Below are 57,671 nucleotides of genomic sequence, written 5' to 3' on the forward strand. Positions count from 1 at the left end.
TCAAGTCTTCCTGCTGCTTGTCGTATTCACGATGCTTTTCAGCGGAGGGCTGATCCCGACCTACCTGGTTGTTAAATCGCTAGGCCTGCTGGATTCGGTATGGTCTATGATTTTGCCCAATGCGGTATGGAGCTTCAATGTGCTTATTATGAAAAGCTTCTTTGAAAACCTGCCTGAGGAGCTATTCGAATCGGCCCGGATGGACGGAGCGAAGGAATTTCGCATTCTGATGCAGATGGTTGTCCCGTTATCGGTTCCTTCACTGCTTACGGTTGGCTTGTTTTACATGGTAGGGCATTGGAATGAATTCTTTCAAGCAATCATGTATGTCACCGACCGCACATTGTTCCCCCTTCAAGTCATTATCCGCGAGCTGTTGATGCTCACGCAGCAACCGCTTGAAAATGCGGAGAACATGCTGCCTACCGAAACGATGCAGATGGCGTCGGTCGTTATGGCGAGCTTACCTATTATTATCATATATCCTTTTATTCAAAAGCACTTTACCAAAGGCATGCTGCTCGGTTCCGTCAAAGGTTAATCAAAGATAAAGGAAGAAGGGGATGGCATTGACCAAAACAAGTAAGGCGCTCATTGTTTCCGCAAGTATGATGATTGTCGGCGGCAGCGTTCTGGCTGGATGTAACAGCGGATCTACGGCGAAGCCCGCACAGCAGGCGGCAGGTAAGGATACGCCCGCAGCGGCTTCCTCGGGGAAGCCGGTCAAGCTGGATATTATCGAGAATGCGAATGGCCTGCCTGCTCCCGATCAGGACATCATTAAGCAGGAGCTGGATAAAGTGCTCGGAACGGATCTGAATTTGACGGTATACGCGTCCGGGGACGATTATAAGAATCAGCTCAATGTCCGAATGGCCTCCGCTAATTTCCCCGATTTGTTCATGGTAGACCGTCAGCAGCTGAAGCAGTTTTCCGATCAAGGCCTGCTGCTTGACCTGACGCCGTATATGGATTCGAAGCTGAAGACAGTCAAAGACTTTATAGGGGCGGAAAGCCTGAAAAAAGGGACGATGAACGGCAAAGTATATGCCGTCTCCAAAACGCCGCAAATCCCTTACGATACGTATTTTATCCGTAAGGATTGGCTCGATAAGCTTGGTATGCAGATCCCGAAGACGACCGATGAGCTGTTCGAGGCTGCCAAAGCATTCGTGGAGAAAGACCCGGACGGCAACGGCAAAAAGGACACGATTGGGATCACTGGCGGTAAATTCGGAGCATTCAATACGATCTTCGGCGCTTATGGAATCGGGTTCTCCGAAAATGTCCCGAGCCTCTACGTGAAAGACAATAAGCTGATCAATTCGCTGTACGACCCTGCTATGAAGGATGCTCTTACGTTCATTAATAAGCTGACGGCATCGGGTGCGGTAGATCCCGAGCTGATGGCGAATTCCGGGCTGCAGCACCAGCAAAAGGCGATCAAAGGGCAGGCGGGGATCATTTATATTGACTGGCCGAATATGACGAAGGATCAGTTCGTAGATCAGATTAAAGCGGTGAATCCGAATGCGAACTGGGTTCAGGTCGATGCGGTGAAAGGGCCTGGAGGCCAGTTGGCCAGCTCATGGGATATCGGGAAAACGGCGGGATTGTTCGCCATACCCAAGACGCTGGAGAAAAATCCGGAGAAGCTGCAGAAGGTATTCGATTTGCTTAATTATGTATCTACCAAGGATACAGGATCTTTGCTCGTGCAATATGGCGTTAAAGGCAAGCATTACAACATGGAGGGCTCGAAGGTCATTCCAACGGATTTGATGAACAAGGAAGGCGGGTACTTCTGGTTGTATCAGTTCACCGGACGGCCGGAAATGGAATATTTGCAGGTCAAGTTCGCCAAGCAGGCTCCTTTTATCGAGTTTGCCAACAAGCAGCCGCGAATTCAGGCGCTGAACGGCTTCGTCGATTATCCGAACGGCTATAATGCCGCAGACGCGAACCGGTATATTGAAGAAGAGCTGGCGAAGTTTATCTATGGCAAACGACCGCTTAGCGAGTATGACAGCTTCCTCAAAACGCTCGAAACGTCGATGAATTATAAAGCCTATATGGATGCGGCACAGAAGCAGCTTAAGGATCTCGGGTATTTAAAATAGCTATTGGACTGTATGAGGCGGGAGCCCCGCGGCTCCCTTTCGCAATGATAATAAAAGAGGAGTGTTATTCCATGACTTCGTCGTCCTTAGATTTGCAAGCCCTTGTGAACCAATTCCAGGATCAGGGCTATCTGGTGCTGCGCAATGTGTTGACACCGGAGAAGGTCGAGCGGTTAAATGCGGCCATTGATGGAATCATTGCGCAAGAACCGGAGGCCCTTGCTTATAACATCTATAATAGTGTCGAGCGTCACGAAGAAATCGCATCCTTGATCGACGAGCCGACTTTGCTTCCGCTCATGGTTCAATTGCTGGGCCCTAATCTTCAACTGCATATTTCGCATTTGACCATCCGCAAGCCGAATCCGCAGGATGAGAAAACAGCATCGCAAAGCTTTATTAACTGGCATCAGGATGGCCCGCATCCCCAGTTTCCCAAAATCAATGGGGTTACGTCCACCTACTATATTAAAACATGCTATATCCTAAGCGATATGTCCGAGCCTAATCGCGGTAACACCAAGATCATCCCGGGCTCTCATAATCGGCCGTTTCAGCCGGTTTCGCAAAATGTGGACGATATGCTTCAGGAGGAAGTCCAAATCTGCGGCAATCCCGGCGATGTGTTTATTTTTCCGCAAAATTTGTGGCATGCCGGTGCGCCTAACCGTTCCGGCTTTACACGGAGACAGCTGTTTCTAGGCTACAGCCCGATTTGGATGCGACCCATTGATTATCGAACTGCATCGGAAAAACTCTTAAAGGATGCATCGCCAATCCGCAAGCAGCTGCTGGGTGTGATTGATGATAATCCGTTCAAATATTACGTTCCGGACGAATCCATGATCCCTTTAAAGCAGCAATTCAGGGGCGATTCCGGAAAGAGCGAGTATGCTCAGTAATCGTTTCAGGAAGAGCTCTCGTATAGAAGGTAAGAACTCCATTAGGAATCGAAATAGATGAAATGCGGAATCGGCTTCATGCGCTGTAATGGCGGGGAGGCCGATTTTGTATTGGGATTGAACAAAGCCGGCCTCCGTGATAAAATTTGGTTGAAGATAAGTAAATGAGGTTATCCATGTATGAACAAAACCGAAGCGGAATTCAGCAATTTAGTGAAAGCGTTTCGAAAACGCCATATGGGCAAAGGCCCCCGCGAAATCCGCACGACCTTCTGCAAGCATTGGGCGATCTGCGAGATGGACGGCAACCTTTCACCGGTTGAGAAATTTATTGCTTCCGGCACCGACGGCAAGCAGGCTCTGCGGACCGCCCGAACGGAGATGGTGAAGGAAATGTACAAGAACCATCCGCCGGTAGAGATGGAGCAGCTGCTTGGGGCTAAATTTGTGGAGCTGTTCGTCGACATTGATCTGGAAAAAGACTTTGGCATGTCCATTTTCGTTTTTGATCAGGATATTCAAAGCAAATTTGCCGAGAAATAATTTCATATTGTGCCGTTGGCACTTGGCAGCGTACCTGCTTAAGACTAACCGCCGCAGTAGACACTTCTTTTTTTATGAGATGTAAAAAGAGAAGCTGTTTGCTGCGGTTTTTTCATTGCCGGCTCATAGGCTGCAAATAACAAGATCATAGGTGGGAATCCATATGGGAACAACGAAGCATAACGGTCCGATTCGGCTGCCGAAGCGGCCGGATCCCAAGCTGTGGGTCAGCAAGGCCCCGTTCGGGCTTGGACAGGTAAAGCCGCATCATATTAAGGAGACTATGAAGATTGCGTGGGAGAACCGCGATCAGCTGCCTTATGCCTATCGCATTTTAACTCAGGGTGTGTGCGATGGCTGCGCTTTGGGGGTATCCGGTTTATACGACCGAACGCTTGAAGGGCCGCATCTGTGCACAACAAGGCTGAATGTACTGCGGCTAAATACGATGCCGGCCATTCGTCCGGAGGTGCTGCATCAGGATATCAGAGAGCTGGAGAAGCTCGACAGCACGGCGCTGCGCAAGCTCGGCCGCATCCCTTATCCCCTGATCCGCCGCAAAGGAGAGACCCGATTCTCCCGAATATCCTGGGATGAGGCGCTAGATACGATTGCCGGCAAAATCAGGGAGATCGACCCTAAGCAGCTGGCGTTTTATTTGACGGCACGAGGGATTACGAACGAATGCTATTATGCGGCAGCCAAGGTAGCCCGTCTGCTGGGTACGAACAACATTGACAATGCGTCCAGAATATGTCACTCCCCGTCCAAAACGGCTTTGAAGCGGTCCGTTGGGATAGGGGCATCCAGCTGCAACTACAAGGATTGGATCGGCACGGATGTACTGGTGTTTTGGGGCAGTGTGGCGGCGAATAATCAGCCGGTCTCGACCAAATATATGTATGCTGCCAAACGAAAAGGCACGAAAATTATCGTGATCAATCCTTACTACGAGCCTTCCATGGAGCAGTACTGGATTCCGTCTATCCCGGAATCGGCGCTGTTTGGCACGAAGCTGGCCGATGACTTTTACCAGGTGAACATCGGCGGGGACATCGCCTTTATGAACGGCGTGATGAAGCATTGGTTCGAGATGGAGGAAGCGCAGCCGGGCAGCGCAATCGACCATGCCTTTGTCCGCGAGCATACGAAGGGGTACGACGAGCTGAGGGCGCATGTAATGAAGCAGGACTGGGCTCTGCTGGAGAAGTCCTCTGGCCTGAGCCGGGAACGAATGCTCGAGTTCGCCCGGCTGCTGTCCGGCGCCCGTTCGGCGGTATTCGTCTGGAGTATGGGGCTGACCCAGCACCGGTTCGGAACGGATAATATATCACAGGTTGCGAATTTGGCTCTGCTCCGCGGGTTTCTCGGCAGAGAACACTGCGGCTTGATGCCGATTCGCGGTCATAGCGGCGTGCAAGGCTCCGGGGAGATGGGGGCAGACCCGTTCAGCTTGCCGGGCGGTGATTACAAAGCAGGGGACGTAGAGCGTATCGAACGTCTGTGGGGCTTCGAGCTGCCAAAGTGGCAGGGGGATATCGTGGGCGTTTCGTTGGAGAATGCGCTTCTGCCGGAGGATCACGAACGTAGACTCAAAGTATTCTACACGTCCGGCGGTAATTTCCTGGAGACGATGCCGGACCCGGAGTTTATAAGGCGGTGCCTGGAGCAGATCGATATCCGCGTCCATCAGGATATCGTGCTGAATACGTCCACGCTCCCGGAGGCGCGTGAAGCGGTTATTGTGCTTCCGGCGATGACCCGGTACGAGCAGCCGGGAGGAGGCACGTCCACCTCAACGGAACGGATGGTCTATTTCTCTCCCGAGATCGACGGGCCGAGAATAGGAGAAGCGCGCGCCGAATGGGCGATCTATGCCGAGCTTGCGGCCCGGGTGGACCCGCAGCACCAGCAGAAGGTGGGCTTTGCCACAGCGCAGCAGATCCGGGAGGAGATCGCCAGGGCGGTGCCCTACTATGACGGCATCCAGCATCTGGCGAACCGGGGGGACGTCTTCCAATGGGGCGGAGCCTGGCTGTGCGAGGACGGGATTTGTCCGACGCCGGACGGCCGCGGGCAGCTGATCCCGATTGAGCTGCCGGAGCTTCGCAAGCCCGAAGGGCATTTCATGGTGACGACACGCCGCGGCAAGCAGTTTAATTCGATGATCTATAGCGAGACGGATCCGTTCAACAACGCAGACCGCTATGATGTGCTTATGAACGAGGAGGACGCCGGAAGTATCGGCCTGCGGGCAGGAGACGCCGTCGTGGTCTATAACCGCCATGGGCTGATGCACGGGCGATGCAAGCCGGTACCCATCCGGAGGGGTAATATCGAGGTACATTGGCCTGAGGGCAACAGCCTGATCCCCAAAGGGGTCTATGAGCCTCATGCAGGGATACCGGAATACAATATTGCGGCCGTGGTCGAGAAAGCGGAGACGTATCATGCCTTTAAGGATACCCGGTATGTGGAGAAACGGATTGCGGAGCTGGAGACGGAAATGGAGTGACGGAGCATGGAGAAATCGGTGACGGCGGGCTGGAAGATATTGAAGTATGATGGAGGCCGGCTGCAGGAGCGGGAGGACGAGGTGGCTGCGGAGTATCCTCTGACGGTCAGGGTGGACGGCGAGGAATTCGCAACGATCGTCTGCTCTCCCTCCGACCTGGACGATATGGTTGTCGGATTTCTGGCTTCCGAAGGGATGATCCGGTCGGTGGAGGAGATCCGCAGGCTGTCCTTGGACGCGGACCGCGGCTTTGCCGATGTGGAGCTTGCAGCTCCCCATAATACGGGCAAGGATTGGTACAACAAACGATTTATCGGCTCCTGCTGCGGCAAAAGCCGTCAGTTTTATTTCCATAACGATGCCAGAACGGCCAAAACGATAACTTCCCGAATGATCATCACGGCGAAGCAATGTCTTGCATTAATGCGCGAGCTTCAGCAATGCTCCTCCGACTTTCGCAGCACGGGCGGGGTCCATAATGCGGCGCTTGCCAGCACGGAGGAGCTGTTGGTCGTCCGCTCCGACATCGGGCGGCACAACGCCTTGGATAAAATTTACGGTCACTGCCTGCAGCACCGAATTCCTCTGAAAGGCAAGGTGCTCGTGTTCAGCGGACGCGTCTCGTCTGAGGTACTGCTGAAGACCGCCAAGATCGGGGTGGGCGTTCTGTTATCCAAATCGGCTCCGACGCAGCTTGCCCTTCAGCTCGCGGATGATCTGGGGATTACGGTGGTCGGCTTCATCCGCGGCGATTCTTTTAATGTTTATACGCATCACGAAAGGCTGGAGCGGCCGGAACCCCAGTAGCCGCATGGCTTGCTGAGAATCGGTCAAAAGCCCGATAACGGCCCGGTTTTTGCTCTAATTTGGATAAATACTGAGATAGAGATTATTGTGGATAGCGGTATCCGTTGCTATGATATACCGGAATGAAAGAGGCATTGCTCTGTAATTACATTGTATTAGGAGGAAAACTGCATTGAACAAGTTTGCAAATTCAGCCGTTGGCAGCGATGGTAAAGCGCCGTTTGACATGCCTGAAATTGCGCTTCCGAATATACCGGAACGAAGCGTAACCATCACCGATTTCGGAGCCTGCGGAGATGGTGTGACTATGAATACGGCAGCGATCGCAGCCGCGATAGAGGCCTGCGCTGCTGCGGGCGGAGGAACGGTTATCATTCCTTCCGGAGTATGGCTGACAGGGCCGATCGTCCTGAAGAGCCGGATTCGTTTACATACGGAGAACGGGGCTGTCATTCGCTTCAGCCCGAACTATTCCGATTACCCGCTGATCGAATCGAATTTTGAAGGGTTGCCGTCGGTTCGCTGCATGTCTCCGTTGTACGGAGAGCAGCTGGAGGATATCGCGATTACCGGTCACGGAATCTTCGACGGCTCGGGGGATGCCTGGCGTCCGGTAAAACGCTTCAAGATGACGGACATGCAATGGAAGAAGCTGCTTGCCTCTGGCGGAGCGGTGGACGCGGACGGCGAGATTTGGTGGCCGACGGAAGCCGCCATGAAAGGGGCCGCGACAGTCGAAGCGCTGCGTAAGCAGGGATCAACGTCCATCCAGGATTACGAGCCTGTGAAATCCTATCTGCGCCCGGTGCTGCTCAGCCTGCGCAGCTGCAGCCGCATCCTGCTGGACGGGCCGACGTTTCAGAATTCGCCCGGATGGTGCTTGCATCCATGGGTAAGCGAGCACATCACAATCCGCAATATCACGGTTCGCAACCCGTGGTATTCGCAGAACGGCGACGGCCTGGATCTGGAATCATGCCGCTATGCGGAGGTTACTCATTCCGTCTTTGATGTCGGCGATGATGCCATCTGCATCAAATCGGGTAAAAACGAGGAGGGCCGCAAGCTGGGCAAGCCTTGCGAATATGTTGTAGTTCGCGACTGCACCGTGTACCACGGTCACGGCGGATTCGTTATCGGCAGTGAAATGTCAGGGGGCGTACGCAACCTGCTCGTCTCGAACTGCTCGTTCATCGGAACGGATGTCGGGCTCCGCTTCAAGAGCACCCGGGGCCGCGGAGGAACGGTAGAGCAAATCTATATTCGCAATATCCGGATGAAGGATATCGCCCGTGAAGCGATTACCTTCAATATGTACTATGAAGTCAAGGGAGATCCCGATGCCCGTGCAGAAATCAATGAAGGCACGCCTCAATTCCGCGACATCTTCATTGAGGATACGGTCTGCGCGGGTGCAGAGATCGGCATTCATCTGAAAGGCCTGCCGGAGATGCCGATTCGCTCCATCCATCTGAATCGGGTATCCATCGAAGCGAAGCAGGCGATCGAGTGTACGAATGCCGAGAACATTTCGATGCGGGAATTGACCGTCGTACCGGAGAACGGGCCGGTCGTCCGCGTTCACAACAGCCGGAATTTGCAGCTTGAGCAAGTCGTGTCCAAGGGCCGCCACGATGTATTCCTGCACGTTACGGGAGAAGGCTCAGAGCAAATCCGCTGCACTCAAATACCGTCCCTTACGCAAGACTCCGTCGTGCGCGGAGCTGAAGTGAAGGAAGACGCCGTACAGCTGTAACCCTAATCATAATCATAATCGTAAGCCTTCAGTTCCTATTCGGGATTGAAGGCTTATTCTTGTTTCGATGCCGCGATAGCCTGATCGAAAGGAATAAAGCACGGCAAGAAGGAAAACGGGAGGCACAGGAAGAAGTATCGGGGATAAGGCATGCTAACCAAGGGAGATGAAATAAGAAGATGAGACGTCATGAAGGTGAGGTTTATTTCGGCACGATACTTCTTGAACGAAATCGCTGGGCTGCAGGCAAGGAGCCTTCCTATCTTGTCAGCGAGTGGATAGAGCGCCTGAAGCAGGACGGGTTTGACGGTTTGGAATTGTGGGAGAATCATGCGGCTTTATGCGGCGGAGCCGAGCTGGAACGGCTGGCCTCATCCGCGATGCCCGTATCGGTCTATAATTCGTATGTATCGTTCGAGGACGGGGCGGAGGAAGAGCGTCGGCAGGCTGCGCAGCTTATCGCCAAGCTGGGCGCCCAAGCGGTCAAGTTCAATTTCGGACGCGAGCAGGGCATGCTGGACACGTATATCCGCAACTGGAATGAATGGGTCCAGCTGCTTCCCGAGCCATGCCGTCTATTGTGCGAGTGTCATCCGAATACCGTGATGGAGGAGCCGCGGGCGGCGGCAGCGGCGATGAAGGCTATGGATCGCTGTGAGGCGATCATCCATCCGTTCCATTGCCTGGGGCCGCTGGAGGACTGGTTCGAGCATTTGGGCCCGGCGATTACTCACGCGCATGTTCAATACCGTTATGGAGGCCAAACCTTCCGGCGGTTAAGCTCCAATCCGGAAGAAATCGCCGTGAAGCTAGAGCTTATGAAGAAGGCCGGCTTTCAGGGCTCCTACACATTGGAATTCGTCGAGGGCACAGGACCGGGAGAAGAGCGCGAGAAGCTGTATCAAGCCGCTTTGGATGATCTTCTTACGCTTAAAAGCTGGATCTCGGCCTGCTAAGCCTCTAAGCCTCGTTTTGCGTACTGGACCTCGCGCCCCCGGCGGGAGGTCCGGTCCTCTCTATTTCCCCCGCGATTTGCCTTACCCCCATTAGAAAAAGTTACCGAATTTGTTGTCGAAAATCGCTTGCGGCTGTAGGATAAAACGCGGGGCAGGGTTATAATGAAACTATCATAGAATCCATACCATACATTCAAAATATACTGTCACACGAAGGGGGAGCTATGAGGGCGTCGCTGAGGGTACGGATTAGCGTACTGTTTCTCCTTATTACTAGCATTTCGTTATCGTTGGTGGGCTGGAGCAATTACAATGCCGCCAAGATGACCATCTTTCAATCGCTCAAGGATAATTCCCGGGCCAAGGTCCAAACGCAAGCGCAAGACTTGACCACCTGGATATCGAACCGATTGGCTGAAGTGAAGGTGATCAGCCACAGCGATCTGATTCGGTTCGGCGAGGATAAGGATCGGCTGGACTATTTGCTGAGAGAGAGGGACCGCTCGACAGGGATGTTTACCTCTTTCGGCATCAGCGATGCGTCGGGGAAGCTGAGGATGATCAGCGGGGAGACGCTGCATATTGCGGATGAGGCTACGTTTAACGAGGTTTTGCGAGGAAATGATATCGTATCCAATCCATTTGTTCGCAGTACGGATGGAAAGCTGATTATTACGATGCAGGTTCCTATTTTCGATAATGATTACAAAATTAAGGAAGTACTGGAAGCGGATCTTCCGACAGACAAGGTCTTCAACGGCTTCACAAATTATATGGTTGGGCCGTCCGACGTTACCGTGTTATTCGAGAGGGACGGTACGATCATTTACCATCCGGATCATAGCAAAATTTTACACTCCAACGTGCTGGATTCGGATTCTCCGTTTCAGCCGATTGTCCCTGAGCTTGTTCAGAACCGCCACGGCTTTGTCGAGACCGAGGTAAAGGGAGAGCCTGCTCTTATCTTCTATTCCGAGGTACCCGGGACCAAATGGTACATGGCGGTCTGCGTGCTGATGGAATCGTTTCAGAAGCCGCTGCAATCTCTTTTTTGGCGCACGGTCCTTAGCGTAATTTTTACAGAAATTATCCTTGGCATCATCATGTTCTACTTGCTGAACAAAATGGTTGCCCGTATTCGCCAAATATTGAACGTCACCGAAAATGTAGCCGGCGGCAATCTGAAGGTGAGTCCGGTTTTGTTCCGCTCCAAGGATGAGATCGGTGCACTGGCCCAATCGGTAAACGGGATGGTGGATAATCTCCGCAACCTGTTCGAAAGGTTAAATGCGATTATTAATCAGAATGATTACGCTATAATCGTTATTAATACGGATTACAAGATCACCTATTTTAACCGCAGAGCAGAGACGATACTGGGTTACAGCGCGGACGAGGTTATTTTTAAAGAGAGCGTATTTCTTTTGCATGACCGGCAAGAGCTGGAGGAACGCGCGAAGCGTCTGACCGAAGAGCTCGGAGTTTTGGTTAAGCCGGATATATCCGTGTTTTTGACCAAATCGCCCAGACATGATCCGAAGGATTACGAATGGACATATATTCATAAGAACGGGACCCGTTTTCCTGTTAATTTGAACGTGAGTCCCATGCGGGACCAGCATGGATCGGTGACCGGTTACGTCGGCATTGCGCACGATATTCGCTTGTACAAGCAGACCGAGGATACTCGCAACCGCTTGTTAAGCATCTTAGACGCGGCCAAAGACTTAATCGCTTCCATTGATACGCAAGGAAATATATTTTACATGAATCCGGCGGGGATGGAGATTATCGGCATTCCGCAGCTGGATGAGCGCACGAAGGAAGCCAGGCAGTATCTGGATAACGGCACCTTCCGAATTTATATCAGAGGGCTGCACCGGGTGCGCGATAAGGGGTATTGGGAAACGAAATCCGATATCGTCACGACGGACGGCCGGAAGGTACCTATGTCTCTTATTGTAGTAGCCCACAGGGATAAATCCCAAAGGGTCGTTTATTATTCCGTCATTGCCCGGGATATCTCGGAATACAACCGGATTTGGGCGGAAATGCTGCAGGCCAAACAGGAGGCCGATGACGCCAATGAAGCGAAAAGCCTATTCCTGGCCAGGATGAGCCATGAAATCCGTACGCCGTTAAACGGCATTATCGGATTCGCCCAGATTATGCTGAGAACGGAAATGAGTGCGGCTCAGAAAGAATACGGCCATAAAATTTTGGCCTCCTCCAACACGCTGCTTCGGATTGTGAATGACATCCTGGATTACTCCAAGGTGGAGGCAGGTAAGCTGGAATTGGAAAAGGTATGCTTCAATATACACGAAATCATACGCAATTTATCGGATATGATGAGCGTGCTTCTTGGAAAAGAGCCGATTGATATTATCATCGACACTCCGGAGGAGCTTCCGGATGCCCTGATGGGGGACCCGCTCCGGCTGGAGCAGGTTTTGCTTAACTTGTGCAGCAATGCCATTAAATTTACCAAGCAAGGTGTCATTACGATCACGCTGACCCTGCTGGAAGCGGACAGCAGAGGGATGTTTATCGCATTTTCTGTCGCTGATTCAGGGATAGGCATTCAAAAGGAGCATTTAAGCAAGCTGTTCGAGCCATTCTCCCAAGCGGACGGCTCAACCAGCAGGAAATATGGAGGAACCGGCCTCGGTCTGGTCATTTCCAAAAATCTCGTAGAAATGATGGGGGGCTCTATCTCCGTAACCAGCAAGGAAGGAGTAGGGAGCTGTTTTACGTTCACGCTGTACTTTGAGAGGGCTGCCTCGGCGAAGAATGAGAAGCTGGAGCTTACGGCCGGTCCATCTGCATACCGGATTCTTGTCGTAGAGGATAATCCCTTCATTCGAAGCAAGCTCAAGGAGCTGCTTGGTTCGCTTGCGCTCGAGGTTCTATGTGCCGCTTCATGGGCTGAAGGAGCCAGGCTGCTGGCCGCCTGCGGTAAGCATAACCCTGTTCATGCCGTTCTGCTCGATATGGAGGCCGAGGATATGTACGGTCCGGAGACCTGGCTTGAATGGAAGGAAACGGCTGAATCCGTCGATACCCGAACCATTGCGATGACCTCGATCTACGGCAGGGAAGAGCTGCTTCGGATGCAGGAACACGAGCGGCCCGACAATATTTTGGTAAAGCCTCTGAACCGGCTGGGACTATCGCAAGCGATCCGGTCTGTGCTTGAAGCACCGCCGGGTATCAAGGCTCCGGCGCCCGAGCCTGCCACGCAGCCGAGACCTCCTTCGGCTTGCCGCCGGGGACGAATCCTGCTTGCTGAAGATAATGAGATCAATCAGCAGGTGGCCGTTGAGCTGCTGCAGAGTGAAGGGTTCGAAGTGACGGTGGCGCGTGACGGCAGGGAAGCATTACATTATGCCGAGCAATTGAAATGGGACCTTCTGTTTATGGACATTCATATGCCCGAGATGGATGGATATGAGGCTGTTCGCAGGCTCAGGGCAGACCGCCGCTATGACGACCTTCCCATTATTGCCTTGACCGCCAGTGCGATGGCCAGGGAGCGGGAGCTATGCTTCGAATCCGGGATGAACGATATTCTGAGCAAGCCTATCGATGCGGAGGAATTGGCCCGAATGCTGGACAAATGGACGGGCGTACGGACGCAGGACGCAGGGGAGCACCCCGATGTTCCAGGGCCGGAAGAGACGAAAGCCGATGGTGAAAGGAACGGACAGCAGCAGCTCCCTGAGGTTCACGGCATGGATTTGGAGCGTGTACTGCACCGGTTGAACGGCAGGATGCCGATATTGATACATATCCTTAATCAATTTCAGATGGAATACCGCCATTTTACGGAGAAGCTGAGCGCCCAGCTGGAGAACGGACAGCTCGATAACGTACGGCGAAGCATCCATTCTCTGAAGGGAGTTGCCGGCAATTTGGCGGCGGATCAGCTATTCGAGCTCGCATCTGCCATGGATGCCAAGCTTGCGGAAGAAGCGGACAGCGATTGGGAGCAGGAGCTTGCAGGGCTCGAGCGGGAGCTTGCGGATATTCTGGCTTCCTTGAACGGCTGGAACGAGTAGGGAAAGAAATCCTAAAATGTAAGGAAAGTTTGAGCAAAAGATTTACAATTCAAAAAATTAACTTCATTTATCTTGCTAAAAGGTGAGCGTTCATGCACAAAGTATTTATTGTTGAAGATGACATTATTATCGGGGACATGCTTTCCATGTATTTATCCGAAGAAGGCTATACGGTTCACCGCACCGAGAGCGGAAAAGAGGCGCTGACGCTTTTGGAAGAGTTCGATCCTGATATTGTACTGCTCGACATGGTGCTGCCTGATATTAGCGGAATTCAATTGTGCGGAGAAGTCCGCAAAATATCGACGGTTCCCATTCTCGTCGTGTCCATGAAAACCGAGGTCATGGACCGGGTGAACGCGCTGCATGCCGGCGCCGACGATTATTTATGCAAGCCGTTCAGCATGAGGGAGCTGTCGGCTAAGGTAGCGGCAATGATCCGAAGAACGTATTACAATCATCAAATTAAAAATCCTGGAGCAGAGAGCGTCACATCAAACCAAATCTTTTTGAACTATGAGAAAAGATCGCTGTATGTGAACGGACAGCACGTCGATACGACGTTTTCCGAATTTGAAATTATGAAGCTGTTCGTAGCCAACCCCGGGAAGGTATACAGCAGGGAGGAGCTGATCAACGCGGTACGCGGATTTGACTCCTTCGTGAACGACCGTGCCATCGACGTGCATATCGGGAATTTACGCAAGAAAATAGAGCAGGATTCCAAGCAGCCGATGTTTATCAAAACCGTATGGGGGGTTGGATATAAATTTATGAATATGTAAAAAGCATAATGGCTTGCTAACATTAATCCATAAACTTTTTTTACAATTTTCGCTCATAATAGGAAGAATGGTGGATGATATTGCCATAATATGCGACTCTTTGTCATTTAATGTCGAACAACAAGATGAGTCATCAAAACAATGGGGGTCAAGTAATTCATGCTGGAAATCGTATCAACGAAATATGAAGGCAAATATTTGGACTATGTCAGGCAGACGATGCTTTCATTCGCAGAGAGAAATCATTTAACGCGCCGGGAAAGTGAAATCGCGGTTCTTTTGATGATCTACGGATATTCTAATCAGGAATTAGCTGATCATTGCTCCATTTCCGTGAAGACGGTCAAAAACCATTTGGACAATATTATGAAAAAGCTTGGCATTCACTCGACAAGAAAGCTGTATTCGATGCTGCTGCAGGCTTTTTGCTGTGAAGGCGGAATGGTGATGGCGGAGCAGGCCAGGCGATATGAAAGAATGAGCGGATAAATCATGGGATACCGATAAATAGAGAAGAGGGGGAGCGATGATGTCGAACACATATGAAACGTTAGAGAAAATAGCTATCAACGCTTCCGTGCTTTTAACGTTTATCTTTTTGTTCCATTGGTTGTACCCTCTTATTTCTAAGCTTTCTAAACGTTGGGTAAGCGCTATATTTGGCGTTTGGTTCGGTATGACGGGCCTTGCAGTCATGCTCGATCCACTATATATCGCCGATGGAGTGATTGTTGATTTCAGGACGGTCCTTGTGGCATTGGCCGGGACTTTCGGAGGCAGTATCTCCGGTATCCTCGCGATGCTCATCGTAGGAGGCTACAGGGCGTATTTAGGCGGCGCCGGAATCATCAGCGGAGTAGGCGGGATTGTAACGGCCATGGTGCTTGGCGTACTGATGAATCGATATGAGCCCAGGTTCAAAAAGCCTACGCTGGCTTATGCTGTGTTCGGGGTCATCATCGCGCTCGAAAGCGCCATATGGTTCCTTGTTTTACCTAAAGGGCTGGATCAGTACCTGATTCAGCATATTGCCATTTATATGATTATGACGTACCCGCTCGTAGTGATCATCATTCGTTACTTCATCACCCACGAAATCCGTAAGAAAGAGACGGAGGGCAAGCTGCTCGAAAGCGAGGAGCAGTATCGTACGCTTGTCGAGCATTCCAATGATCTGATTTTCCGCTGCGATCTGCGCGGAAATTTATTATCGGCGAACAAGAAGTTTATGGATGATTTGGGGATCGAAGCCAAGGAGCTGAAGGAGCAGTGGGTCTTTGACGTCCTTGGGTTCAGGGACGATCTGGCCCGCTGGCAGGAGCTGCTTACGGACACTGTTTACGGGAAACGTCCCGTTACCTTTGAGAAGGAAGTGGCTCACAAGGATGGCAGCACGCGATTGTATGTGACCACGCTGTCTCCGGTGCTCGGTGCGGACCAACAGGTGAAATCGATCACCGGGACATGCTATGACATCACGAGAATTAGAAATTCTGAGCGGCGCATCCTGCAATTATCCCTGTACGATGCACTAACCGAGCTGCCTAACCGCAGGCTGTTAATGGAGAAGCTGAATCAGGCGATAACCGTATCGCAGGAGCAGGGCACACGCTTGGCGGTCGTCGTAGCGGATCTGGATAATTTCAAGCTGATCAACGATACCCGAGGCTATGCTTTCGGCGACGAGCTGTTGAACCGGGTTGGGCAGCAGCTGCAGCGCCTTGTATCTCCCAAGGATACGCTGGCCAGAATAGGCGAGGACGAGTTCGTATTGCTGTTGGAGGGCTTTGATCAGCTGCATCATTTGCTCTCCCGCATTCAAACGATACAAGATGAATTCCAGTATCCTCAATTTATACGGAACGAACAGATTTATACGAAGATGAGTCTGGGAATAGCGCTGTATCCCGGTGATGGGGATAATGCGGAGGAGCTGATTAAAAACGCCGATACCGCTATGTATAACGTGAAGTCCGCGGGGAAAAACCATTACCGCTTCTACAATATGGAAATGAGGGAAGCGCTCCTGAAACGAGGAAGACTGGAAGAGGCGCTCCGCAAGGCGCTTATCCATAATGAATTGATCCTGCAATTCCAGCCGCAGAAGGATCTTCGTACGAACCGTATCCGGGGCTTTGAGGCGTTAATCCGCTGGGTGCATCCCCAGATGGGTACGGTATCGCCAATGGATTTTATTCCGGTAGCGGAACAAAGCGGAGCGATTATTCCTATCGGTGAATGGGTGATTCGCACGGCATGCGAGCGAAATAAGGTCATACAAAAAAATCATTTTCCGAACTCGATCATTTCGGTCAATATATCTGCCATTCAGCTTCAAAGGCCGGATTTTGCCCAAATGGTCATCGACATCCTGCTCGAAACCCGGCTTGCTCCCAAATATTTGGAGCTGGAAATTACGGAAAGCATCATGATGGAATCGTTCCAATCCGCGATTGGTAATCTGCAAACGCTTCGGGATTATGGAGTCAGCATTGCTTTGGATGACTTCGGTACAGGGTACTCCTCATTAAGCTACTTAAAACAGCTTCCGATCCGAACCTTGAAGATCGATAAATCCTTCATCAAGGATATCACCCGGGAGTCCGTGACAGATTCGCTTGTGGAATCCATCATTATTCTGGTCCACAGAATGGGGATGGAGGTTGTGGCAGAAGGGGTCGAGACTCAGGAACAGCTTGACTTTCTCCGTCAATGGGGGTGCGAGTATGTTCAGGGCTTCTTGATCAGCAAGCCGCTGTTCGAGCTGGAGATCCGGCAATTATCTGTTAATAAGCAGCCGGATACCCCGTCCTTTAAGGAAGCATGGGAACGTCCTCATGCCTGACACCGGCTGAATGGGGCAACGACAGCAAGGCCGCCATCGGCAGGGTGAAGGTAATGCGGCAGCAGCTGCGGCTGGACCGAAACGCTGCAGTTCTTCGATCGGTCGTATAACAAGAGTTGTACATTTTTTGGACTCCTTGATTTCAGCTGCATAGGCATAAAATGTACGGCAATAAAAGTAGAAAATGACGCGAAGCAACAAGATAGGTTCGGAAACGAAGCTGGTTTTCCATTACAATAAAAGCAGAAGTCCTTCTATAGTTCTGGCAGCGAATGACCCTGATAGTCATATTGGAGGAGGAATCGCTTATGACGGAATTTGGATGGTGTGCAGGTATTGGGCGTGCCGAGCAGGTCAAGGAGAACGGGTACGATTACATGGAATGTCCTCTTTCCCCGCTGATGAAGGAGGGACCGGAAGCTGTCAAGAAAGCGCTTCCGATATATGCGAGCCTGGCTATTCCGGTCAAAGCCTGGAACAGCTTTTTTCCGTGGGATATGAAGCTGGTGGGTCCCGAAGCGGATGAGCGGAGAATCCGCAATTACGTGGCCCAGGCTGTCGATACGATGAGCCGGGCGGGTTCTTCCATCGCGGTTTTGGGCAGCGGCCGATCCCGGCATGTACCGGAGGGATGGGAGCGCGAGAGAGCGGAGGATCAGCTGGTAAGGCTGCTCTCCCTGATAGCGGATGAATGTGAAGGAACCGGATTAACAGTGGCTATCGAGCCGTTGAACAGGAAGGAATCCAATATCATCAACAGCGTAGCCGAAGGGGCTGCATTGGCCAAAGCTGTTCATCGGCCGCAGATTCGGGTGCTGGCGGACTTTTATCACATGGATGAAGAGCAGGAAGCCTTGGAGACGATCGCCGAGCACAAGGAGTGGCTGGCCCATATTCATGTAGCGGATACGGGGAGATGTTCTCCCGGAACCGGTCAGTACCCGTATGATGAATTCGTGAAGCAGCTGAGAGCGGCGGGCTATCAGGGCGGAGTGTCCGTGGAATGTACCGTTCATGATTGGGATAGTGAGCTTCCGGCTGCTCTAAGCTTTTTGAAGAAGAAGTGGGGCGCTTAAGTCCCTAAGCTGTGGCAATGCTTACGGTAAAAGCAAGCCCCCGGGGGGGCCGGGGGCTTGCTCGGTAGGCTTACCTGCGTTTTTTACGATCGAGTTCCAAATCCTTCAGCCGAAATTTGTTATCCCATAGGAATTCCATATCATATTCGGTCGTATCGTTGCTGATGAACCGGTACATCGCATAGCAGAAGCCGCCGATAATACCGAACAAAACGATAATCCAGGAACAAAGCTCGATCCACAGCGCAGGTGCCATTGAATCATCCCCTTCTTCACGTTCTTACTCCCATTTTATGAAGAAGCCGGGAGGAAGATGCTTGGAGGGGCCGGGCCAGGCTAGATGTTATTGCTGGTTCCCGTTGTTGGAGGATTGCTTCGCCGCCTCGTACTCCTCGGCGTATTCTTCCAATGAAGTAATATGCCCATGCGGATGGGGCGTTTGCTTGCGGATTTTGGCTTCATTCTCGCGGCGTGCCTTGGATCTGCTCATAGGACTTGGACCTCCTTTGATGGATTTCGGGAAAACATACCCCACCCTAGAATGGGAAGCTTTCCAAACGTTTATTCATTCTTGTTAAAGAGTGGTTGTCAATTTATGACAACTGCATTATAGTGGAAAGTATACAACCAGAACAGCATTTTATAATATCAAACCTAAGGATCTACTACGTGCGAAGGAGTTACCACATGCCGATTATTCAGTCATTAGACAGAGCTCTGCGCATCCTCGACTTGTTCGATGAACAGGATAGTGAGCTGAAAATTACCGAAATCAGCCGAAAAATGGATCTGCATAAGAGTACGGTGCATTCCCTGTTGAAAACGCTTCAGGAGCACCGCTACATCGAGCAGAACGAAGAGAACGGCAAGTATCGGCTCGGTATGAAGCTGCTCGAACGCGGCCATCTGCTGCTTCAGCAGCTGGATATCCGTACGCTTTCCCGTACCGTACTGCTGGAGCTGGCTTCCTTGACAGGGCAAACCGCTCATTTGGTCATACGCGAGGGCAGGGAGGGCGTATACATAGATAAGGTCGAGGGCGCAAGAGCGGTCATCCGGTATTCACGCATCGGCAGGCGGATTCCTTTGCATTGCAGCTCCGTAGGGAAGATCCTGGCGGCATTCCTGCCGGCGGAGGAGCAGGAGCAGCTCCTGCGGGGATACGAGTACACGGTCCACACCCCAAGAACGATAACGGACCCGGCAACGTTCATCCGCGAGCTGGAGCAGGTAAGGAAGAATGGGTATGCCATCGATAATCAGGAGAACGAACCTGGAGTACGATGCGCAGCCGTTCCGGTACGCAACCATTCCGGTCAGGTTATCGCTGCAGTAAGCATATCCACGCTCGTATCCAATGTGAACGACGCCGAGCTGGAAGGCTTCCTACCGGAATTGAAAAAGGCAGGTGAGAGCATTTCCCAGCGAATGGGCTTCGGGATGGTCATGAGGTAGACGGGATTCTCATGCAAAATCTCTTTTAGCAAGCTCAGGAAAGCCGCAAGTAAGCTTTCCTGATGGGTCTCATAAGCTTCCGCTTAACGCGGGATCTGCGTCAATGGCCAAGAATGCCGCTGGACGTAGTTCTCAAGTGCAATTTTATCAGAACGTCGTTTTATATTATAAAACAAATGGAGGCGGCTATCTTGAGAATCATTCGCTACTTGGAGCAAGGGAAGGCGGTAATGGCAGCTGTAACAGAGGAAGGAAGCGTGTATCCGCTGGAATTCCGCGACTTATTCGAACTGGTGCAAACGGCCGAGAAGGAAGGAATAACGGCAGCGGCTTGGCTGGAACGGGAGCTTCCCGGCCGGACGGCCTCCGGAAGTTCCATGGAGGAGCTGGAGCTGCTCGTTCCCATTACAGCGCCGGAGGTGTGGGCTGCCGGAGTTACCTATGAGAGAAGCCGGCAGGCCCGTAATTATGAAGCGACAGGGGGCAAGCTGGACGCGTCCACCTTCTACGATAAGGTGTATGATGCGGAGCGGCCGGAGCTGTTTTTTAAATCCACAGCGGCTAGGACCGTGGGGCCTGGCGGCACGTTATGCCTGCGCAGCGATTCGGCTTGGCAAATTCCGGAGCCGGAGCTGGGGCTCGTGATCGATAGAGCGGGACGGATTATCGGGTATACGATCGGGAATGACATGAGCTGCCGCGATATCGAGGGAGAGAACCCGCTCTATCTGCCGCAGGCCAAGATGTGGCGCAGGTCCTGCTCGATCGGCCCTGCGATCCGGCTTGCGGATACGGTAGCCGATCCGTACGCGCTGGATATCGTGTGCCGTATTTATCGCCACGGGCAGAAGGTGGTGGAAGGAACCGCCAGCACCGGACAGCTGAAGCGCAGACTGGAAGAGCTGGTGTCGTTCCTGACCCGCGACAACGATATTTTCGACGGAACGGTGCTGCTGACCGGCACCTGCATAGTGCCTCCCAATGAGTTCACATTGCAGGACGGCGACCGCATTGAAATCGGGATTAGCGGGATCGGTACGCTTACGAATGAGGTAAAAACCCAGGAGAGGATGAATAACGATGACTGGAAGCAGCAATCGCACGTATCTTAATTATATCGGGGGTCAGTGGACTGCCTCGGCTTCAGGGGAAACGGAAGGAAGCATCAACCCGGCGAACCGGCGTGAAATCGTCGGCTTTGTGCAAAAATCCGTACAGGCCGACCTGGATGCGGCTGCAGCGGCGGCTAAAGAGGCGTCCCGCTCTTGGGCAAGATTATCCGGGGCCGCCAGAGGAGACTATTTGTACAAAGCAGCCAATGCGCTGGAGCGGCGGTTGAACGAGGTCGCGGAAATGATGACGCGCGAGATGGGCAAGACACTTCCGGAGGCAAAGGGGGAGACGGCCCGCGGAGTCGCCATTCTCCGCTACTATGCAGGCGAAGGCATGCGCAAGGTAGGGGATGTCATCCCGTCAACGGACAGCGAGGGATTGATGTTCACCACCCGTGCCCCTCTCGGCGTAGTCGGCGTTATTACACCGTGGAACTTCCCGGTGGCGATTCCGGTATGGAAGATTGCGCCGGCCCTTGTCTACGGCAATACCGTCGTATTCAAGCCTGCACAGGAAACGGCGGTAACGGCTGCTCTCGTCATGGAGTGCTTCCATGAGGCGGGCCTCCCGGCAGGAGTCATCAACATGGTAACAGGCAGGGGGACGGTGATCGGGCAGGGGATTATCGACCATCCCGACATTCAAGGCATTACCTTCACAGGCTCCGATCAAGTCGGCAAGCAGGTGGGCTTGGGCGCGCTGAAGCGCGGGGCCAAATACCAGCTGGAGATGGGCGGGAAGAACCCGGTCATCGTTGCGGCCGATGCCGATCTGGATTTGGCCGTGGAGGCAACGATCAGCGGTGGCTTGCGCTCGACCGGACAGAAATGTACGGCAACGAGCCGGGTGATCGTCCATTCCGACGTGTACGAACCGTTCAAGAAGAAGCTGCTGGATAAAGTCAGCGCCATTCGCGTGGGCAGCGGATTGGACGGGGATACGTGGATGGGGCCTTGCGCGAGCCAATCCCAGCTGGATACGGTATTGGGGTACATTGAACGCGGGAAGCAAGAAGGGGCTGTGCTGCTATGCGGCGGTAAGCAGCCACAAGCGGAAGAGCTGCAGGACGGCTACTATGTCGAGCCCACCGTGTTCGAAGCTGTTACCCGCGGCATGACTATCGCACAGGAAGAAATATTCGGTCCCGTGCTGGCTTTGATGAAAGCAGACTCGCTGGAGGAAGCGATTGAGCTGGCAAACGATGTGAGGTTCGGCTTAAGCGCTTCGATCTTTACCCGGGATATCGGCTCCATGCTATCGTTTATCCGGGAGATGGATGCCGGTTTGGTTCGTATTAATGCGGAGTCGGCGGGTGTTGAGCTGCAGGCGCCGTTCGGCGGGATGAAGCAGTCCAGCTCGCATTCCAGAGAGCAAGGGCAGGCGGCTATTGAATTTTTCACCTCTATCAAGACCGTCTTCGTCAAGGCATAAGCTCTTTTTTCGGTAATCCAATCCCTCCCGGCAACCTTTTGCTGGAAAAAAGCGTCCTCTATAGGTAGAGGATAACCGGCCAAAGGGGGGACAGCAGTTGCGGAAGGCTCTGCGTATGTTGGAATGGATCCTGGTCATTTCCCTGTTGCTGCAAATTATGATGCTCGCCGTAAGGCCTTATATTAGCATGAATAGTTACCAGAAAGAGATTCGTGAAGCCAAGCGGCTGGGGAGTTTTTATGAAGGCGGTTCAGAGACCCAGCTGTATTTCGGTAAAAAGCTGCGGGTGAATGGCGTTATCTACGGCGGTCAAGGGGAATTATCCGTATACATGACCGGAACGGGCAATAATCCCAATAAGCTGCCGAATCGGGTACTGGCGGAAACCGACAGCGGGATTCCACTGACCCCGCGGGGATACAGCAGCACGAACACAGCATTTCGCTCCGACGGGAATTATTTATTCAGCGATGTACCGCAGGGAGTTCACAGTGTTCGAATCTTTAGCGAAGCTTATGGAGAATCCTTCAGCTTTATGATTCCTTTAACCGGGGGGGACGTAAGATGAGGATAGCCCGCTTTGTTCAACGGAATAGAGGTCATTTGCTGCGCTGGTTCATCATATTGGCTGCAGGGACTTTCCTGCTGAGGCTTCACTATTCGGACGATCCCTGGACTCCGGAAGGGGTGGCAGCGGAGGCTCTGCTCAGCATGGAAATGCCGCCTGCTCAGATTCATACAATGATAGAGAGCGAGGACAGCATTTTCGCGGCGCTGCTGTATGATGAAGAGCATGGATTGTTTCACCAAATGTTCATGTCACGCTCGTTCGGGTTATTGTGGGTCCATAGAGGCGGAGGCTTCGGCAGTAAGCTGAATCCGGATACGCTGATCAGCTTCAGAATGGGGATGTCGACGTTAGATAAGCGATATCACTATTATTATGCGGGGCAGGTTCACGATCCGAACGTAGTCCGGCTTCGCATTGTATGGCCGGATGGGCTGGAACAGATAGCGGAGCCGCGGGACAATCTCTATATGGTCATACGTTCCTTTTCCCTGAAGGATCCTGCAAGCGAGAATGCTTGGGACAGCAAGCTATATGCATATGACAGCGGAGGGAACCTCTTGTATGAGCTGAATGCTCAGACACAGGAAATCCAGAGACAGCAGCTGCCTTCGTCATAACCGGGATCAGGCGCCAAAATAAAAAATGGAACCGTCGCTGCTCTGCAGGGTGCGGTTCCATTTTTGTTTGTGCTTGCGATGAAGCCTTTCTTTCTTCTCAGTCAAGGTAGGTGTTTTTCGTTCAACCGGTACGAGTCCGTTCCATTGCAATCTTTGAAGCTCCGGATTCAACCCGCCTTCACGTACCCTTCGGGCGCGCGCTTTCTTTGCTTTACTTTGTGCCATAGTAGGCACCTCCTCCAATAAATTGATTTCATTTATATTATAACCGATGGCGGCGGGCAAGTGATAGTATGACAGTTTTGAAACAAAATGAAGAATCGGTTGTTTTCGCCACGTTGATTTGTTACCCTTAGTAAGGAGTAAAGCTTCATTGAATCGGTTTCGGGAGTGAGCAGGTTGTCTTACGATAATATATATTGGCTAATAATAAGCGCTGCGTTTGTTTTTCCTCTTCTTATCGGCATCCTGATTATGCTGAAGACGAAGAGAATGCTCGTTTCATTTTTAATATCCCTTGCAGTCAATCTGGCCATCACGGTGCCTAGCTGCATGTGGTGGAGCTCTCTGTTCGAAGGCTTCTCCCGCATGTTCGGATTGTTCGGCTTCGGTGTAGCTTTTGTAAACACGGAGGTGCTGGTGCTGTTCGCGCTGTTTATTATGAGAAAGAAAGCGCCGAATCCCGAGACGGTCCAGTAATCAAATTGTAATATGATATTCATCTGGCTTTAATGTTGGGCGGATATAATAGAACTCGACCCCCTTTATAATATAAACGACTTGATGGTCCGCAATCCGAGCGATTGTGGACCTTTTTCTGTCTGCAATAAAAAGAAAGCCCCCAATCCCTTATAGGGATTGGGGGTCTTGGCTGCAGGGCAAGGATTAGAATGCAGCAGCTGCTTGAGCCGCATTTTTCACGCCTTCGCTAATAATAGCTTCCGCTTTGTCAGGGAATTGGTTATGGCCTTCCACCACAACAGTTGTTACATCCTGAACGCCGATGAAGCCCATGATGGTTTTAGCATAGTTCAAGGACATTTCCAGAGAAGCCATAGGACCTTCGGAGTATACGCCGCCACGTGCGTTCAGCAAAGCAACCTTTTTGCCGGATTGCAAGCCTTGAGGACCGTTAGCTGTATAAGCGAAAGTTTTGCCTGCTTGAAGAATGTAGAAGAAGTAGGTCAGCAATTGAGCAGGAACGGTGAAGTTCCACAATGGGAAGGCAAATACCACTTTGTCGGCAGCGATGAATTGCTCCAGGTATTTGTTAACGTTGCTTGCTTTTTGCTCTTCAACAGCCGTCAATTCAAAGCCTTTGCCTTGCTTGAACAAGCCTGTCAATGTGTCCACATCGTAGTAAGGAAGCTCTTCGGCGAACAAGTCCAGCTCTTGAATCGTATCTTGAGGATGAGTTTCTTTATAAGAAGCGAGGAAAGCGTCGTACAGCTTTACCGTAGCGGATTGCTCGGCAGGACGACCATTAGCTTTGACAAAAAGAACAGTAGACATGAATAATTCCTCCTTGAAAATAAGCGTAGATTGATAAGTAAGTAGGATGTGAAATAATAAACATCTTACGTTATGTAAGTATAATAAATTATGTACTTACTTTTGTCAAGTGACTTTAAAATATTGTTTTTATGTAAATGGGAACAAAAAAAGAGCCGGAACAAAGTTCCCGCTCTCAAGCCCTAAGCCGTTAAAGCTTGGCCTTCGCCTGCGATTTTTTCGGTTGATGAAACATCTCGAGCTTCTTCTCCCTGGCTTCCCAGCGGAAATTCGCGATAAAGAAGCCGATAATAGCCATGACAATAATTCGAATGTAAACCCAGGAAGTGCTGACCGTTCCCTGAGTTAACCATTCCATGAGCGTAAACAAGGCCGCCAGGGGCAGCCCCCAGGACAGAACGCCAAAATACATGACATATTTGGCTTTCCCCATGGCTCTCGTCTTGCTCCATTTACTGGCTTGCATTTCATTCATGCAACTAATCCCCCCGGATTCTGCTACGTCGTAGCCATCTCAATAGTATCGTTTGCCTTGTTCATTCGCTGACACGGAGGCAAAGTCCTTCTCGTGCGCAAATTGTTCACAATCGTTAAGTAGAATATACCAAAATTGGGTTGAGCTATCCAAATCGCTGGCGGAAAGTCAACATTTTAGAAAAATATGTTACAATAGGTGGGAAAAATAGACAAAGGAAGGGTACGGTGGAATGAGCAAGCTGCTGTTATTTGTCGCATTAACCTGGCTGACAGGGAATCCGTTTATCGCACTCATTGTGCTGCTGATTATTTTATATGCGTTGGACCGAAGATTTATCGGGCTGACGCCGAGCATTTTCAAGCCCATTCAGCGGGCAAGAAGACTTGCCCGATTGCGGCAAGAGCTGAGCATGAACCCACATCAAACGTCTTCCAAGCTGGATATGGCCCGCCTTCTCATGGAGCGCAGCCAATATAGGGAGGCGTCCCAGCTGCTGGAGCAGATTAGTACCGTCATGGAAGATTCCGCTGATGTCAGGGCGGAGCTTGGGGTGTGCAAGCTTAAGCTCGGCTCCTTAGAAGAGGGGGAGCAGCTGCTGCTGGAAGCGCTGGAGCTGAATCCGCGCGTAAAGTACGGGGAGCCGTACCTGAGACTGGCCGAAGCCTGGGCGGATACGGAACCGGGGAAAGCGATCCGTTATTTGGAGACGTTCGGCTCGGTGAATTCCTCGTCGTGCGAAGCCTATTACCGCCTTGGCGAGCTGTATGCGCGATTGGGGCAAAAGGAAGAAGCCCGCAGAGCTTACCGTGAGACGGTAGAGCTATACCGCGGACTTCCGAAATACCGGCGGCGATTCGAACGCCGGTGGGCCATGCTGGCAAGATTAAAAGGTTGAATGAGTTCGAATTTATGCCGTTCATTAAATAGGTGGCAGTTAGTCTACGGCGGCAAACATCCGGTCCGGCGTAAAGGCTGATAAATCCATATCCGGCTGCTGACCCGTCACGAGCTGACGGATGAGCTTGCCGGTGCCCGGGGCCAATAAGATCCCGTTACGGTAATGACCGGTGGAGAAGATCAGTCCCGGCAGCTTGGAGGAAGCTCCCATGTAAGGCAGCCCGTCCCGAGTGCCTGGACGAAGTCCCGCCCAAGTGCTGACCAGCTCGGCCTGCTCCAGCGCAGGAAGCAGCCTGGCCGCCTTGGCATGCAGCGCGCTTACCGCGGAAACGTGGCATCGCTTGTCGAATCCGGCCTCCTCTTGGGTTGCGCCGATCAGCATCGTTCCGTCCTGCTTCGGCACGATATATCCGCCCTTTGTAAATATCGTTTTCTTGATCAAAGGGGCGTCGGTCTTGACGGAGATGCACTGTCCTTTGGACGGAAACATCGGAAGACGGAAGCCGAACGGTTCGGTCAACGCAGGGCTCCATGCCCCTGCGCATACAATAACATGATCGGCAAACAATTCTCCTTCGGATGTTCTTACACCGATAATGCGTCCGCCTCGTTCTACGAGATTGAAGACCGGCGTCCATTCCCGAATGTCGCAGCCCTGCTTATGTAAAGCAGCCTGAAGCGTCTTGGCCAGGTGGACCGGATGCACCTGATGATCCTTGGAGAAATACAGGCCTCCACGGACATCGGAAGCAATCGCAGGCTCCCATTCTCTCATAGCGTCCGCTTCCATCCATTCCGCATCCTGAATCCAAGCCAGCCGGCTTCTAAGCTCCTGCTCGTCCTCCTCGTTCCATGCTATGCGCAGGATGCCTTGCTGGATATACTGAGCAGAGACACCGCTTAGCTGCTCCAATTCTTCCGTCCATTCCCGATACAGCCGCTGACTGAGGCGGCATAATTCATAGAAGGAGCCGGGCTGGTGAATTTCTACCTGAGCTCCCAGCATTCCGGCGGCAGCGGTGGAGGCCTCTTGAAGCAGAGCACCCTTATCGATCAGCGTGCAGCGGACTCCGGCGCGGATCAGCTCCAGTGCAACGGCGCTGCCGATAATGCCTCCCCCTACAATAATAGCTGAGGTCGTGCTGTTCAATGAAATCCACTCCTAGGTATATGATGGGTACGATCGATAGCTTCGCGAAAGCGAACGATTTGTCCGGCCGGCTGCGGATGAAGCAGAACCGAAGACAGCACGGCAATGCCGGCGCACCCTGTAGATAGTACTTCTTCGACGAGATCAGGCTCGATGCCCCCGATGGCGATCACGGGTACAGGACAAGCGTCCACGACCTCGGCTAATGCCTTGATTCCGCGCGGGGCGAGTCCCGGCTTCGAATTCGATTCATAAATATGGCCGAACAGGACATAATCGGCGCCTTGTTGAGCCGCGTCCACGGCTTCCTGCACGGAATGCACGGAGCATCCGATTCGTGCGGCCGGGGGCAGAATATGACGGCTTTGCGATACGCTTAAGCTGTTATAAGCGAGCTGGACACCGGGGGCCTGAACGGCCAGAGCCGCATCCAGACGGTCATTGATAAAGACGGCGCTTGCCTTCAGCAAGGGCTTGAGCTGTGCATACCACTCCGTGATCTCGCGGGCTCCGCGTGTTTTCTCCCGAATGTGCAGCACATCGATGCACTCGGTCGGACATTGCCTCAATATATCGGCAACCTCGCTCAATTGCTGCTTGCCTGTGGTCATAACATGCAGTGCGTGCTTATTCATCGTAAAGCTCCCTCAAAGGTTCTTCTTTTCATCATAACGCAGCCCTTTTGCACCGTCAAAGCGTTTGCCCAAGTTGTCATAAAAATATCAATAACTAGAAACTTGACGCTGGGAAAGCGGATAGATACACTTATTGAAGATAGGAAGGCTTGGGTAAGCTGAACGAGGAGGTATCATGGTGGATAAGGTCTATAAAGCACTAACGATAGCAGGGTCGGACAGCGGAGGGGGCGCCGGCATTCAGGCGGATTTGAAAACGTTCCAAATGCTTGATGTCTATGGAATGTCCGCCATTACGGCAGTGACGGCACAAAATACGTTAGGCGTGCACGGCATATATGATATTCCTCTGGAAGGTATAGAGAAGCAGCTGGAGGCGGTTATCGGCGACATTGGCGTCGACGCGGCCAAGACAGGGATGCTGTCCCAGCCTGAGGTGATCGAGCTGGTGTCGGCCCAAATCAAGAAGCACGGGATCACTAAGCTTGTCGTCGATCCGGTTATGATCGCCAAGGGGGGAGCAAGCCTGCTTGCGCAAAGCGCCCAGCATGCATTAAGGACGCAGCTGCTTCCGGTAGCCGCTGTCGTAACCCCTAACATCCCTGAAGCGGAGGTTATTACCGGACTCCGGATTACGACGCTGGATGAGATGAAGGAAGCGGCAGTCCGCCTGGTGCAGCAATTCGGAGCCGGTGCGGCGGTGGTGAAGGGCGGCCACAGCTCAGGTGAGCCTACGGATGTTCTATATGATGGAGAACGGTTTCACTTATTTACGGCCGAGCGTTACGAGACACGGCATACGCATGGCACCGGATGCACATTTTCCGCTTGTATTGCAGCCGAGCTGGCCAAGGGGCATAGCCTGCTGGAGGCGGTGCATACGGCCAAGCGGTTTATAACGCTGGCGATTCGGGATGAGCTGGGCATCGGTGCCGGACATGGACCGACCAACCATTGGGCCTACAGCAGACAGCTGAGGGCAGATGCAGACAAGCTGAAGAAGGGGCAATAATACGGATGAGCTATGAATACCTGATGCAGGCGGTCCTGCTGATTTTTTTACTAATTCTCTCCTTTCCGGCGATTCTGCTGTGGTCCAAATGGAGAAATAAGAAACGGAGATAACAACGATGTATTACGTAAACCATGAACAAATTAACGTGCGTCTTCAATTTTTGCCGACGCTGTCACATGCCTGCCGCGAGCTGACGGAGCAATGGCAGGGGGAAGAAGGGAAGCTGCTGCTTCATTTGGCGCAGGAACGGGTACTTCATCTGGCCATTGAAACGGTGACGGATATCGGAAGCTTGCTTATCGACGCTTTTATGATGAGAGATGCGAGCAGCTACGAGGACATTATAGAAATTCTTGCGGGAGAACGCGTATTTGATGAAGCAACGGCACAGGTGCTGAAGCGTCTGGTTCAGCTTCGCCGGCCATTGGTTCAGGACTTTGCCTCTTATCCGCGGGAATCGCTGCATCCGCTGATTGGAGAGCTTCCGGCGGTATTAACCGCATTCGCCGAAGCGGTTCCTGCCTTTATCAGTAAGGAAATGGTATAATCCGTTATTCCTGAAATCGCCATAATTAGGCTTTTTGATACATTTTAGTATACTAATTTACTTATTGTCGTATTTCGTATACAATGAGATGTATCAGAACGTTTAATGGCTGAAGGGAACGACTCGGATTCCCATACTTACGAGGAAGGCGGTGAGACCGGATGAACCAGGAACAGGATGTATCGACGCGCAAAGTCATATTGACCATGCTTAAGACGAGCGGGGCATTGACCGTTAGTGAAATGGCTAAGCAGCTAGGCATTACGGAGATGGCGGTGCGGAGACATTTGAACACGATGGAGCGGGACGGTCTGATCGAGGCGAAGCTGGTGCGTCAGGCGATGGGCCGGCCTACCAACTTATACTCCCTGACGGAGAATGCCGATGATCTCTTTCCGAAGAAGTACCATCATTTAACGCTGGATTTGTTAAGCGAGCTGGTGGAGGAAGCCGGACAAGGCAAAGTGGACTTGCTGTTCGAGAAGCGCAAGGAGCGGCTGATCGGCCGTTATGAAGGTCAAGTCAGCGGAAAGCCGCTGCCTGAACGCGTTAAGACGCTTGCCGAGATTCAAAACTCGAACGGCTACATGGTCGATTGGTCCGAAGGGGAGAACGGCGAGTTCGTCATTAATGAACATAATTGCCCCATATCCCAGGTTGCCAATCAGTACAATCATGCGTGCCAATGCGAATTGAATATGTTCGAGACCTTGCTGGAAGCCGACGTTCAACGCGTAGAATGTCTGGTCAAAGGCGGCAACAAGTGCTCGTATGTCATACAACCCAAAAACTAAAACCATCCCTCGCTTCTATTCAAGCGCGGCGATGGTTTTTTTTCTGATCATTATTAAATGAATACCTGAGATGACCTAGGGTTCCTGCTCGGCCGTTTCGCTGGTTATCCCGGGGCCGGCGGCTTGCCATTTTCCGTTAATATAAGCAATGCCGAAAGTAATGATGCCCAGGACGAACAAAACAATCACTTTATAGAAGGTTTCGCTTCCGGCCAGGTCGAAGACCAGAGTCTTGGCTGCTACGCATAGGAGCACGAGCGAGCCGAATACGCGAAATAACGATTGTCTGCTGTATGCCCCCCACATAAATAGCAGCAAAGCATAAAGCCCCCACGATATCGATAAAGTAAGCTGCAAATCCAGGAAGCGGGATAGATCATATTCCGCAATCATATTCTTCACCTGGACCGTCAGCAGACCGCCTAAGATGAGGTGGCTTGTGACGGAGTAAACGATGGATAACAGGCGGTTGTCTTCCGGACGCAGCACGGCAAAAGACCCGCGTATAGAGAAGTAGAACCCCATGGCGGCAAGAAGTTCCCATGCCAGCGCAGACCAGTTAAGGAACGGGATATATACTCCGAACCAAACGCCCCAAGGAGCTGTCCATGTGACGAAGAACCAATAGACCACGACTGCGAACCATACGCCAATGGCCGAGGCCCTCAGCCCTTCAAGCCTCTTCCAAGCTCCGGCGGCATACAGAAGTAAGGTAATCATCAGCCAGAAGTATACATTGAGCAGAGGCTTCACAGCCAGTTCTTTGCCAAGCTGGGTCGAGGCGATTAACAGAAGCAGTCCGCCGCCCGATAATTTGGTGAGCACAGCGGCATCGAAGGAAGAAGTCAAACGGAAAACGAGAGCGGCTAAGAGGATATAGCCAAGCCCCATAAGCAAGAGAGGGTAGGCAAAAGGGACGATTCCGTTCAAAATCACGATCGACCATCCCCCGAACACGATCGCGTTCAGTACCCCGAGATACAAATTCAAGCCGTCAAAGCGGAGATTCTGCTTCCAGGATGAGATCAGAAACGCCAATACATAGAACCCGTAGGCGGCTAACGCATAACCGAAAGGCAGACTCCAAAGCGTGGAGACGTCCGGATCGAATTGAATATAGTAGATCGTATAGAGCACCCAGGTGCCGATAAAGGACACGAGGCGCAGCTCGGTCCAGCTTTGGCGGATACTGAGGAAGAAGAAGACAACGTTAACTACCAGCAGATAGAGAAATAGGGTAAATACTTGATCTGTCTCCGGCCTCAAGATCATGGGGGACATCAGCGCACCAATCAGCCCGACATTCATCAAGATCCGAAGCTGGGCCTTGTAGGCCAGCACGCCAAGGAGGCTCGTCAATGTCAGCATGCAGATCAAGACGGTCATGGAATCCCACAGCGCGAAGTAGATGCCGGAGAAGCTGAATGTGGTGTACAGCAGCGCGGCTCCCATGCCTGCGATAATTTCTCCTGAGAGAGGGAACCGCTGCATCCATTTCAAACCGCCCAATACACAGCCGATACCAATGGCAAGACCAAGGCCGATTTTTACTGTATCCGAAATCCAGCCCTGGCTCCAGGTATACTTGAACAAATAGAGGAACGAGCTTACAATAAACATCGCCCCCAGCAGGTGAATCCACGATTTTCGCAGCAGATCGTTCATGTCTGTCATCTCACTTCCATTATGGATCAGTCGATTATGAGATGATTGTAAGACGAACGGTCTGCTTCCATAAGTACTAACTTTTTCTAGTACCTTAAGCTATACACGGTCACTGCGATGAACGACGGAGTTTTTGGCCTGCTCAAAATGCTCCTTGTACTCCACACATTCGATTTCACAGCCTGGACCTATATGGACGGAGCTGCCGCGGACGACTCTCGCCTTCGTGTATTCCAGATAGATGTTATCGCCTTCGATAGTATCCGCCGTGAGGTTATTTTCGGTCCGGGGAGCGAGGGAGTGAAGCAGCTTGTGAAGGCTGTAGGCCAACCCGGAACGGGTTACCTTGATGGTCTCCCCGCCAATTTCTCTAGCGGAGCAGGGTCCGAACAGCTGGATGTGAACCGTGCCCGCGTTCAGCAGACCGCCGATGGTAAAGGCTCCTTTGGCGGTAAACGATTCGGCCTCGCAATCCTTCAGCACGGTGACCTCGCCGCCGATTTGCAGCTGATCCCCTGTCAGGCTGCCTCCGATATCGGAGCTGCCGTACAGCTTAAGCCGCTTGACGGAAAGATCTCCGCCGATATCTGAGGTGCCGTAAATGTATGCCCGGTCCGAATCTACATTGCCTACGACAACGGACGTTCCGAAAATCTTGAATGACCGGGATTGGATATTGCCGTCTACGCGGCTTGTGCCGTAAATTTTGAAGTCGGTACAGTCCAGATTGCCGATAACCTGTCCTTCTCCTGTAATTTTGACCTCCTGATAGACACCCCCCGACGCGCTTCCCGAGCCGGCAAGCACCAGCCTTTGTCTTAATGCTTCTGCCATAAGAATCACCTTCCATTCAGTTGATTTTCAATTTCAATTCTTCAATGCAAGCGGCAACGTTCAAACGGGTAACGACTCGAACGCCGGACTCAAAGAATACTTCGCCAGAACCGGAGCACAGTAAAAAGGTGGAGATGCCCATTTTTCTTATAAAGATGATGTCCCCGCGGCTATCCTGCAGTTTAGGATAATGCTCGCTAAGGACCTGCAGCAAAATTGCTCCTTCATCGAGACTCATCTCGCCGGTCTGGAGCATTTTCTCCAGAATGAATAGATAGAGAATACGTTCAAAAGGAAAGATGTCCGTGTCCCCGAGACGATCTGTAAAGAAATTCAAAGCAACATTCGAAACAATGTTACGGTCTATAAGCTCCTGCTTCCAGAGCGATATTTCCGTAGGGGCCGGAGAAAGCAGGTCAGCCAGTTCATCCAATGACAAATCGTCTTTCATATTTTTGATCTTATCGATCCGGGCCAGTATTTTATGCTTGGGAAAAAAGGTCTCCTGCCCTGTAAAGGTTGATTTGCGTATAAACCATTCCTCAGGAATCAAATTTTTCCGTTTCCATCGGTATAGCTGGCCATAGGACAGGCCGGTTTGCTCCAGCAGGTCTTTCTTGGATATGATCTCTTGTTCCATGCGGCAGCACCTCCTTGCAAACCTAGTGTAGCATAACAATGTTACGTTGTAAATGAGGAGGTGACCTAGCTGCAAAGCCGGAGGCAGCCTGTGCCAATAAAATAGCCCCAACCAAGTGGGCGAGTCTGTAGAAAAACCGGAGCACCTGCTTCGCTGCCCCGGTGGAGTGAACCCCTTCCGTCCAAGGTTCCGAAGAAGCCCTTGCAATAAAACATTGCCATTGTAAAAAAAAGCTCTCCCGTTCAGGCACAGCCCTTCAGGGAAAGCTATTATCTGCGTTGAGCATAAAATGGTAAAAAAGCTTTGTACACGGTTACCCTTGGGATTGGGTGCGTGCGGTTAGACGCGCTGCTTTTTCTAGGATCCATTCGTAGTTGCCGTTCGCGATTTCCTTCAAATTGACGAGCGAGCCGCCTATGCCTACAGCATAGCAGCCGATTTGCAGAAACTGGGCGATATTGTCCTCCGTTACACCGCCGACGGCTACCATCGGAATATGGCTTAACGGTCCCTGCAGCTCCTTCAAGTAACCGATGCCTAGACTGGCTCCCGGAAATATTTTTACAGCTGTCGCTCCCGCCTTCCAGGCTTTAACCACCTCTGTCGGCGTCATGGCTCCTGGGAATACCGGAGCACCTTGCTCTACGGCATAGCGGATGACGTCTTCATCCATATTAGGGGTGACCAGATAAGAGGCGCCTGCCTTGAATGCCTTCTCGGCATCCTCCCGGTCCAGCACGGTCCCTGCTCCTATGTACATGCGATCCCCAAACTGTTCTTGAAGCCTGGCAATCATGCTTTCCGCTCCGGAAGTATTCAAGGTAACCTCCATCACTTTTACGCCGCCGTCCAGCAGCGCTTGAGCCACACCGGCAATATGGCCTTCCTCTACACCGCGGACAATCGCGATGATTCTCGTTTGCTCAATAAGCCGCAAGCCTTCTTCCCTCAGCATACCCATCCACCTTATCTATAAGTTATGAATCTATTATGCCATGCTTTGGCGCGGTTGTTAATCTTTGAACCTATCCAAAGCGATACAAACGGTCGTATGCCCTGGCTGCAATTGCCTGTACTGCCAGAATGAGCACAGTACAAGCTGTTCCTGAGAAGGAATGTTCAAACCTGAAAAAGCGAATAATGGGTATGTAAAAAACAGGGGGCCTAGGCCGCAGAGAAGATTCTGCCGCAACCCAAGGGGGATGATTTCATGGATAATGAAAAGAACCATCCGAGTATATTCGAGCCGTTTGCGCTAGTTCTAAACATTGTAACCGCGGTGCTGGGAGCTATTATCGGCATGCAAATCGTGACGACGCTCGGGGTAACGCCCAGTACGGCGATTATCGGCGCGCTGGTCGCTATGCTTATCGCAAGAATACCGGTTCAAATGCTGAAAAAGTATAAATCGGTGCACCGTCAAAATCTGGTGCAGACCTCCATTTCGTCCGCTACCTTCGGGGCTGCCAACAGCCTGCTGATTCCGATAGGAATCCCCTTTGCTATGGGGGCGCCTAATCTGGTCATACCGATGCTTATCGGGGCGGCGCTGGCTATGTTCGTCGATGCCGCGATTTTGTACAAATTGTTCGACTCGAAGCTGTTCCCGGCATCCAGTACATGGGCTCCCGGAGTAGCGACAGCCGAATCCATTAAAGCAGGCGATACGGGCGGCAAACGTGCAGGCTTGCTTGGGGTAGGAGCCGTTGTCGGGCTAATCGGATCTTATTTCAATATTTCGATGTCCGCGTTCGGTGTCGCATTTATCGGCAACATCTGGGCGCTTACGATGTTCGGTATCGGGTTGATGATCCGCCAATATTCGGTTCCATGGTTCCATGTCGACGTCAATAAGCTGTATATCGCTCACGGCGTTATGATCGGCGCAGGCATAATCGCTCTCATCCAGGCGGGGATGCTTATCTTCAGCAATCCGGCCAAAAAAAGGGACGGAAAGCAGGCAGGCGACGAGATCGACGAGAGCAAGCTCACGCGGTCGGTTCCAGAAGCAAGGAGAGCTCTAAGCTGGGGATTCGTCGCTTATCTGGTCATTGCGCTGCTTATCGCGTTTATCGGCGGGATCGTCTCCGAAATGTCCGCGGGGATGCTGATCGGCTTCATTGTTTTCGCCGCCTTTGCCGCTTTCGTTCATGAGCTGATCGTAGGTATCGCGGCCATGCATTCCGGCTGGTTCCCGGCCTTTGCCGTAGCTTTCATAACGCTTCTGTTCGGAATGATGATCGGCTTCCCGCCGATTGCGCTCGCTCTGCTCGCAGGCTTCAGCGCCGCAACAGGACCTGCGTTCGCCGATATGGGCTACGACCTCAAAACAGGCTATATTCTTCGCGGTAACGGGGAGAACAAGGAATACGAGCTGCAGGGAAGAAAGCAACAGTACATTACGGGGATGATCGCCTTCGGCGTCGCGCTGTTGACGGTGCTTGTCACCTACAACAGTTATTTCTCCCAGAACCTGGTCCCTCCGATTGACAAGGTATACGTATCTACAATCGAAGCGGGTACATCACCTACGGTGGCGAAGCAGCTGCTGATTTGGGCCATTCCGGGTGCCATCGTCCAATTGCTCGGCGGGCCGACCCGGCAGATCGGCGTTCTGTTTGCAACCGGGCTGCTCATAGCGACGCCGAATGCATGCTGGGCCGTGCTGGTTGGTATTGCGCTGCGCCTTATCGTGCTCAAAACCAAAGGCAAGGTCGCCGAAACCCCGATGAGCATTTTGGCTGCCGGCTTTATCGCCGGGGATGCGCTGTACAGCTTCTTTAACTCGATATTCAAAATGAAAAAGTGAGGTACCTCCATGGCAATTATCAAGCTGGATGAACAAATGGTGGAATACGCGGTGTATGGCGGGGCCGTGCTGGGAGGCGGCGGGGGCGGATGGATCGATGACGGCCTTCAGATTGGCCGGCTGGCCCTCGAGATCGGACAGCCTAAGCTGTACAGCATAGACGAGTTCCATGATGACGACCTGTTTGTAACGGTGTCGATGGTAGGCGCTCCAGCCGCCAAGGACCAGTTCGTGAAGCCGATTCATTACGGCAAGGCTTTGGACATTTTAACGCAAAAAATCGGCAAAACCGTTCATGCGCTTCATACGAACGAGAATGGTGCGGGTACGACCGTCAACGGCTGGTTTCAGTCCGCCATCACAGGGATTCCGCTTGTCGATTTTGCCTGCAATGGGAGGGCGCATCCTACAGGCGCCATGGGCTCGATGAATTTGTCCGAGGTAGAAGGCTACCTGTCCCACCAGGCGGGGGTAGGCGGTAAAGAGGATAACTACGTGGAAATCAGTATTTCCGGGTCGCTTGACAAGGCCGCTTCCTTGATTCGCAAGGCTTCGATCGAAGCCGGGGGGCTGGTGGCAGTGGCGCGCAACCCTGTGACACGGGCTTACGCTTTGGCCAACGGTGCCCCGGGAGCTATTACTCAAGCCATCGAGGTCGGAGAGGCTCTTCTTGCTCACAAGGGAGAAGCGGCCATCGATTCGGTGGTTGCCAAGCTGGGAGGACAAGTGATCGTGACAGGGACGGTCACTGAATTCCAGCTGGAAACGGCCGGCGGCTTCGATGTCGGAACGGTGCGAATTGATAGCTCTCACGAAATGACCTTCTGGAACGAGTACATGACGCTGGAGAAGGACGGCGAGAGATTAGCGACGTTCCCCGATCTCATCATGACATTGGATGCCAGGACAGCCAAGCCTATCGTAACGGCTGCCATTCAAAAGGGTCAGCAATTAGCGGTGATAACTGTGCCGAAGAGCAAGCTGCTGCTTAGCACCACGATGAGCAACGAGAAGCTGATGAAGCCGGTGGAGGACATTATCCACAAATCGATTCTGCCTTATTTGCATGCCAAATAAACTAACAAGACGCAGCGGAGGGTTCCAAGGATGACATTAAAGCAGACGCTTATTACATTGGATGTATTGGACGATGGAACTGTAAACGGAGAAAGGGTCAAGCAGCTGTTCAAGGATTATCCGAACGTTTCCGTTCAGGTAACGGTCGTTAAGGGAGAGAAGGGCAGCACGGATTTCATTAAGATGGTTATTCCGGGTACGGAGGGCAAAAGCAAAGGAGGAAACGCCCCGACCTTCGGCATCGTAGGCCGTCTTGGCGGAATCGGGGCGCGTCCGACGCGCATCGGGCTTGTGTCTGATGCAGACGGCGCGGTGGCTGCTGTGGCCTCCGCCTTGAAGCTCGCAGAAATGCAAACGCGAGGAGACTCGTTAAAGGGTGATGTGATCGTGACGACTCACATTTGCCCGGACGCTCCGACCAGACCCCATGAGCCGGTTGATTTCATGGATTCGCCGGTCGATATTTTAACCATGAACCAGCATGAGATCGTTCCAGAGATGGAGGCAATTCTGTCCATAGATACGACCAAAGGGAACCGCGTGATTAATCATAAAGGCATCGCGATTTCGCCGACGGTAAAGGAAGGCTATATTTTGCGGATCAGCGACGACTTGCTGCGCATTATGGAAATGACAACCGGACAGCTGCCGGTCACCTTTCCGGTCACCACACAGGATATTACTCCGTACGGTAATGATCTATATCATATCAATTCGATCCTCCAGCCGGCTGTAGCAACGGATGCACCGGTAGTGGGGGTTGCGATTACCGCACAATCCATCGTTCCCGGCTGCGGTACGGGGGCCAGCCATGAGATTGACATTGCTACGGCCGTCCGCTTTGCCGTCGAGGTCGCCAAGGAGGTTACCAACGGCACCTGCGAATTTTACAGTAAACAGGAGTTCGCACGAATCCAGCAGCTGTACGGCTCGATGAAAATTCTTCAAACCTCGGGGAAGGCCTAGACGAGGGCATCAGCCCTCCCTTGGCGGGGAAGGAGCATTAGGATGGCAGCCCAATTAGGAATGATTACTATCGGCCAGGCTCCCCGGCCCGATGTGGCGCCCATCATGGAGAAATATTTGGAGGGTCGCGCGGAGCTTGTACAGGTCGGTGTACTGGATGGAATGGATAAGGAAGCTATAGAACAGCAGGTAAGCCCGAGAGAAGGGGATTATGTGCTGACCTCACGACTGAGGAACGGGGATTCCGTCGTCATGTCCCGTGAGAAGATTCAGCCCATCCTGCAAAAGAAAATTACGGAGCTGGAGCGGAGCGGGATCAGGCAGATCCTGCTTCTGTGCACCGGTGTATTTCCGGGGCTTCGCACAACGACTTCTTATCTGATCGAACCGGACCATATTCTTCCTCCTGCGTTGAAAGCTATGGCTGGAGGCAGACGATTAGGTGTGATCGTACCGCTCGAGGAACAGAAGGAGGATCTTAAGCCCAAATATACATCTCTGGGCCTCAATCCGCTCTTTGCCGTCGCTTCACCTTACTTTCATCAACCGGATCATTATCGGCAGGCGGCGTTCGAGCTGAAGGACAAAGCGGATCTCATCGTGATGGACTGCATGGGTTATACTGAGGAAGCCCGGGAGCTTGCAGCCCAAGCCTCCGGATTACCAGTTGTATTGTCCAATGCACTTATGGCAAAATTAGTATCGGAAATGATTTGACGATAAAGGAAGACAGACGATGAATCCGAAACTTACAGAAATTAGCAAGAACGTCCTGAAAAACTGTTTGGGGCTTAAAGAGAACGAAACCTTTTTGGTCGTTGCCGACGAAGTGAAGAAGGAGCTGGCCGAGTCCCTATTCGAAGCGGGAAAGCAGCTTGGAGCGGAATCGATGCTTGTTGTTATGAAGGAACGATCCAAGTCGGGGGAAGAGCCGCCTGCGCCCGTTGCGACGGCAATGGCTAATTCCAACGTGGTGGTCTGCATCACGAAGCATTCCTTGACCCATACGCAGGCCCGCAAGCAGGCAGCGGCAGCTGGTGCCAGGCTGGCGACTATGCCGGGCATTACCGAAGACATGTTCCTGGAGGGGGCAATCTCCGCGGATTATGTGAAGGTGAAGGAGCTGACGGAGAAGGTCACAGATATATTGACCGAAGGTCAAAAGGTTCGGATTGAGAAGGACGGCTGCATCTTAACCTTCTCGATCGCTGGCAGGAACGGAGTTCCGAGCACCGGCATGTATTTGAACCCGGGGGAGTCGGGCAATCTGCCATCCGGTGAGGCCTATATTGCGCCGATGGAAGGAACGGCGGAAGGGCAGATTGTTATTGACGGCTCTGTAGCGGGAATAGGCAAGCTGCAATCCCCGCTTAAGGTCACTCTCGAAAAGGGCCGTATTGTCGATGCGGCAGGCCCGGATGCTGCAAGGCTGCTTCAAATTCTGGGCGACGGGGATGGGCGTCAGTTGGGCGAATTCGGTATCGGAACCAACGACAAGGCCCGGATTACCGGCGTCGTGCTTGAGGATGAGAAGGTATACGGAACGATTCACGTTGCGTTCGGCAGCAACAATACCTTCGGCGGGGTCATTGCCGCAGGAGTACATATTGACGGCGTCGTTACGAAGCCGACGGTATACATCGATGACCGTTCGATTATGGAGAACGGACAGTTTCTCAGCTAAACAGGCTGGCTGGCGGATGAGTTATGCTCATTCGCCGGCTTTTTTGCATATAAGACGGGTTCCCCTTCAAAATACCTGATTCAGCTTCGAAATCAAGTAGTTTTTCTTATCAGAATCGCCCCATCACGAAGGGTTATTTTTTGCCTGTCCATCTAAGCTCCAAATCTGTATTTTCGGGGAATACTGTGATAATGTTGGTATAAACGGTATTTGTATAAGAGAGAAAGGAAGTCGATTTCCATGAGTGAAGGGCTAACAGATAAAATCAAATTAACCTCGCTTTCGAGCAAAGGAGGCTGCGGTTGTAAAATCGGTCCGGCGGATCTTCAGCAGGTCATCAAAACGCTGCCTCAAGCCATGCCGAATCCCAATTTGCTGGTTGGCCTGGATACGAGCGATGACGCCGGGGTCTATAAGCTGACCGACGAATTGGCGCTTGTTCAAACCGTTGATTTTTTTACACCGATTGTGGATGATCCGTACTCCTTCGGTCAAATCGCCGCTGCCAATGCGCTCAGCGACGTCTATGCCATGGGAGGAAAGCCTCTGACCGTGCTCAATATTGTGGCATTTCCTATCAAAAAGCTGGATAAGCAGGTCTTGGCCGATATTTTGCGCGGGGCGGCGGATAAAGTGCAGGAAGCGGGAGCGACCTTGGTAGGCGGTCATTCTATTGACGATAATGAGCCGAAATTCGGTCTGGCGGTTACGGGCATTATCCATCCGGATAAAGTGAAGCCGAATGCGGGAGCGAAGGCAGGCGACAAATTAATTTTGACCAAGCCTATCGGAGTGGGCATTATGACGACTTCTATCAAAAAGGATGCCTTGAGCGAGGAAGAGGTCAAGCGTGTGACCCAAGTTATGAGCACGCTGAACAAAACAGCTGCTGAAGTGATGGAGCCGTTCTCTGTGCATGGATGTACGGATGTAACCGGATTCGGCCTGCTGGGCCACGCTGCGGAGCTGGCGAAGGGCAGCTCGGTCGGCGTTCGCATCGGCTTCCGCCAGGTTCCGGTTCTGCCGCGTGTCCGCGAGCTTGCTGAAGCCGGGTTTGTTCCAGGCGGCACGAAGAACAATTACGCACATCTGGAAGGCACTGTAACCTTCCCTTCCTCTATGGATCAGATCGATCAATGGATTTTGTGCGATGCGGTCACTTCCGGCGGCTTGCTCATCTCCGTGGCGGCCGAAGAGGCTGACAAGCTGCTTCGCAGCTTGGTTCAGGCCGGCGTAGAGGCTGCTTTGATCGGTGAAGTGACGAGCGATCATCCGGGGCAGATTCAAGTTGTTGATACGCTGTAGCCGAATCGGTCTGCAGCAGGAACCATGAAGGACGGTTGCTTAAGCGAATTCGTTCTTTATATAAGGAGAGAGGCAATTGTTTCAAGATATCACCGTAGAAGAGCTGCTGGAGCAACAGCAGGACCTGACGCTGATTGATGTTCGATCGCCGGGCGAGTACCGGGATTTCACCATTCCCGGGAGCATGAACATTCCGCTTCTCGACGATGCGGAGCGTGCAGAAATCGGCACGATCTACAAGCAGGTCAGCTTTCAGGCAGCCAAAGACCGGGGGCTTGAGATTATTTCCGCCAAGCTTCCGAAATTTATTAAGCAATTCGAAGAGATTGATTCCCGCAAGGCCGTCTTCTGCTGGCGCGGAGGCATGAGAAGCAGAACAACGGCCACAGTGCTTTCGCTTATGGGCATCCGTGTTTATCGGCTGGCTGGCGGTATCCGCTCTTACCGCCAGTGGGTTGTCAAATCGCTCGAGCATTTCGAATTGAAGCCGCAAATGATCGTAATCAACGGCTATACAGGAACCGGGAAGACCACGCTGCTGCACAGGCTGGCTGAGCAAGGTATTCCCGTACTGGATATCGAGGGGCTTGCAGGTCACCGCGGCTCCATCTTCGGACAAATCGGCCTGAAGCCGAATAATCAAAAAACCTTTGAAGCGCTTCTGCTTCAAGATCTGCTCCGGTATAACGATCGTCCCTTCATAGTGATGGAGGCGGAGAGCAAGCGGATCGGCAAAGCCGTCATGCCCGATTTTCTGGTCCAAGCGAAGGATAAGGGAATTCAGCTGCATTTGGACATGCCGATGGAAGCCAGGATAAGGCACATTATGGAGGACTACGATCCCGCGGCTCACAAAGAAGAATGCCTCACGGCATTTGAACGGATACGTCGGCGGCTCCATACTCCGATTGCGGCTGAAATCGAAAGGGCGCTCATCATGAACCAGTATGCCGCGGCGGTCGCGCTGCTTCTCGAGCATTACTATGATCCGCGTTATGAGCATTCCGGCGAAAAGCATGCGAATGACTTCATTCACCTTCCCGTCGAAAATCCTGAAGACGCAGTTCAAAAGGTCACTTCGTTTTTGCAGCAGCAAAAATGGAAGTGATGAGGTAAGGCCCCTTCGGGGGCCTTTTTAGTTGTTGAGAAACCTGGAGAGCTTGAACTATTGCCAATATACTCCGGTGGGGTATGCCCCTCCAGCCGCTATTGAAACCCGTGAAATGTTATTATATTTAGCGGTATTTTCACGGGTTTCAAAGGCGGACGTAAACTCCTCCGAGGCATACCCCACCTCCATATGTAGCATAGTTCAGGCATAACAGGGTTTCTCAACAACCCCTAAGGCCCCTTTGGGGGCCTTATTTTGGTATGGGTAGAAAAAATTTTTCCATTTTCAGTGTCAAAACAGGCGCCTGCTACTTATAATGTACTATTCCATAGGCATTCGTCTAGGAAAGTTGCCAGTGGGGGAGGTGGCGGTACGTGATTTGGCAAATCAGCGTAAGCCTGGCGTCCTTGGCTTTCATCGTCTTGGCAGGGTATCTTCTCTTTATGCTGAGAGAATCCCGCAAGGCCATGGCCCAGGCTCAGGAGACATTAAGCGCCATTCAAGTGCAGCTGAAGCTGACTACCGAAGAATCGGTCCGTACGATTCGTCTTTCCAGACAATTGCTGGAGGACGTACAGGGAAGATTAAAGGCAACGGATGGGTTTGTAGCCGCAATGGAGCAGACGGGGGAAGCTGCCAGTACGCTATCCCATTCGGTGAAGCTGGTCTCCCGCACATTGTCCGATACGGTTCTGGAGGCTCGGGAATCGCTACATAGCCGACAGGATACAGTTAAGGACCTGATAGAGCTGACGACAACGGGAATCCAGCTATGGCAAAGATGGCAGGCCCAGAAGGCCTCCCCCAAGGGCAAGACTGGCGAATGATCAAGACGAAGGAGATGAACAGCATGGCAGCGGATAAAAAAGGAAAAGATATGTTGATCGGAGCCGTAGTAGGCACCGTTTTGGGAGCGGTGACCGCTCTGTTGCTTGCACCTAAATCAGGAAAAGAGCTTAGAGCCGATCTGGCAGAAGGCGTACACAACGTTTCCGAGAAAACACAGCAGGTTGCAGGTAACGTATTGGATAAATCCAAACAACTAGCCAGCACGATTTCGGAAAAAACTCATTCCCTCGGCAGCTCCACTACAGAATGGGCAGGCAAGGTCAAGGAAAAAGCGTTGTCTTGGAAAAACGGAAAAACCGACGAATCGGCTGAGGTTCCTGTTGCAGCAACGGTCATCGTGAATGAAGACCGGGAAGCTGAAGAGGAAGGGAAATAACCGAACAAGACATATAGCACAAAAACCATCCGTCCAAGGCAGAAGACTTGAGGCGGATGGTTTTTGACATGGTAGAGCTTTATAATCGGGGCTCCACGCAAAGTGCCTGAATCGGCTTCGGAGCCAAGCCCCCGCTTTGTGGGGGCATTACCATTTCGAAGGATCGATCTTGCTTGGATCGAGTCCCTGCCATATGTTGCGGATATCGGCGGTTTCCGGATGGTCAAACACGAGCCAAGCCGTAGGCAAATACCGCTCACCATGCTCACTGGCAGGCTTGTTAATGATTTGGTTATCATGTACCAATACCGTGGACGAGCCGCCGTCCAGGTTGGCCGCTGTAATGGCTCCATGCTCCAGAAAAATATTCTGAATATCGTACAGCGTCGCGCCGATACTATAGCCCGGCTGTCTGCCGTCAATAATGGCAAACATGATAGTACCGTCTTCCTTCTGTGCCATACAAGTACGAGGGGCGATTCCCCATCCGTCCGCCTGATTCTTGATTTGGCCTACTCCATTAACGATAAACCGCGGAGCGAACGTTACGGCTTCCTGAACACCCATTTGCAGCAGCTCGGATGGCTTGTACTTCCCGGCGATCATCCGCCCGTCCTTATCGATGCCTACAATATGATTCGGTGTATTCATGCTTCCGTCGTTATAAAAAATTTTGCCCCCGGACATGACGAGACCTGTAGGCTGGAATCCGTTGCCCATCCATTCCGGGTCGACGAAGCCGCCAGCATTGACGCCTGCTACAGCTCCAAGCCGTTTCACCATGGAGGATACCTTTTCTCCTTTGCCTACCTTGTTCGGAACGGCAATTCTCAGCTTTTTGGGGTCATTCACAATAAGCAGCTTTCCTTTGAAATTTTTGCCTTCAATCGGCTCAATCTCAACGAGGGGCTTCTTTTGTTCCTTCTTGGGCTCCGCGGCGGCCGGCTTGTTGACCTGCACCAGGTGCTGGTCCTTCACTTCCGTGTAAGTGTCAAATTGCTGCCAGTACCGATTGACCCGTTTGTCCAGCTCATCATTGCCAATCAGGTAAGCGGCCCAATGCCGATGCTGCGTTGTTATTAGCGTATCCGCCATCAGATAGCGAAGATTCGTTCCCGACTCCGTCAAAAAGAACCAGAGACTGAAGATCATCCCGAAGGTCATCAATACCGACATCGTATAAAAGAAAAGAGTTACAAGAGCGGAAGCCCGTTTCTTCTTCTTCTTTTTTCGAGAGGAAGGAAGCTTCTTGACGGCCACTGTCGTACGCGTCTTAGGACTGCTCGATAAATTGGCTGGCATGTCTTCGTTCCCTTCAAAATATTGGATTTTCTACAGTTATAAACGTAAAAAAGAGAAAAAAGTTTCAGTTCAAGACCGCACTTTTTTCCCTATTTCGGCAAATATAGCTGTTTTTTCTCTTTTATCATCTTTTCAAAATCATCGGCAGCTACCGGCTTGCTGAACACATACCCTTGGATTTCATCGCATCCCCGGGACAGAAGAAATTCGAGCTGCTCCATCGTTTCTACGCCCTCCGCCAATGATTTCATCTTCAGCTGCTGCGACATTGCAATAAGCGCCGTCACGATAGCGGCATTATCCTCGTCGGATGTGACGTCCCGAATGAAGGATTGGTCGATTTTTAACGTATGAACGCGGAACCGTTTCAAATAACTGAGGGAGGAGTAACCCGTTCCAAAATCATCGATAGAAATTCGAACTCCCAGCTCCTTCAAATGGTGCATCGTTTCGATCACTTGCGGGATATGGTTCATAGCAACGCTCTCTGTAATCTCCAAGCACAAATGCTCAGGCTTAAGCCCGGTTTCGTCCAAAATCTTTTGAATCATCGGAATAAATTGCGGCTGATGGAATTGAATGGCCGAAATATTCACGGAGACGCATAGTGCAGGATATCCGGAATCTATCCACTGCTTGGTTTGAATACAGGATTGCTTAAGAATCCAATGACCGATCGGGACGATGAGTCCGGTTTCCTCGGCCAGGGGGATAAATTCAGCGGGAGAGATCATACCCCATTCCGGATGGTGCCAACGAACGAGCGCTTCCATTCCATTGATGGTGCCGGTGTGCAAATCGACCAAAGGCTGATATAAAATAAGAAGCTCTTTTCGTTCCAACGCTTTACGCAGATGAAGCTCCATGTTCAGCGTGTGCAGCGAGCGTTTGTTCATGTCGGGATGGTAATAATGGTATGAATTCCCACCTTTCTCTTTGGTGCGGTACATGGCATTGTCGGCGTTTTTCAACAAGGTTTCGGCATCAATTCCGTCATTGGGATAAAGGCTGATCCCTATGCTTGCTGTTACGAACAGCTCATGCTTTTCAATGTGAAAAGGTTCCTTGACAAGATTAAGAATCCCTTTAGCCAGCTGCGCGGGCTCATCGACATGGGTCGTTTGGGAAAGCAGAATCATAAACTCATCCCCGCCAAAACGGGCGACAACATTGTGGTCTTTGATATATATTTGAAGCTTGCGCGCCAAAGCTTGCAAGAGCTGATCTCCAATGTGATGGCCTAGCGTATCATTAATGACTTTAAATCGGTCCAGATCAAAAAAAATAACGGCTACCCGATTTCCCGTTTTCTCCGATTCCTGAAGGCAGGCTTTGAGACGATCATCAAAATAGAGACGGTTCGGAAGCTCTGTCAACGAATCGTGATAAGCCATATGAATGATTTTTTCCTCTGCCCGCTTACGTTCATTCATCGCCCGAATGGTTGCATAGGAACGCAGAAATTGATCGTCTTTAGTCTCATTAACAATACGGGCAAACAATTCATCGTGTTGAATGGGATTGTGATGGGCGGAAGAGGGGTCAGAGGTTGTAAGCAATTGTATTACGTTTTCGATGTGCTCTTTGTGAATACGTGCGGCAGAGGCTGTTTTGGAACGTTTGCGGTCTTTTTCACCTAAATAAACGATGCCTTTTTTCGTATCATAATCTTCTACGTGGTGCATGTTGACGATATTAGCGCTATCTAAGAGCCGAAACCCGTCCTCGAACAGCCATTCTTCCAAATTATCGAAAGAAAAATCAAGATAATACTGCTGATCCTTGGTGTGAACGATAACTTCACGTTCTCGAATCTTATCGATTTTGACAACACTGCTCGAATCCAAGATGATAATTTCCGACCCTCTCTTGCCGTCTCGTGTCACAGGAATTTTCTGCATGAAATTCAGCTCCATAAGAGAAGGATTGGTAGGCTGTCTTGAGGGACAGCCCCAGATATTATTTTTTCAGTAGTTCTTGTGGTGTTTCTGGGCGGTGAGTTGATATTGAATTAGTGGTGACAAAAAATGCAGCCAGAGTCATTAGAATGCTGTTTGCTAAGATTGCAAGCTTATTTTTCATGTATAAACCTCCTTTCTACGAAGTCTCTTAAAATATAAGAGTACTTCGTTGTTAGAAATGCCTGAATAAAAAATGCGGTTGAAAGAATGGAGGATTGAATGAAAAAATTGGAAGATACAATTATAATTGCTAATATTCGCAAATATGGATAGTACTTGGGACTAATCTTACTCACATCTTGTATATTATTAGGAGCAGTTATAAAGAAAGTAATAAGTGATATGATATCAAGAATAATAAAAAAACTATTATAAGTATGGGTAGTAAATGCGATGGTTACAAAAATAACTATCGATAATAAACAACAAGATAATGAGGATGACATATGCATGCCGCCAGAAACAAATCGTATAAGCATATAAGCGAAAATTCCAAGTAAGCACTGTAATAAATGGCCGGTTGCTAAACAAATCATTATAGAGATTATCATAGCTAAAGAAGTATTTATTAATAAAATCAAAGAGTACTTCAGCGCAATTTCCGACCCAGCACCTGCGTGATTATTACGTATACTTTTTGCAAGGTATTCCGCAGATTGATCGATAACATTCATTTTCGTGACAACCTTTCACGTCTATTCTTCCATAATTTTTGATTATGTTTATAGGATAGATAGATTCCAACTAGAAAAAGGATTCCAATAATTATAGGAACAATAATATGCAGTTTGGATTCTTTAAAAGCAACTGTTTGCACTTGGATAATAACAACGGCAATAACTAATACAGCAGAAAGTAAAAAGTTATACCCTTTTTGTGCATCATTAATAGTCGTATGAAACCCTAGCTTATATTTTTGAAGCGGGTATAGTAGTAATAATAGTAGGGCAGAAACAATCAACTCACTCATAATAAATTGGGAAAGTGATGTTTGAAACGTTTCGGGAGAAAATAAATTCAAATCGGTTCCAACTGATGCTACTAATCCTTCAAAAAGTGTTGTAACTAGCGAACCGATAACCATAACTAAAATAGAAAAGATTACTGGTAGTCCGAAAAATAGAGTAATTAAGACAATTCCAGAGACTATGATAGGAATAGCTGCGAGACCGGGCTCATTTATAACATCTCTAAAATAAACAGAAATAAGGGACATAAAAAATGCTATGAGGGCTACTTTATGTAGTGAATAGCGAAAATATATTCGGAAAAAAGACAAACTTACAAGAATTACTGAAGCAAACTCTATTGAATTTGCAATGATCTTGGCGAAATAAAACATCACGATGCCCCTTTAAGAAATGTCAAAAGTTATATTGTTTAATTAAATTAAGTTTAATATACTATTGTAAACTTAACAAGTAGAAAATTGTCGAATAAAGCGCTTTCTAGCTACGAGTACGTATCAAACATAGGCGATGTTACCCTGACGTGATAAGAAATTTTAGTAATATAAATCTATCTTTTGTACCATCAAATTCAATCCTCCAGCTCTTTTTCGTAGGACATATGTATTAAGTATAAAAAGACAAGAAATAGCATGGAAATAATAAATGGTATGATTTTTTCGTAAAATATGATTGAAATGCTGCCCAGATATAGTAACAATGATCCAAGGACTAGCACTATGTAAAACTTTGATGGAAATTTTGCGGATTTTGAACTAAGATTTCTTGATGAGATAAAGGTAAATCCTATCCGAAGTTTATTGAGAACAATAGATAAAACTAAATTCACTGAACATAAAAAATAGACTTGAATGTCGTAATCGTTACGAGTAATTTCAATAAACTTGCCATGGTCGAAGTTAGCTAAGGCCATATTAAATAAAAGCTCGGACATAACGTTGATAGGATATGTTATAGAAACTAGAAGAAATGAATGCCACAACCTAAAACGATAGATTAAGAATACACAAAGAAAATAACCGACAGGCTGGAGTATCGATAAGAGGTATATAATTTTGAATGTTAGCAGTACTATTGTGACTTGGGATAATAGTAATGTGCAAATAATAACGTGTGTTAGATATCTAGTGATCTTTAAACGAAATATAGATAGTCCTAATATTTGCAGTGTAAACCACCAGTAACATGCTTGAAGAAAAGTTGTCCAAATCTGATCCATCTAGAAATTCCCCCGCTGTTGTGCATTATGTACTCTAATAACTCATTCCTATAAAACAAATTCATGATTAAACTAACTAAGCTTGAAAAAGTAATGGAATATGCGGTGCTAGAATAAAACCTCTACTCACTCCATCATCTCTTTCTCATGTGAAAGATGCAAAATAATAACCAGTGCAAAAAACGTAATCGTTATAGCTAGCATGATAATTTCAGAAAAGTACTCAATAGTTAGGCTAGTAATCATAATAGGAAGCCATCCAAGGATAACCATCAAGATGAGTTTTTTCGGTAAAGCCTTTTTTCGAATCATTATATTGCTTGTTACGAAAGTAAAGCCGATTCTATAAAAGTACAGTAACACTGTAATTAAATAATTGATTGTTGTTAGAACTAAACCTTGGATGAAATAATCGTTTCTTGAGATACGGATAAACTCAATGTAATTATATTGAGCTAGCAGCAGGTTAAAGCTCGATTCCAACACAACATTTAGGCCGAAGACCAAGGTAGTCATGAGTAAGGATTGGACTATTTGGAGACGATAAAACACCCAAAAGCAAAGTAAAAGAACAATAGGATGTAGAATCGACATTAAGAAAATAAGTTTATAAGACTGTAGAAAATATGAGGTTTGTGTCAGAACTAAAGTACTGATAATGATACATTTTAAATATAAATGAGGCTTTATACGAAAAAGTACAAGGCCCATTAGCTGAACAGAGGGCCAGAATACCAAATAAAGTATAATCATTTTTATCTGTTCCAAACTAACCCACCCCTAATCCTCAATCTCCCTTAAATCAGATAAATGAAATATGACGCTTACGATCAATAATAATAAGGTGATAGAAAAGCATAATGATTTTTCAAAATAGACGATAGTAAGACAGTGATGCCAATAAGGGATGAGGCCCAACCCTTCATTAATTACTCCGAAATTTCCTTCTTATTAGCCAAATGAAAGCTTTGAATGATGTATGTAATTTGAGATAGCAGGACAATCGAGTCAATTGTGGTATGTAGTTTCTAAACTTTAAACGAAATAGTGCCAGACTTAAAGAAAGCATAGAAGTCCAAGTTACTGCGAAGATAAGAAGTTCGCATAGCTGCCTCATTCATTCACCATTCCTAAAAAATAAAATCAGCCTAATTGCACTCATAGTACAAATAGGCCGAACACTATGTCAATGATATATTTATCATATTAGTTTATTTACCCATTCACCTATCAATCAGCCAGCTCCTTTTGATAAGACAGCCTTAACACAATGAACCATACAAAGATTACAGCTAACTGAAAATAAAAAGCATATTGTTGAACATAAAATATAGTAATACTAGAAATCAAAAGAAAAGCTAATGCAAATAGGCAGGCGTACATAAACGGTTTGTTCTGTTTTTTGAATAGGAATCTCCCTTTATCATATTGAGATAAAAAAGAGAAACCAATACGGTATTTTGATAGTATGTAACATAAAAATACATCGATAACAAGTATAAGGATTGCAATAGCAAAAGTGCCGTCCTGAATAACAACAAGAAATCGACTAACGTTAAATTTAACCAAAGCCATGTTCAAGATAAACTCCAGAGCAAAATTTATGGAGTACGCTACAATCGTAATGATAATAGAAGGTACTAGGCGAATGCGAAAAAGAAGCCTATAGCACAAAATTGCACAGATAGGCTGAACAGTTGCGATTAAGTAGATTTTGTCAAAGCTTCTCAGAAAAACGGAGATATAGTCCAGTAACAGGGAAGAAAGTATGATCTGAACGAAGTAGGGCTTCAGGGGAAAACGAAATAGAACAAAACCTAGAGAAAGCAATGAAGCCCAACCGAAAAAATAAAAAACAGCTAACTGTAGAGTCGGCATAATGTCCCATCATTTCTTCAATAGTATTCCGAATGAATAAGTTACCCCTTAATAAACGAAGGGTTAATCCCGGCGGTCTTGCCGAAGGTAAACTCTAGGCTGGTCAGATTGTTATTGGCGATTTTGCGCAGGATCAGATCGTGGTATTTGCGTTGGCGCAGGGCGGACATGGAGACGAATAGTCCTTCACCCTTCGAATCGAAGTAGAGCCGGCCGTTCTTTTCATCATATTTGCGGATATGCTGGAAATTGGCGTAGACGTCCGCGTCCACTTTTTTGAACTCCAGATCGTCCAGCTTTTCCAGGAACTCGCTGAAGTCTCGTAAGGAATCGATGCTATGTCTTACTTTCGTTGCTTGATTGCAGTACATAATGTCTTTGGTCCCTACCTCAATATAATAGACGGTAGCCAAATCTATATCTATATTGGTGCTCGGCGCGTCACTAAAGTCCTGGGCTTTCAAGTGTCCGGCCTTGATCATCAAATCGGTGTAGGAGTAGCAGTAGGCGTCGGAAAGTTTTTTGAGAGTATCGGGAGAAGGGGTAATCTTTTCGTTGGTGGACCGGTTTTTTTCCAACTCCAAATCACGGATATATGCGTGCGATAAACCGCTTTTTTTAGCTGCTTCCCTTAAGGACATGGAACCGCGCAAGCCTTCTAAAAATTTACCAAATTCAGGGATAGGTTGTCCCATTTTGTAAATCACCTCTTTCTTTGTTTATTGTAATGGACAAGCTTCCGAAAAGAAATAGCTCTTAAAAAAAAATATAGGGGTTACTAGGCATGAATCTAAAAAATAATTAATAAAATAAAGTAAATCTTGACGGTTTGTAGTATAAATACTACATTAGCATAAAGGGCTGATTATCATCATGAAGGGGGATCATGGAGATGAGAGATAAGGTCATGAACCGTTGGAGCACTTATGAGCCCTTTTATGTGGCGTTTAACGGGTATAAGATTGCAGATATCGTCATAACAAGCCATGCCATATCCCGCTGGTCCGAACGCGTGGAGACCGATCAAGGCGGCATTGAGCACATTTGCTCCTATCTGTGGGATGCATTAAAGTTTGAACGGATCAAGCCTTATTACGAGAATGAAAAAGACGTGTATTTAATCGACGAAGATCTGGTTATGGTGGCCGAGTTTATGACCATCAAGGACGAAGTGGATATAGCGGGAAATCCTTTACATAAAATGATTGTCGTCACCTTCCTTGGAAGAGTGTCTGAAGACATCCAGTTGCGTGATTTGAAAGCTTACTATTCATGGCTGCGGCATTCGCGGCGGATGACCTTGGTCAAACATGGCCGTAAACGCAAATAAATATTGGCCAGTTGTTAAAAAAGAAGTATGCGGTGTGATGCTGCATGCTTTTTTTGTGTTTTCTTCACTGGTGCTTAAAGAACTTTAAGGCTGATTTGCATAAATTAGGCTTGTATTCGGGGACATTAGGGAGAGATAGGAAGGAGGAGCAATGTATGGCGCGTGATTTACCTTTGGGTAATGGCAATGTGCTGGTAAATTTCGATACAAGCTATAACCTACGCGATATGTATTACCCTTATGTGGGGCAAGAGAATCAGTCGGCGGATCATTTATCTCACTTTGGCGTATGGACGGCGGAAGACTTTTTCTGGATCGACCATCCGGAGCTGGTACGCAAGTCCTCTTATCTTAACGATTCCATGGTCACCAATGTGGAAGGGATTCATGAACGGCTGGGACTCAAGCTGCTGCTTCGCGATGGGGTGGATGTACAGGAAAATGTACTCGTACGTAAAGTCGTGGTTGAGAATATGAGGCCGCAGGAGAGAGTGGTCAAGCTTTATTTTCATTTGGACCTGCACTTATACGGAAATGGTGTGGGGGATACGGTGTACTATGACCCGGATCTTCGGTCACTTATTTTTTACAAAGGACATCGTTACCTGTCTCTATCCTGCAGCGGGGCAGGAGGGAAAGGCATCGGCTGCACCAGCTTTGCCATAGGCCAGAAGGAAATGAATGGCATGGAAGGCACCTGGAGAGATGCCGAGGACGGTCAGCTGGGCCGCAACCCGATTGCACAGGGCTCGGTGGACGGGACGATAGAGCTGGAGCTCAAGGTTCCAGCCAGCGGCAAGGCGGAGGCGTGGTTTTGGATTGGCTTCGGCAAAAGCCTGGATGAGATTAACGGCATCGAGCAAAATATCCGCCAAGCGACGCCTCACGCGTTTCTGCAAAGAACCTACAATTACTGGGAACAGTGGCTTGCCAAGGATCGCCATGATCTGAGCCTGATAGATAAGGATATGGCATCCTTTTATAAAAGAAGCTTGCTCGTTGTGCGCGCGAATATGGATAACCGGGGCGCTATTATAGCGGCGAACGATTCGGATATTTTGAAGTTTGCCAAGGATACGTACTCCTATATGTGGCCAAGGGATGGAGCGTTGATTGCCCATGCGCTGGATAGATCGGGGTATGTGGCGCTGACGAGCCGTTTTTTTGAATTTTGCAAACGAGCCATTACGAAGGACGGCTTCCTGCTGCACAAGTATAATCCGGACGGCTCCGTAGGCTCAAGCTGGCATCCATGGATGAACCCGGCCGGAGAGAAGCAGTTTCCGATTCAGGAGGACGAGACCGCCCTGGTGCTGTTCGCGCTGTGGCATCATCATGAATTGGCCAAAACTCTGGATAACGCGAGAGACGACTACGATAAATTCGTCATTCCGGCTGCAGGCTTCCTGGCGAGCTATAGGGATGCTTCGGGGCTTCCTCTTCCTTCGTACGATCTGTGGGAGGAACGGTACGGCGTTCATGCCTTCACGGTGGCGAGCGTCTATGCGGGGCTGCTTGCGGCAAGCAAGTTCGCCGAGCATTTCCAGGATAAAGCACGGATGGTCTATTTCCGGGAAGCGGCGGGTAAGGTGAAAAGCGCTGTCGAGCAATATATGTTTTCGGAGCAGGAGAACCGTTTTATTCGGTCGTTGTACTGGAATCGGGAGAAAAATACCTACGAGCCGGATATGACGCTGGACGCCAGTCTGTACGCTCTGTTTGACTTTGAGATGTTCGCCGCTAATGATCCACGGATTGTCTCTACGATGAAGGCGATTCGGGAGAAGCTGTGGATTCAGTCGGAGGTAGGAGGAATAGGCCGGTACACCGACGATTATTATCATCAGGTTACTCACGATATAGGCAAGGTTCCGGGGAATCCGTGGTTTATCTGCACGCTTTGGTACGCGGAGTGGGTTATAGCCGTTGCAGGCAGTGAGAGCGAGCTTAAGGAAGCGGAGGATTTGATCCGCTGGACGATGAAGCATGCCCTGCCGACGGGCATTCTTGCGGAACAGGTTCATCCTTATACAGGAACTCCGCTGTCCGTTTCGCCGCTCACCTGGTCGCACGCCTCCTTCGTCAAGGTGGTACAGGAGTATATATCCAAGAAGAAGCTGCTCCAAAATAAACAGTTCGGCAAAGAGGACATCAGCGACGCGAAGCTGCTGCAGACCACGGGAGCGTCCCAATGAAGACGGTACGTTTGAACGGACTTCAGCCCCAGGCTGAGGGAAGCGGCAAAGATGCGAATGCATCGGCGGCAGCAGAACAAGGCCTGCGCGACCAAGCCAAGCAAGACAATCGGAATACCGCCGCAAATCCGGCAGGCGATCAAGTAAGGCTTGAGCTGATGGAAGTGGATCAGCCGGAGCGGAAGCAGCCTGATGACGTTCTGGTGCGCGTGCTGTGCATCGGTCTTGACGGTACCGACCGCGAGTTAATGACGGAGAAATACGGCGTCCCTCCGGAAGGAGAGAACGGGCTGACGATTGGTCACGAATCGCTTGGCGTTGTTATCGAGGCGGATGAAGCTTACGGTCTTGCCAAAGGCGATTTGGTCTGCGCGCTGGTGCGAAGACCGTGCAATGACCCGATGTGCGTCAACTGCCGCAACGGCCATGCGGATTTTTGCGAGACCGGCCATTACGTCGAACGGGGGATTAAGGGCCGGCATGGCTATCTGTCCGAGTACTACGTCGAGGAAGCCAGATATTTGGTCAAGGTGCCTCCGGCCTGCTTGCATTACGGAGTGCTCACGGAGCCCCAAAGCATCGTCGAAAAGGTGTGGGATGAAGTCGGACGCATTCAGCAGCGTCTGATCTGGCAGCCCCGTTCGGTGCTGGTGCTGGGCTCCGGGCCGCTCGGCCTGCTGGCGGCCTTCACCTCACGGTGTCTCGGACTCGACACCGTGGTATGGTCCAAGTCGCCGGCCGACAGTCCGGCGGCGGAGCTGGTTCGCGCCTGCGGTGCCGAGTACCGGCAGGCGGGAGAGCCCGGCGGCGCAAGCGGGCCGGACCAGGAATCCGCGGATACGCTCAGCGGATTCCTGGAGCGGAGCGGCAAGCGCGCCGATCTGATATTCGAATGCACGGGCTACAGCCCGCTCGCATTCGAAGCGATGACCGCACTCAGCCCGAACGGAGTGCTTGCCTTGTTAGGCGTCACGCCGGGCAGCCGGACGCTGAAGATTTCTTCGGATATGATCAACCAGGAGCTCGTCCTGGAGAATAAATGCGTGCTAGGCTCGGTCAATGCCTCGCGAAAGGACTTTGAAACCGGAATCTACCGGCTCCAGCAAATGGAAGCCAAGTTCCCGGGCCTGCTGGGCCGGTTAATTACGGACCGATTCACGTTGGAGCAGGTGCCTGAACTGGATTTTGGCCGCATCGCCATCAAGGCAGCTGTCGATCTGGTCCCCGAGTCCCAATGGCAGGAGCTGCTTACGGACAACGCCCGTCAGGTTGCTTACAGCTTTTCGGTATAGCAGCAGAGCGATTCATCGGCATCAGGCTGAAGAATCGCTCTGCTGTTCTGTATATATGTCGGGGCTTCCCGCCAAGTACCTGGATAAGCTTTGAAGCCAAGGCCCCGCTTGTTTGCGTTGATTTATTGGCTGCAATCATATGGATTCATCGTCTGATCCTGACGGTAATCCGAAGGAGAGCGGCCGTACCATTTCTTGAACTGCTTGGAGAAATATAAGGGATCGCTGAAGCCGACGGACGAGGCTACCTGCTCGACCGTCAGCTCATCCTGCAGCAGAAGCTTGGCCCGCTCCATGCGGATTTTCAGCAGAAAATTCATGGGAGAGAGCCCTGTCTGCTGCTTGAACATTTTGGATAGATGCGTACGGTGATAGCCGAGGCTTTGGGCCATCGATTCTATGGATATCGGCTGATGGTACTGCAGCGTAAGCCAGCGAATCGCCTGCTCTATCTGCTGCTGGATGCCGGAGGTTTCTTTCTTAGGGATGCTGTCGTGACCGAGCTCCTGTGCATATTCGGCCAGAAGCAGCCGCAAGTAGCCTTCACACTGCATATCGCAATGCGGCTGCCTCCTGCGCATGGTCAGCTCCATCTGATGATACAGCGCCTGCATTTTACGATGGTTCTGGGTTAAGGCCACCGGCTGGTGCGGGGAGATTCCGAATCCGCTTAAATATTCGTCCGCCCTGTTTCCCTTAAACCCTACCCAACGGTAGCACCAAGGATCCTGCTCATCCGAAGCGTAGCTGACCAGCTCTCCGGGGAAGATAAAGAAGCTGCTCCCCTTCTCCAGACGGTAATCCGTTCCCATGCAGCTGAAGGTGCCGCGCCCGGATACAACATAATGGACGAGATAATAGTCAAGCACCTGGGGACCGACCCGGTGCAGCGGCTTCGTCTGGGATTGACCGCTGAAAAGAACCGTCAGCTCGCCTTTGCCGGGACGGGGATTAAAGGATACGGAATGATAGGATGCCTTCATATGGTACACCTCAATCAATTTTGATATGATGATAGAAGATTTGGAGAAGTATGGTACTAATGACTTGAGGAGAGAGCCGTTTAAGATGAATGGGAACCGATTTATAAAAGAAAATTCACTACATCTGTCATGGGTGGTAGCTCTTGTCGCCACGCTCGGAAGTCTCTATTTTTCCGAGATTTTGCATTTCTTGCCTTGCAAATTATGCTGGTATCAGCGCATTCTTATGTATCCTCTCGTGATTATACTAGCCATCGCGGCCGTGCGCAAGGATACGAAGCAGTACCTCTATGTGCTTCCTCTCAGTGTATGGGGAATGGGCATTTCACTCTATCATTACTTGATGCAAAAGACTTCTTGGTTTAAAGAGGCGGCAACCGGATGCGGACCGGTTCCGTGCGATGTCGACTATATTAATTGGCTGGGCTTTATTACGATCCCGTTCCTTGCGTTGATAGCCTTTACTCTCATAACGATATTGCATCTATTGCTGCTAGCCGTCGAGCGTCAGAACAGCCGGTGAAACGAAACTACAATTATCCATGTAAAAGTGGTTTGTCTCCATATGCATTTCCGGTTCCGGCAAGTATAGTCTAGGTAAGGTAGTAAGACTTAACTTGGGAAATAGGGGAGGAAGAAACATGTC

The 57,671-nt window shown here is 50.4% G+C and carries 56 protein-coding genes (2 of these 56 only partly in view); 38 read left to right on the plus strand and 18 right to left on the minus strand.

From position 1 onward, the window contains the following. The 14 genes from B1728_RS02130 to B1728_RS02190 form a co-directional block, all read left to right on the plus strand. Positions 1–541, plus strand: partial view of a carbohydrate ABC transporter permease gene (locus B1728_RS02130; protein WP_079908515.1) — the 3' portion only. Its footprint begins 320 nt before the window's first position; 541 of the gene's 861 nt are visible here — the last part of the coding sequence; its start codon lies beyond the left edge, outside the window; the stop codon is at positions 539–541. A gap of 22 nt (positions 542–563) precedes the next feature. Next, positions 564–2,120 (plus strand): extracellular solute-binding protein, encoded by a 1,557-nt coding sequence (locus B1728_RS02135; RefSeq protein WP_079908516.1) that lies wholly within the window; start codon positions 564–566, stop codon positions 2,118–2,120. 71 nt (positions 2,121–2,191) lie between these two features. Beyond that, positions 2,192–3,022 (plus strand): phytanoyl-CoA dioxygenase family protein, encoded by an 831-nt coding sequence (locus B1728_RS02140; RefSeq protein ID WP_079908517.1) that lies wholly within the window; start codon positions 2,192–2,194, stop codon positions 3,020–3,022. A gap of 180 nt (positions 3,023–3,202) precedes the next feature. Continuing rightward, positions 3,203–3,565 carry a Na-translocating system protein MpsC family protein gene (locus tag B1728_RS02145; RefSeq protein ID WP_079908518.1) on the plus strand — a complete coding sequence of 121 codons (363 nt, stop codon included), beginning with the start codon at positions 3,203–3,205 and terminating at the stop codon, positions 3,563–3,565. 163 nt (positions 3,566–3,728) lie between these two features. Continuing rightward, positions 3,729–6,080, plus strand: coding sequence for an FdhF/YdeP family oxidoreductase (locus tag B1728_RS02150; protein WP_079908519.1), 2,352 nt, complete (start codon positions 3,729–3,731; stop codon positions 6,078–6,080). Positions 6,081–6,086: 6 nt separating this feature from the next. Next, positions 6,087–6,887 carry a formate dehydrogenase accessory sulfurtransferase FdhD gene (fdhD, locus tag B1728_RS02155; protein ID WP_079908520.1) on the plus strand — a complete coding sequence of 267 codons (801 nt, stop codon included), beginning with the start codon at positions 6,087–6,089 and terminating at the stop codon, positions 6,885–6,887. Positions 6,888–7,059: 172 nt separating this feature from the next. Then, entirely contained in the window at positions 7,060–8,643 is a 1,584-nt protein-coding gene (locus B1728_RS02160; protein ID WP_256865196.1) for a glycoside hydrolase family 28 protein, read from the plus strand. A gap of 179 nt (positions 8,644–8,822) precedes the next feature. Next, positions 8,823–9,599: a TIM barrel protein gene (locus B1728_RS02165; protein WP_079908521.1), complete on the plus strand. Its 777-nt coding sequence runs from the start codon at positions 8,823–8,825 to the stop codon at positions 9,597–9,599. A gap of 224 nt (positions 9,600–9,823) precedes the next feature. Further along, the gene (locus B1728_RS02170; protein ID WP_079908522.1) at positions 9,824–13,660 is read left to right on the plus strand and encodes a response regulator; all 3,837 of its coding nucleotides are present in this window, start codon (positions 9,824–9,826) and stop codon (positions 13,658–13,660) included. 92 nt (positions 13,661–13,752) lie between these two features. Further along, positions 13,753–14,445: a response regulator transcription factor gene (locus tag B1728_RS02175; RefSeq protein WP_079908523.1), complete on the plus strand. Its 693-nt coding sequence runs from the start codon at positions 13,753–13,755 to the stop codon at positions 14,443–14,445. Positions 14,446–14,604: 159 nt separating this feature from the next. Further along, the gene (locus B1728_RS02180; RefSeq protein ID WP_079908524.1) at positions 14,605–14,934 is read left to right on the plus strand and encodes a helix-turn-helix domain-containing protein; all 330 of its coding nucleotides are present in this window, start codon (positions 14,605–14,607) and stop codon (positions 14,932–14,934) included. A gap of 37 nt (positions 14,935–14,971) precedes the next feature. Beyond that, positions 14,972–17,290, plus strand: a complete 2,319-nt coding sequence (locus B1728_RS02185) for an EAL domain-containing protein (protein ID WP_079908525.1) — start codon at positions 14,972–14,974, stop codon at positions 17,288–17,290. Beyond that, a complete protein-coding gene (locus B1728_RS36635) occupies positions 17,269–17,400 on the plus strand; it encodes a hypothetical protein (protein WP_256865197.1) in 132 nt (43 codons plus the stop codon). The genes B1728_RS02185 and B1728_RS36635 overlap by 22 nt, the downstream gene beginning before the upstream one ends. Before the next feature lie 198 nt (positions 17,401–17,598). After that, a complete protein-coding gene (locus B1728_RS02190; RefSeq protein WP_179135844.1) occupies positions 17,599–18,366 on the plus strand; it encodes a sugar phosphate isomerase/epimerase family protein in 768 nt (255 codons plus the stop codon). Positions 18,367–18,436: 70 nt separating this feature from the next. On the opposite strand, the gene B1728_RS02195 is transcribed toward B1728_RS02190, so the two are convergent. Further along, entirely contained in the window at positions 18,437–18,622 is a 186-nt protein-coding gene (locus B1728_RS02195; protein ID WP_079908527.1) for a hypothetical protein, read from the minus strand. A gap of 87 nt (positions 18,623–18,709) precedes the next feature. After that, entirely contained in the window at positions 18,710–18,856 is a 147-nt protein-coding gene (locus B1728_RS36065) for a DUF6254 family protein (protein WP_179135845.1), read from the minus strand. A 197-nt stretch (positions 18,857–19,053) separates the two neighbouring features. Here B1728_RS36065 and B1728_RS02200 point away from each other — a divergent pair, with 197 nt between their 5' ends. From B1728_RS02200 to B1728_RS02220, 5 genes are all read left to right on the plus strand, one after another. Continuing rightward, complete coding sequence (locus B1728_RS02200; protein WP_079908528.1) at positions 19,054–19,821, plus strand: IclR family transcriptional regulator; 768 nt, start codon at positions 19,054–19,056, stop codon at positions 19,819–19,821. Between the two features lie 191 nt (positions 19,822–20,012). Continuing rightward, complete coding sequence (locus B1728_RS02205; RefSeq protein ID WP_179135846.1) at positions 20,013–20,933, plus strand: fumarylacetoacetate hydrolase family protein; 921 nt, start codon at positions 20,013–20,015, stop codon at positions 20,931–20,933. Next, positions 20,902–22,365 carry an alpha-ketoglutaric semialdehyde dehydrogenase GucD gene (gene gucD, locus B1728_RS02210; RefSeq protein WP_079908529.1) on the plus strand — a complete coding sequence of 488 codons (1,464 nt, stop codon included), beginning with the start codon at positions 20,902–20,904 and terminating at the stop codon, positions 22,363–22,365. The genes B1728_RS02205 and gucD overlap by 32 nt, the downstream gene beginning before the upstream one ends. Positions 22,366–22,480: 115 nt before the next feature. Further along, positions 22,481–22,933 (plus strand): hypothetical protein, encoded by a 453-nt coding sequence (locus tag B1728_RS02215; RefSeq protein WP_144027729.1) that lies wholly within the window; start codon positions 22,481–22,483, stop codon positions 22,931–22,933. Then, positions 22,930–23,553: a hypothetical protein gene (locus tag B1728_RS02220; protein ID WP_079908531.1), complete on the plus strand. Its 624-nt coding sequence runs from the start codon at positions 22,930–22,932 to the stop codon at positions 23,551–23,553. The genes B1728_RS02215 and B1728_RS02220 overlap by 4 nt, the downstream gene beginning before the upstream one ends. Positions 23,554–23,559: 6 nt before the next feature. Here B1728_RS02220 and B1728_RS02225 read toward each other — a convergent pair whose 3' ends face one another. Further along, positions 23,560–23,778: a hypothetical protein gene (locus B1728_RS02225; RefSeq protein WP_079908532.1), complete on the minus strand. Its 219-nt coding sequence runs from the start codon at positions 23,776–23,778 to the stop codon at positions 23,560–23,562. A gap of 174 nt (positions 23,779–23,952) precedes the next feature. Between B1728_RS02225 and B1728_RS02230 the strand changes: the two genes are divergently transcribed. Beyond that, complete coding sequence (locus B1728_RS02230; protein WP_079908533.1) at positions 23,953–24,252, plus strand: hypothetical protein; 300 nt, start codon at positions 23,953–23,955, stop codon at positions 24,250–24,252. 186 nt (positions 24,253–24,438) lie between these two features. Here B1728_RS02230 and B1728_RS02235 read toward each other — a convergent pair whose 3' ends face one another. Together B1728_RS02235 and B1728_RS02240 are read right to left on the minus strand one after the other, a co-directional pair. Then, positions 24,439–25,065 carry an FMN-dependent NADH-azoreductase gene (locus tag B1728_RS02235; RefSeq protein WP_079908534.1) on the minus strand — a complete coding sequence of 209 codons (627 nt, stop codon included), beginning with the start codon at positions 25,063–25,065 and terminating at the stop codon, positions 24,439–24,441. A gap of 190 nt (positions 25,066–25,255) precedes the next feature. Beyond that, positions 25,256–25,540: a hypothetical protein gene (locus B1728_RS02240; protein WP_079908535.1), complete on the minus strand. Its 285-nt coding sequence runs from the start codon at positions 25,538–25,540 to the stop codon at positions 25,256–25,258. A gap of 232 nt (positions 25,541–25,772) precedes the next feature. On the opposite strand from B1728_RS02240, the gene B1728_RS02245 reads away from it, so the two are divergent. Next, a complete protein-coding gene (locus tag B1728_RS02245; protein WP_079908536.1) occupies positions 25,773–26,438 on the plus strand; it encodes a tetratricopeptide repeat protein in 666 nt (221 codons plus the stop codon). Positions 26,439–26,477: 39 nt separating this feature from the next. Here B1728_RS02245 and thiO read toward each other — a convergent pair whose 3' ends face one another. Together thiO and B1728_RS02255 are read right to left on the minus strand one after the other, a co-directional pair. Next, the gene (thiO, locus tag B1728_RS02250; protein ID WP_256865198.1) at positions 26,478–27,590 is read right to left on the minus strand and encodes a glycine oxidase ThiO; all 1,113 of its coding nucleotides are present in this window, start codon (positions 27,588–27,590) and stop codon (positions 26,478–26,480) included. After that, positions 27,587–28,225 carry a thiamine phosphate synthase gene (locus B1728_RS02255; RefSeq protein ID WP_079908538.1) on the minus strand — a complete coding sequence of 213 codons (639 nt, stop codon included), beginning with the start codon at positions 28,223–28,225 and terminating at the stop codon, positions 27,587–27,589. Before B1728_RS02255 ends, thiO begins: the two co-directional genes overlap by 4 nt. A gap of 175 nt (positions 28,226–28,400) precedes the next feature. On the opposite strand from B1728_RS02255, the gene thiD reads away from it, so the two are divergent. The 3 genes from thiD to B1728_RS02270 all read left to right on the plus strand — a co-directional run bounded on the left by thiD (position 28,401) and on the right by B1728_RS02270 (position 30,581). Next, positions 28,401–29,237, plus strand: a complete 837-nt coding sequence (gene thiD, locus B1728_RS02260) for a bifunctional hydroxymethylpyrimidine kinase/phosphomethylpyrimidine kinase (protein ID WP_079908539.1) — start codon at positions 28,401–28,403, stop codon at positions 29,235–29,237. Between the two features lie 118 nt (positions 29,238–29,355). Further along, positions 29,356–29,787 (plus strand): DUF86 domain-containing protein, encoded by a 432-nt coding sequence (locus B1728_RS02265; RefSeq protein ID WP_079908540.1) that lies wholly within the window; start codon positions 29,356–29,358, stop codon positions 29,785–29,787. A 161-nt stretch (positions 29,788–29,948) separates the two neighbouring features. Then, a complete protein-coding gene (locus B1728_RS02270; RefSeq protein ID WP_079908541.1) occupies positions 29,949–30,581 on the plus strand; it encodes a helix-turn-helix transcriptional regulator in 633 nt (210 codons plus the stop codon). 75 nt (positions 30,582–30,656) lie between these two features. Here B1728_RS02270 and B1728_RS02275 read toward each other — a convergent pair whose 3' ends face one another. The 4 genes from B1728_RS02275 to B1728_RS02290 all read right to left on the minus strand — a co-directional run bounded on the left by B1728_RS02275 (position 30,657) and on the right by B1728_RS02290 (position 34,675). Beyond that, complete coding sequence (locus B1728_RS02275) at positions 30,657–32,246, minus strand: DUF2339 domain-containing protein (RefSeq protein ID WP_179135847.1); 1,590 nt, start codon at positions 32,244–32,246, stop codon at positions 30,657–30,659. Between the two features lie 99 nt (positions 32,247–32,345). Further along, entirely contained in the window at positions 32,346–33,080 is a 735-nt protein-coding gene (locus B1728_RS02280; RefSeq protein ID WP_079908543.1) for a bactofilin family protein, read from the minus strand. 16 nt (positions 33,081–33,096) lie between these two features. After that, positions 33,097–33,720, minus strand: a complete 624-nt coding sequence (locus B1728_RS02285) for a YhbD family protein (RefSeq protein WP_079908544.1) — start codon at positions 33,718–33,720, stop codon at positions 33,097–33,099. 313 nt (positions 33,721–34,033) lie between these two features. Continuing rightward, the gene (locus tag B1728_RS02290; protein WP_079908545.1) at positions 34,034–34,675 is read right to left on the minus strand and encodes a bifunctional 4-hydroxy-2-oxoglutarate aldolase/2-dehydro-3-deoxy-phosphogluconate aldolase; all 642 of its coding nucleotides are present in this window, start codon (positions 34,673–34,675) and stop codon (positions 34,034–34,036) included. Positions 34,676–34,930: 255 nt separating this feature from the next. On the opposite strand from B1728_RS02290, the gene B1728_RS02295 reads away from it, so the two are divergent. The 9 genes from B1728_RS02295 (at position 34,931) to B1728_RS02335 (ending at position 43,897) form a co-directional block, all read left to right on the plus strand. Continuing rightward, a complete protein-coding gene (locus B1728_RS02295; protein ID WP_079908546.1) occupies positions 34,931–36,529 on the plus strand; it encodes an OPT/YSL family transporter in 1,599 nt (532 codons plus the stop codon). Positions 36,530–36,538: 9 nt separating this feature from the next. Continuing rightward, the gene (locus B1728_RS02300) at positions 36,539–37,606 is read left to right on the plus strand and encodes an S-methyl thiohydantoin desulfurase family protein (RefSeq protein WP_079908547.1); all 1,068 of its coding nucleotides are present in this window, start codon (positions 36,539–36,541) and stop codon (positions 37,604–37,606) included. Positions 37,607–37,636: 30 nt separating this feature from the next. After that, positions 37,637–38,572: a DUF1177 domain-containing protein gene (locus B1728_RS02305; protein WP_079908548.1), complete on the plus strand. Its 936-nt coding sequence runs from the start codon at positions 37,637–37,639 to the stop codon at positions 38,570–38,572. A 42-nt stretch (positions 38,573–38,614) separates the two neighbouring features. Then, positions 38,615–39,289 carry an AroM family protein gene (locus B1728_RS02310; RefSeq protein WP_079908549.1) on the plus strand — a complete coding sequence of 225 codons (675 nt, stop codon included), beginning with the start codon at positions 38,615–38,617 and terminating at the stop codon, positions 39,287–39,289. A 19-nt stretch (positions 39,290–39,308) separates the two neighbouring features. After that, positions 39,309–40,256 (plus strand): aminopeptidase, encoded by a 948-nt coding sequence (locus B1728_RS02315; protein ID WP_079908550.1) that lies wholly within the window; start codon positions 39,309–39,311, stop codon positions 40,254–40,256. A 240-nt stretch (positions 40,257–40,496) separates the two neighbouring features. Continuing rightward, the gene (gene selD, locus B1728_RS02320) at positions 40,497–41,561 is read left to right on the plus strand and encodes a selenide, water dikinase SelD (protein WP_079908551.1); all 1,065 of its coding nucleotides are present in this window, start codon (positions 40,497–40,499) and stop codon (positions 41,559–41,561) included. A gap of 76 nt (positions 41,562–41,637) precedes the next feature. Then, entirely contained in the window at positions 41,638–42,669 is a 1,032-nt protein-coding gene (gene mnmH / locus B1728_RS02325; protein WP_079908552.1) for a tRNA 2-selenouridine(34) synthase MnmH, read from the plus strand. 377 nt (positions 42,670–43,046) lie between these two features. Continuing rightward, positions 43,047–43,499, plus strand: coding sequence for a DUF948 domain-containing protein (locus tag B1728_RS02330; RefSeq protein ID WP_079908553.1), 453 nt, complete (start codon positions 43,047–43,049; stop codon positions 43,497–43,499). Between the two features lie 23 nt (positions 43,500–43,522). Further along, a complete protein-coding gene (locus B1728_RS02335; RefSeq protein ID WP_079908963.1) occupies positions 43,523–43,897 on the plus strand; it encodes a YtxH domain-containing protein in 375 nt (124 codons plus the stop codon). A 147-nt stretch (positions 43,898–44,044) separates the two neighbouring features. Here B1728_RS02335 and B1728_RS02340 read toward each other — a convergent pair whose 3' ends face one another. From B1728_RS02340 to B1728_RS02375, 6 genes are all read right to left on the minus strand, one after another. Further along, positions 44,045–45,199, minus strand: coding sequence for a phosphodiester glycosidase family protein (locus tag B1728_RS02340; protein ID WP_079908554.1), 1,155 nt, complete (start codon positions 45,197–45,199; stop codon positions 44,045–44,047). Positions 45,200–45,288: 89 nt separating this feature from the next. Beyond that, complete coding sequence (locus tag B1728_RS02345) at positions 45,289–47,100, minus strand: EAL domain-containing protein (RefSeq protein WP_079908555.1); 1,812 nt, start codon at positions 47,098–47,100, stop codon at positions 45,289–45,291. 58 nt (positions 47,101–47,158) lie between these two features. Then, positions 47,159–47,281, minus strand: a complete 123-nt coding sequence (locus B1728_RS35645) for an AgrD family cyclic lactone autoinducer peptide (protein WP_144027730.1) — start codon at positions 47,279–47,281, stop codon at positions 47,159–47,161. Continuing rightward, positions 47,271–47,834 (minus strand): accessory gene regulator B family protein, encoded by a 564-nt coding sequence (locus B1728_RS37300; RefSeq protein WP_079908556.1) that lies wholly within the window; start codon positions 47,832–47,834, stop codon positions 47,271–47,273. Before B1728_RS37300 ends, B1728_RS35645 begins: the two co-directional genes overlap by 11 nt. Next, complete coding sequence (locus B1728_RS02355) at positions 47,831–48,502, minus strand: hypothetical protein (RefSeq protein ID WP_079908557.1); 672 nt, start codon at positions 48,500–48,502, stop codon at positions 47,831–47,833. The genes B1728_RS37300 and B1728_RS02355 overlap by 4 nt, the downstream gene beginning before the upstream one ends. Before the next feature lie 2,764 nt (positions 48,503–51,266). Then, positions 51,267–51,920: a helix-turn-helix domain-containing protein gene (locus tag B1728_RS02375; RefSeq protein ID WP_079908561.1), complete on the minus strand. Its 654-nt coding sequence runs from the start codon at positions 51,918–51,920 to the stop codon at positions 51,267–51,269. 197 nt (positions 51,921–52,117) lie between these two features. Here B1728_RS02375 and B1728_RS02380 point away from each other — a divergent pair, with 197 nt between their 5' ends. From B1728_RS02380 to B1728_RS02390, 3 genes are all read left to right on the plus strand, one after another. Further along, positions 52,118–52,555: a hypothetical protein gene (locus B1728_RS02380; RefSeq protein ID WP_079908562.1), complete on the plus strand. Its 438-nt coding sequence runs from the start codon at positions 52,118–52,120 to the stop codon at positions 52,553–52,555. A 155-nt stretch (positions 52,556–52,710) separates the two neighbouring features. After that, a complete protein-coding gene (locus tag B1728_RS02385; RefSeq protein WP_079908563.1) occupies positions 52,711–54,750 on the plus strand; it encodes a glycoside hydrolase family 15 protein in 2,040 nt (679 codons plus the stop codon). Then, the gene (locus B1728_RS02390; protein ID WP_079908564.1) at positions 54,747–56,042 is read left to right on the plus strand and encodes a glucose 1-dehydrogenase; all 1,296 of its coding nucleotides are present in this window, start codon (positions 54,747–54,749) and stop codon (positions 56,040–56,042) included. Before B1728_RS02385 ends, B1728_RS02390 begins: the two co-directional genes overlap by 4 nt. A 122-nt stretch (positions 56,043–56,164) precedes the next feature. On the opposite strand, the gene B1728_RS02395 is transcribed toward B1728_RS02390, so the two are convergent. Next, positions 56,165–57,025, minus strand: a complete 861-nt coding sequence (locus B1728_RS02395) for an AraC family transcriptional regulator (RefSeq protein ID WP_079908565.1) — start codon at positions 57,023–57,025, stop codon at positions 56,165–56,167. Between the two features lie 85 nt (positions 57,026–57,110). On the opposite strand from B1728_RS02395, the gene B1728_RS02400 reads away from it, so the two are divergent. Further along, the gene (locus tag B1728_RS02400; RefSeq protein WP_079908566.1) at positions 57,111–57,548 is read left to right on the plus strand and encodes a disulfide oxidoreductase; all 438 of its coding nucleotides are present in this window, start codon (positions 57,111–57,113) and stop codon (positions 57,546–57,548) included. Between the two features lie 118 nt (positions 57,549–57,666). Next, positions 57,667–57,671: the beginning of an alpha-glucosidase/alpha-galactosidase gene (gene melA, locus B1728_RS02405; RefSeq protein ID WP_079908567.1), read on the plus strand. Its footprint extends 1,294 nt past the window's final position; only the first 5 of its 1,299 coding nucleotides appear in the window; the start codon lies at positions 57,667–57,669; the stop codon falls past the right edge of the window.

Origin of the sequence: Paenibacillus sp. 32352, from assembly GCF_002042965.1 — a bacterium.
Lineage (GTDB): Bacteria > Bacillota > Bacilli > Paenibacillales > NBRC-103111 > Paenibacillus_S > Paenibacillus_S vulneris.

Bases quoted from the DNA above. Each gene is read 5' to 3' on its own strand.
- B1728_RS02145 (WP_079908518.1), top strand. From the start codon at position 3,203: ATGAACAAAACCGAAGCGGAATTCAGCAATTTAGTGAAAGCGTTTCGA.
- fdhD (WP_079908520.1), top strand. From the start codon at position 6,087: ATGGAGAAATCGGTGACGGCGGGCTGGAAGATATTGAAGTATGATGGA.
- B1728_RS02355 (WP_079908557.1), bottom strand. From the start codon at position 48,502: ATGTTTTATTTCGCCAAGATCATTGCAAATTCAATAGAGTTTGCTTCA.
- gucD (WP_079908529.1), top strand. From the start codon at position 20,902: ATGACTGGAAGCAGCAATCGCACGTATCTTAATTATATCGGGGGTCAG.
- selD (WP_079908551.1), top strand. From the start codon at position 40,497: ATGAGTGAAGGGCTAACAGATAAAATCAAATTAACCTCGCTTTCGAGC.
- B1728_RS02280 (WP_079908543.1), bottom strand. From the start codon at position 33,080: ATGGCAGAAGCATTAAGACAAAGGCTGGTGCTTGCCGGCTCGGGAAGC.
- B1728_RS02165 (WP_079908521.1), top strand. From the start codon at position 8,823: ATGAGACGTCATGAAGGTGAGGTTTATTTCGGCACGATACTTCTTGAA.
- B1728_RS02385 (WP_079908563.1), top strand. From the start codon at position 52,711: ATGGCGCGTGATTTACCTTTGGGTAATGGCAATGTGCTGGTAAATTTC.
- B1728_RS02305 (WP_079908548.1), top strand. From the start codon at position 37,637: ATGACATTAAAGCAGACGCTTATTACATTGGATGTATTGGACGATGGA.
- B1728_RS02225 (WP_079908532.1), bottom strand. From the start codon at position 23,778: ATGGCACAAAGTAAAGCAAAGAAAGCGCGCGCCCGAAGGGTACGTGAA.
- B1728_RS02185 (WP_079908525.1), top strand. From the start codon at position 14,972: ATGATGTCGAACACATATGAAACGTTAGAGAAAATAGCTATCAACGCT.
- B1728_RS02295 (WP_079908546.1), top strand. From the start codon at position 34,931: ATGGATAATGAAAAGAACCATCCGAGTATATTCGAGCCGTTTGCGCTA.
- B1728_RS02395 (WP_079908565.1), bottom strand. From the start codon at position 57,025: ATGAAGGCATCCTATCATTCCGTATCCTTTAATCCCCGTCCCGGCAAA.
- B1728_RS02275 (WP_179135847.1), bottom strand. From the start codon at position 32,246: ATGAACGATCTGCTGCGAAAATCGTGGATTCACCTGCTGGGGGCGATG.
- B1728_RS02190 (WP_179135844.1), top strand. From the start codon at position 17,599: ATGACGGAATTTGGATGGTGTGCAGGTATTGGGCGTGCCGAGCAGGTC.
- B1728_RS02180 (WP_079908524.1), top strand. From the start codon at position 14,605: ATGCTGGAAATCGTATCAACGAAATATGAAGGCAAATATTTGGACTAT.
- B1728_RS02150 (WP_079908519.1), top strand. From the start codon at position 3,729: ATGGGAACAACGAAGCATAACGGTCCGATTCGGCTGCCGAAGCGGCCG.
- B1728_RS02240 (WP_079908535.1), bottom strand. From the start codon at position 25,540: ATGAATGAAATGCAAGCCAGTAAATGGAGCAAGACGAGAGCCATGGGG.
- B1728_RS02285 (WP_079908544.1), bottom strand. From the start codon at position 33,720: ATGGAACAAGAGATCATATCCAAGAAAGACCTGCTGGAGCAAACCGGC.
- B1728_RS02135 (WP_079908516.1), top strand. From the start codon at position 564: ATGGCATTGACCAAAACAAGTAAGGCGCTCATTGTTTCCGCAAGTATG.
- B1728_RS02345 (WP_079908555.1), bottom strand. From the start codon at position 47,100: ATGCAGAAAATTCCTGTGACACGAGACGGCAAGAGAGGGTCGGAAATT.
- B1728_RS35645 (WP_144027730.1), bottom strand. From the start codon at position 47,281: ATGAAAAATAAGCTTGCAATCTTAGCAAACAGCATTCTAATGACTCTG.
- B1728_RS02175 (WP_079908523.1), top strand. From the start codon at position 13,753: ATGCACAAAGTATTTATTGTTGAAGATGACATTATTATCGGGGACATG.
- B1728_RS02255 (WP_079908538.1), bottom strand. From the start codon at position 28,225: ATGAATAAGCACGCACTGCATGTTATGACCACAGGCAAGCAGCAATTG.
- thiD (WP_079908539.1), top strand. From the start codon at position 28,401: ATGGTGGATAAGGTCTATAAAGCACTAACGATAGCAGGGTCGGACAGC.
- B1728_RS02195 (WP_079908527.1), bottom strand. From the start codon at position 18,622: ATGGCACCTGCGCTGTGGATCGAGCTTTGTTCCTGGATTATCGTTTTG.
- B1728_RS02340 (WP_079908554.1), bottom strand. From the start codon at position 45,199: ATGCCAGCCAATTTATCGAGCAGTCCTAAGACGCGTACGACAGTGGCC.
- B1728_RS02380 (WP_079908562.1), top strand. From the start codon at position 52,118: ATGAGAGATAAGGTCATGAACCGTTGGAGCACTTATGAGCCCTTTTAT.
- B1728_RS37300 (WP_079908556.1), bottom strand. From the start codon at position 47,834: ATGAATGTTATCGATCAATCTGCGGAATACCTTGCAAAAAGTATACGT.
- B1728_RS02335 (WP_079908963.1), top strand. From the start codon at position 43,523: ATGGCAGCGGATAAAAAAGGAAAAGATATGTTGATCGGAGCCGTAGTA.
- B1728_RS02300 (WP_079908547.1), top strand. From the start codon at position 36,539: ATGGCAATTATCAAGCTGGATGAACAAATGGTGGAATACGCGGTGTAT.
- B1728_RS02200 (WP_079908528.1), top strand. From the start codon at position 19,054: ATGCCGATTATTCAGTCATTAGACAGAGCTCTGCGCATCCTCGACTTG.
- B1728_RS02400 (WP_079908566.1), top strand. From the start codon at position 57,111: ATGAATGGGAACCGATTTATAAAAGAAAATTCACTACATCTGTCATGG.
- B1728_RS36635 (WP_256865197.1), top strand. From the start codon at position 17,269: ATGGGAACGTCCTCATGCCTGACACCGGCTGAATGGGGCAACGACAGC.
- B1728_RS02390 (WP_079908564.1), top strand. From the start codon at position 54,747: ATGAAGACGGTACGTTTGAACGGACTTCAGCCCCAGGCTGAGGGAAGC.
- B1728_RS02290 (WP_079908545.1), bottom strand. From the start codon at position 34,675: ATGCTGAGGGAAGAAGGCTTGCGGCTTATTGAGCAAACGAGAATCATC.
- B1728_RS02215 (WP_144027729.1), top strand. From the start codon at position 22,481: ATGTTGGAATGGATCCTGGTCATTTCCCTGTTGCTGCAAATTATGATG.
- B1728_RS36065 (WP_179135845.1), bottom strand. From the start codon at position 18,856: ATGAGCAGATCCAAGGCACGCCGCGAGAATGAAGCCAAAATCCGCAAG.
- B1728_RS02375 (WP_079908561.1), bottom strand. From the start codon at position 51,920: ATGGGACAACCTATCCCTGAATTTGGTAAATTTTTAGAAGGCTTGCGC.
- B1728_RS02140 (WP_079908517.1), top strand. From the start codon at position 2,192: ATGACTTCGTCGTCCTTAGATTTGCAAGCCCTTGTGAACCAATTCCAG.
- B1728_RS02310 (WP_079908549.1), top strand. From the start codon at position 38,615: ATGGCAGCCCAATTAGGAATGATTACTATCGGCCAGGCTCCCCGGCCC.
- B1728_RS02315 (WP_079908550.1), top strand. From the start codon at position 39,309: ATGAATCCGAAACTTACAGAAATTAGCAAGAACGTCCTGAAAAACTGT.
- B1728_RS02235 (WP_079908534.1), bottom strand. From the start codon at position 25,065: ATGTCTACTGTTCTTTTTGTCAAAGCTAATGGTCGTCCTGCCGAGCAA.
- B1728_RS02270 (WP_079908541.1), top strand. From the start codon at position 29,949: ATGAACCAGGAACAGGATGTATCGACGCGCAAAGTCATATTGACCATG.
- B1728_RS02170 (WP_079908522.1), top strand. From the start codon at position 9,824: ATGAGGGCGTCGCTGAGGGTACGGATTAGCGTACTGTTTCTCCTTATT.
- B1728_RS02220 (WP_079908531.1), top strand. From the start codon at position 22,930: ATGAGGATAGCCCGCTTTGTTCAACGGAATAGAGGTCATTTGCTGCGC.
- B1728_RS02245 (WP_079908536.1), top strand. From the start codon at position 25,773: ATGAGCAAGCTGCTGTTATTTGTCGCATTAACCTGGCTGACAGGGAAT.
- B1728_RS02265 (WP_079908540.1), top strand. From the start codon at position 29,356: ATGTATTACGTAAACCATGAACAAATTAACGTGCGTCTTCAATTTTTG.